This window comes from Methylomonas sp. HW2-6 (assembly GCF_052474525.1).
Map to the genome: position 1 here is coordinate 1951459 of NZ_CP184124.1, position 57671 is coordinate 2009129.

Below are 57671 nucleotides of genomic sequence, written 5' to 3' on the forward strand. Positions count from 1 at the left end.
TGCCGAATCCAGACTGTTATTTACGGGGTAAAGTTTCGTCCCCTGCTATTTGGCATTGCTCCGGTTTGCCGTCGGCAAATGCCGGCGAAATACTGACCGGTTCGGTCAAACTTTTCATCAACAGTAGATAGGCTTGGCCGTCGATGCAGACCTTGTTTAGGTTCCAAGTCTTGATCTGGCCTTGGAGGTCGATGCGTTCGATGCTGATTCGATCCAGCGGTAGCGAACGGTTGGCCGGCGGGATGGCGTTGGCATTGGTGCCAGCAGCGGCCAGAACGGCGGTAAATATCAGTTTTCTCATGGCTCGGGCCTCATCGATAGATTGTTGACCGACCCGCCAAGATGCCTGTCGGAGCGGATTCGGGCGCAGCGGATCAATAGGGGTTCACGGGCGACAGTTTCTCCTCGGTTTCGTCGAGATCTAAAATGTCGGTGTCAGTGACGTTGCCGTCGTTGACCAGGTAATCGCGCTGCGAAAAATAGGCGCCGCGGAAAAATCCGTAGCGGTCCACCGCGGCTTCGCTGGCGATTTTTTCGGTTTCGAGGTTGTCGGCCCGCAAATCGGCGGCATTGACGCCGCCCAAGCCGCCGGAGATCGCCGTCGACAATGCCGACGACTGGGTAAACAGGCCGGTGTAGCTGATCGGGTTGGCGGCGGTGTCGCCGATCAAGCCAATCACGCCGCGCGGCGAACTCGACCCCAATAGCGGCAGCACGATATAAGGGCCGGTCGGTATGCCCCAATAGCCCAGGGTCTGGTCGAAATCTTCATGGTGTTTGGGCAAGTCGATGGCGCTGGCCGGATCGAACCAGCCGGCGATGCCGACCGTGGTATTGACCAGGAAACGCGCCGTATCCATGCCGGCTTGCCGAAATTTTCCTTGCAGAACATCGTTGATCGAGACCCGGATGTCGGCGATATTACTGAAAAAATTGCTGATGCCGGCATCGACGAAATCCGGCGTAATCCAGCGGTAGCCACGGGCCACCGGTTTCATCAGGTAATCGTCGACCCGGTCGTTGAAGGTTTGCATCGGCCGGTTCCAGCTTTCCCAAGGATCGCGCGGATCGGAAGCCGGAACGCTGGCGCAACCGGACAGCGTGGTTGCCGCGCTTAGCAACAGAGTCAGGGCAGGGATGGTTCCGTTTCGCATAAGGTGTGCTCCAGTAACTGACGACTGATGTGTAAAGGTTAACGTATTGCCGGGGTGTTTGTCTTGCCAGCCGGCGCGGATTTTATCGCGCGGCGGACGCGTCGAGTAGGCCGCTTGTGCGGGACAGTAAACCGGTTTCCAACCGCTAACAATCTGGATTATGACTCTTGCCGATGCGTTACGTTTACTGCTCCTGGCTGCGATTTGGGGCGGATCTTTTCTATTGATGCGGATATCCGCGCCGATTCTGGGGCTGGCCTATGTCGCGGAAGGCCGAGTGTTCTCGGCAGCGTTGTTTTTATCGGTACTGGCCGTGTTTGGCAAACGGCTGGGCGGCCTGTGGCGGAACTGGCGCTATTTACTGGTGATGGGTTTTTTCAATGTCGCGCTGCCGTTTAGTTTGTTTGCCTATGCGGCGGCGACATTGTCGACCTCGCAATTGTCGGTGTTGAACGCAACGGCGCCGATTTGGGCTTATGCGATCGGATTGACGCTCGGTATCGAGAAACTGGCGTGGAAACGGATTTGCGGCATGTTCATGGCGCTGTCCGGGGTGGCTCTGCTGTTCTGGGGCTTGCTGGCTGTCAGCCCCGGCCAATTTTTGCTGCCGGTCATCAGTTCGCTGGCCGCCGCATTCTCCTACGGGATTGCCACCAATTACGCCAAGGCCAGAGCCAGGCTGGCGCCGTTCGACACTGCTCACGGCAGCCTGTGGGCAGCGGCGTTGCTGCTGCTGCCGATGGTGTTTCTGTGGCCGTTAAAGCAACTGCCGACCGTGGAATCCATTATGGCTGTCGCCGGTTTGGGCATTGTCTGCACCGGCATCGCCTTTCCGCTCTATTACCGATTGATTCGGGATATCGGTGCCTCGTCCGCGTTGACCGTCACCTTTCTGAATCCGATGTTCGCGACCCTGTGGGGCGCGCTGTACTTGGCCGAAACGGTCACGCCGCGGCATATCCTCGGTATGGCGGTGATTCTGGTCGGAACCGCACTGTCTACCGGGTTTCAGGCCCGCAGTCTTCTCAAACGGCGGGTACCCGTCTAACGTTGGCTGCCTGAGCGACCAAATCAAGCAGCGCTTTGGCGGCTGAATCGAACCGGACGTTGCCGCGGGCGGTACCATTCCTTGAAATCCACCGGCGGTTCAAGCAACGGGGCACTGACGCAGAAGCGCAAGCTGCCGTCGGTGGTCAGATACGGCGCGGTGCGGATGCGGGTAATTCCTTTCTGCGAGTCTTTCATATCGGCTCCTGTTTGACTTGGCAGATAGTTTGGCAAGCGGCCGCTTAAGGCCGACTTAATCCGCGGTTAGCGGCGCGGGAGTTTGCCGGAACGCTGGCCGGATCGTCCGGCTTATGATTTGTCGCGCGGACGGCCGCCGAGTTTGGCGGCGGTGGCGGATAATTCCGTCGTGCAATCAAGCTGGTATACTGAACCGTTAGGTTCAAGAGCAGGTGCCGGGTTCCTTGGGTGGGGCCCCGGGTCTTCATTATAAAAATTATATTTAGCCGGGATTTTCTATGGACGCATATTTACCGATGATTCAAAGCATATTGTTGGATTGGTACCAATTAACCCTTGCCAATCCGGAATATGCCGGAGCCGTGGCCGTTGCGGTTTGGTTGCTGACTTCGATTTTTTACAGTATCCGCATTTACTTTCTGAAAAAAGCCAACGCCACCCTGGTGAAACTGCGTCTCGGCTTACAGTCCGATCTGGAAACGGCACAACAGCAATTGCAAAGCAGCCAGGCCGAATTGGCCGCCAGCGTTCAGCAATTGGCCGAGGTACAAACCGCCGCCGAAGAGTCCGCCCAACGCGCTGCCGGCTTGGAGGAGAAAGTGGTCGCCGGTAATCGGCAATTGATCGACAGCATCAAGGCTTTGGCCAACAAATTCGAATTGACCGAGCCGAGTTTGCCCGCGGCGAACAACGCCGACAGCGGCGATTTGTGGAGCCGTTACGCGGCGATTAGCGAGCAGGCGGTCGAACGTTTCCAAGCCGAGCAAAAAGGCAAGACCGATCTGCAATTGTCGTTGTGGGCCGAAACTGCGAAGTTGGCGGAGAAAGACGCATTGCTGGAGCCCTTGCAGCGTAAGGTGGAAGAGCAAACCGCGCAGGTCGCCAAATTGGAGTTGGCGTTGGAAGAACAGAAAATTCGGTTCGAACGCCAACAGGCCAACGCCGAAAAAGCCCTGGCCGAAACCGTCAGCCGCTATCAAACCGAGGTGGGCCAACGGGATAATCCGGTGAATCAGCCGGCCCCTGCCGCGGTTGCGCCGCAGCCGATTGTCGCGCCGATTCCGGAATCGAACCCCGCTGTTATCCAGCCGCCGATTGCTGTCGTTTCGGCGCCTGAAGTGGCGGTCCCGGTCGAACCGATGCCTATGCCAGAGCCAACTTCGGCTCCGGTGGTTACGACTGAGCCGGCACCGGTAACCCCGGCTGCAGCTGCCGCAACCGTCGCCCCGAGCAAACAAGCGTCGGTCGATAAGGCGGTCGAGAAAAGCGGCGGCTTCGGTAAGTTCAAGCAATTGTTGAACAACACCATGCAGCAAATGGCCAAACTGGATCAGAAACTGGGTACCCAAACTACGGTGGAAGTAGCCGAACTCGTCGAGGAAGCTGCCGTTCCGGCCGCGGAACCGGTCGCCGAGCCAGTGCCGGAGCAGCCGGTTGTCGTTGCCGAGCCGGTAGTCGATGCGGCTGCGCCGGCACCGGCCAAAGCCAGCAAATTGAAAAGCCTGTTCGGTAAAAGCAAACCTGCCGAAGAACCGCAACCGGCGCCAGTAGCCGCTCCGGAGCCGCCTCCGGCACCTGCGCCTGCGCCAATCCCGGCCGCAGCCAAGCAAGACAAGCTGAAAGATTTGTTTTCGAAATGGAAATAAGCGTTTAAGCCATTCCTTCCCGCCGGGCCGTTACGGCCCGGCCCGCTGTAGGATCAGACCTCCGGCACGAAAAAGAACGGGCTGCCTTCATGCCCGGCATGTTGCAACGGCGCATATTGCGGTTTTTGTTCGAAGCCGCCGCGCGCCGCCGACGCCTGGACCTGATTCGCCACATCCCGGAAAATATCGTAATCCTCGATAATCCGTTTGTTGCTGCGCAACACCTTCAAAAATGCATTGGCAAACACCGAGTGCTCGCCACCACCCTGATCCATAACCGGCTTGACGCCACCGGATGTCAGCACGGTACGAGCTTTGCGGCTGTTCATCGCCTTCAACCAGCGCTCGCGCTTGGCATCGTCCATACCCTCCGGCAGTTTGGCCACGGCGGAACCGGTCAAGGCGCCGGAATAACAGGAGTCGGCCACTACCATGATGTGTTTGGCCGGCATGATGCTCAGGAATTCGGTGATGCTTTGGCTGGAGATCCAGTTGGCGCTGTTGCCGGTCTCGGAATCGACCGGCAGCCAGTAGGCGGTTTGGCTGCGCTTGTCGATTTCGCCGTGGCCGGCGTAATAAATCAGCAGATTGTCCTGTTCGGTCAGTTTTTGGTTCAGCTCGTTCAGCGCCGACATGATCGCGTGGCGGTTGGCGTTCAGCAGCAGTTTGGTTTTAAAGCCGTAGCGCTCGCGCAGCAGCAATTCCAGACTTTTCGCGTCGGCCATTGGCGTCTTCAAAGACGGATAGGCGCCGTAGTCGTTGTTGCCGATGATGATCGCGTAAAACTTGCCGAACTGGATGTCGCCGCTGCGTTTCAAGTCGCTGCCGCTGCCGTTGCTGCTCGGAAACGGTTCGGCGCTGATCCCGCTGCTGGCGGCCAGCAGGCGCAAGCTCAAGTCGCTGTGTTGGTTGCGTTTGTCGGTCGCGCTGATCCGCACCACGGTTTCGTCACCTTGCAGACTGACGTCGGTTTCGAAACGGCCGTTAGCGTCGACCTTGACCGGTTTGTCGTTCAATAATAAGCGGTTGAGGCCGGTACTGGCGTCGATTTTGCCGATAATGCGTTTGCTGCTTTCGCCGACGGCGAATTGGATGCTGGGAATACCGCGGGTCACGGTCACGGCCGGTTCGATCAGCTCGATATTCGGGCCGGAGCCGGATGCCAACAAGGTACTGCGCGATTGTTCCAGTTTTTCTTTCAGCGCGGCGATTTCCTTGGCTTGCTGTTGCAGCGCCAGTTTGCGGCTGTCGATCTGGTTGCGGTCGAGCTTGTCCGGCGATGTCAGCCAGCCGGTCAGTTCGGCCGATTGTTTCTGGAAGGTTTCGATCTTCTCGTTCAGCCGGTTTTCCAGTTCGTTGGCCTTGCTGTCAGCGGTTTTGGCCGCGGGATTTTCCTGCCGGGCCGCGTCCAGCTCGCGCTTCATGCGTTGCCGTTCCTGACTCAAGGTTTGGGTCAACGAACCGAGCTTGGCTTGTTGGTCTTTGAGTTGCGACTCTTTTTCGCGCAGTTGTTTTTCCAGCAGCTCGATATCGCTGGAATTGCCCGGCGCAGTCGATTTTTGTTGTTGCAGTTTGTTGCGCAGCGCTTCCAGCTCGCTTTGCGCCTTACGCAGACTTTCCTGCTGGTCCAGGGTCTGTTGGCGGGTGTCTTGCAATTGCTCGCGCAGTTGCTCGGCTTCGCGGCGCGACTCGGCGACTTCGCTGCGCAGCGTCTCCAGCTCCTGAGAGTTTACCGCCGGGGCGAATTGGATGCCGGCATCTTCCAGGCCGGCCGATTTGCGATACCAGCGTAACGCCGCCTCCTTGTCCGGCGCGACGCCGAGGCCTTTTTCGTAGAGATGGCCCAGGTTCAATTGCGCTTGCGAGTTGCCTTGCCGGGCGGCTTTTTCGTACCACTGCGCGGCCGCTTTATAGTCGGCTTGGCTGCCCAAGCCCTTTTCGAAAATTTCGCCGACCGCCAATTGCGCGGCGGCGTCGCCTTCCTGGGCTTTCGGCAGCCAGATGTTCAATGCGCTGGCGTAATTGGCGCGGTCGTAGGCCACGTATTCGCCGCCGCGGACTTCGCAATCCGCCGCGGTGGTGCGAATCGGCCGGCGTGCGCTGAGGTAGGTCATTTGCGAACCGAGTTTGCGGACTTGGCCGGGCAGCAGGCAATCCACCACAAACAGTTTATTGGTATCGGCCACGATGTAGCCTTCGGTGGCCCTGGCCATTTCTTCCTGGCTGACGTCGCGGGCGCAAGCCGCCATGAGTATGCTGCCGATCGCCAACGCGAGCGTACGATTTTGATACATCTTCTGAGCCATAACGAGCCGCCTTTTGCTGTGAAGGGTTAGGCCGGCAACGATAGCAGAAAACCGCCGGGCCGCAATAGCGCTTATCTCGCGCTGGGCAAGCGTCGCAACATTTCCGGCCAGATTGCTTGCCAGCCGCGGTTATGGTCGGCATCGACCCGGATTACATGGGCATGCGGGCGGGCGCGCAGGGCCGACTCGAACAGTGCCGGCGGGATGGTCGTATCGCGCTCGCCGAGCAGGTGCCACTCGGGAACGCGGCCCGCCGGCCTTATGGCCGGATTCAGCGAGTTTTGCAAGCGCTGGTAGCCGTGGTAATCGGTCCAGCGGTCGATGTCGTAATTGCCGGCCAAAGTGATGACGGCCAAGGTTTGCGGCAAACGTTCCGCCAGTAACAACGCCAGCGTGCCGCCGCCGCTGTGGCCGATCAATACCAGTTCGCGGTATCCGTTTTGCTCGGCGAAGTTCAGCAAGGCCTGCGCCATGCTGGCAACGACGGATTCGCCGTAACGGCCGCCGGTCCACAACTCCGAACCGCAGCCGGGGTCTTCAGTGTGGCCGTTATAGCAAGGCCGGCCCAGATACAGACTGGGCGCCGGGTCGCCGGCCATCAGCGGCAGGATTACCGAATCGCGCGTGGTCGGTTCGGCCGCCGGAATCAGGCCGCGCTCCCACGGCCGGCCGTCGCCTTCCAGGTAAACGTGTAAACGTTCTGTGGCCTGTGCCGGCCGATTCCGGAATCCGCGCAGCGTAAATTTGCCGCCGTCGAGATCCAACGCGACCAGATCCAGGTCGCGTGCTTGTTGATGCAGTTTGGCGACCGGCGAGACGCAGCCCGCCAGCGATATCGCCAGCGTAAGGCTTGCCGCCAACAGATAGCGTCCGGCGCGTGGTTTCAGCATATTTGAGCTGTAGCTGTGGTGGAATCGGGCGGTTGCCGATAGCGGCAGCGACACAAAACGAGGTCTTCGGCTAAAATCCTTGGACAATTTGGTTTTGGGTTGGTCATGGCAGCATTTGATAGCGCATTAAACGCGTTCCGGCAATCGCAAATTTCATTCGACGAGTTATTGGCGGCGGCCCGCGTTGCGGCAGGACAATCGGCCGCGGAAGTGGCGGCCGCGTTGCAACATGTGGAAGCGGCATACCGTGGTGGCGGCCTGGCGGCCGAGCGTTATTTCGCGTTGCAGTCGGCTTTGCAGGACGAGACCCGTTTGGCGGTTGCGCCGGTTGCGCCGCCGCCAGTCGCCGGCGACGACGAAACCTTACTGGCGCCGCGGCCCGCGCCGGCCGACGATGCAACATCGGTCGAGTCCGCGCCTTTGGCGGCGCCGATTGCTGCCGAGCCGACCCTGGTGCAAACTCAGGCGCCGACCTTGACCACCGAATCCCTGTTACAAGGTCTGGACCCGAACCAACCGCAAGCGGAGTTGACGGTGGGCTGTACCCTGAAAAACCGCTTTGTACTGGAAGAGTTGCTCGGCGTCGGCGGTATGGGCATGGTGTTCAAAGCGACCGACTTGCGTAAAGTCGAGGCGGCGGACAAAGACCCGTTCGTGGCGTTGAAGGTGTTGAACCAGGATTTTCAATTCAATCCGATGGCTTTGGTCGGGCTGCAGCGCGAAACCAAGCGGGCGCAAACCCTTTCCCATCCCAACATCATTAAAGTGTACGACTTCGACCGGGACGGCGCTTACGTCTTCATGTCGATGGAGTATCTGCAAGGTCGGCCCTTGAGCCATTTGATCCGCGACCACGTCGAAACCGGCCTGCCGTTCAAAAAAGCTTGGCCGATTATCAGCGCCATGGCCGAAGCCTTGGGCCATGCGCACAAAAAAAACATCGTCCATTCCGATTTCAAACCCGGCAACGTCTTCGTCAGCGACGAAGGCGAGATCCGGGTGTTGGATTTCGGTATCGCCTGCGCCATCGGTCGGAGCGAGAAAGACGGCCACGACGCGACCGTGTTCAACGCCCGTGATTTGGGGGCGATGACGCCGGCTTATGCCAGTCTGGAGCAATTGCAACATAGCGCGCCGGATCCGCGCGACGACATTTATGCGCTGGCCTGCATCACTTACGAGCTGTTGGCGGGCAAACACCCGTTCGGCCGCTTGTCCGCCGAAAAGGCCAGGGAACTGAATTTACAGCCCAAGCCGATTCCGCAGTTGTCGCGGCGGCAGTGGAAAGCCTTACAAAAAGGTCTGGCGTTCAAGCAGGAAAACCGTAGCGCCAGCATCGACGAGTTCATTTCCTCTATCGGCCCACGTTCCTCGGTTTACTACGGTCTGTGGACCAGCGCCTTGATTATCGCGTGTTCGATCGGCGTCAACGTCTATTGGACTTTGACCGAGAAGACGGCAGTGGCCGAGCCGCCGAAAGTAGTGCCGAGTCTGACTGCGGAGCAACTGCAAAAGATCAAGGATTTATTGGAGCTGGCCGAGATTCATTTCGACGTCGGCTACTTGACCGCTCCGACCGGCAGTAACGCCTTCTGGGCCTATCAGGAAGTGTTGAAGATCGATCCGTACAACAAGGCCGCGATCGCCGGCTTGAACAAGATCGCCGATACCCTGGAGCAACAGGCCTGGGAGTTTTACGAGAAAAGCGACCGTTCCGAAGCCCTGAAGAAAGTTCAGGAAGGTTTGGAAGTCAATCCGGGGCACAAAGGTTTGCTGAGTCTGCAGGAAAAACTTCGATTCAATTAACAGGCAACGACCGGATTATGTTGACAATCCGGTTTTATAGGTTGGGCTATTTATATGATTTTGCAGAATAATTAAGCTTTTTCGATTTTGCGGAATGTGGGCCGGCGTGTAAGATATTAAAAACACATCTTTGAGGAGAGAATCATGTATTACCCCAATTTAAAGCCGGTTCGCTCGGTCGACGCCGAGGCTTCGGTCCGGCCACCGGTCTACTTGCAGCTTTGTAGGGCGATAGGTTTGGCCGTGATGACATTATCGTCGGCATCCACCAGTGCCGTGCCGAGTTTTTCGCAGAATCTGAATCCGAATCAACAGTCGGTCGATACGGCCTTGTCCAATTGTTCGTCTTTTTATTCGGATTCGAACGATCCCACCCCAACCGTGTGTCAGGCGGGATTTTCCGACATCCAAAGCCTGACTCCGGACCAAGTCCTGGGTATGGGCAACTCGATTACCCGACTGGACGGCGGCCGTAATCCGGTGCCTTACGACTATTACAGTAACAATCAAACCTCGAGATTGGGCGGTGGTAGCGGCGACGCCGATTTTCCGCCGTTGAATTTTTGGACCAAGGTCGATAGCGGCTTCGGTGCCCACGACAATACCGCGCTGAACAATGGTGGTTTCAAGTACGACAACCATAATTTCATGGCTGGCGTCGATTACCGGATCAGCGACAGTTGGGTCAGCGGCGCCGTCTTCAACTACCGCCATAGTAATGCCGCATTCAACGCCGGCCGCGGCGAAACCCTGGGCGATAGTTACACCGGTATGCTCTATACCTCTTACTTCGTGACCGAGGCCTTGCATTTGGATGCCACGGCTTCTTACGGCGGCCATGAATTCGAAACCACCCGTAATATCACGTTGAATGGTGTGTCTTCGGTGGCCAAGGCCAAGCCCAACGCCGACCAATATTCGTTCAGTTGGGGCGGCGGATACGATTGGCACCACCAGGCTTTGAGCGTTTCGCCTTATGCGCGCGGCGAATACACGGCTATGAACATCGACGGCTACGCCGAATCCGGCAGTGTGGCCGCGGTTCGATTCGGCAAGCAGAATATCGAATCGTTGATTTCTACCGTCGGTGTGCAAACTGCTTATACCTTCAGCTTTCCATGGGGTGTTTTGATTCCGCAATTGCGCGGCGAGTGGCATCACCAGTTTCTTGACGGCCGGCGTAATGTGTCCGGCAGCTTCATTGCCGACGGCTCCGGCTCCACTTTTAGTTTGGTCAATGACGCGCCTACCCGAGATTATTACACCTTCGGCGCCGAAGTGTCGACGGTGCTGCCCGGCGGTGTGTCTGCGTTCCTGGCTTACGAGACATTGCAAAGTTACCGCCATGTCGAAAGCAACCGCTTGATGCTGGGCGGCCGTTTAGAGTTTTAAGCTCGTGGCCAGTGGGACGGTCGGGCGTCTCTGGACGGCGCCCCGGTTGTCCGTTGGCGGTGGTTAGGCCGTGTTTTAGAGTGCCGGTGGCTGGATAAACCCCAGATATCTCGCGGTTTGGGCGGCGATTTTTCGGCCGGCTCGGTTTCGGCCCGTGTTAAAATCCGGAGGATTATGACTTCATGTTCGCCGAATCCTGTGGCCTCTCCATTATTCCCCGCTTCGATTGAATCCGCTCCCGCTCGAGTGCGGGAAATTCCCTACAACTACACCTCGTTTTCCGACCGCGAAATTGTGATTCGCCTGCTGGGGGAAGAGATGTGGTCGATTTTGGATTCCTTGCGCGAGGAGCGGATCACCGGCCGTTCCGCCCGGATGCTTTACGAAGTCTTGGGCGATATCTGGGCGGTGCGGCGCAACCCCTATTTGGAAGACGATCTGCTCGACAATGCCAAACGTCGGCGGGCTTTGTTGCAAGCCCTGCGTCATCGTTTACAGCAAATGCAAGCCAGACACGCCGAAGCCGAGAACCAAAATCCCGACCGGGCCGAGCGCGTCGCCAAATTAATCTGCGCCGCGCATCAGGCGGTAGACGAATTCGATGCCCACTTCGAACGCACCGCTCAATTGCGGCGCAGCGTGATGACGCTGTTGTCGCGATACACCCGTAAAGACAATATCAGTTTCGACGGCTTCGCCCGGGTCAGCCATGTCACCGACGCCACCGACTGGCGGGTGGAGTATCCGTTCGTTGTCTTGTATCCCTGTTCCGAAGACGAGGTCGGCCATCTGGTACGCGGTTGTATCGAGCTGGGTTTGACCATCATTCCGCGCGGCGGCGGTACCGGTTATACCGGCGGTGCGGTGCCGCTGAACGCCTATTCCGCAGTAATCAACACCGAAAAACTGCTGGCGATGGGCCAGGTGGAGCGCCAGACTTTATTGCCCGGCGTCGATAAATCCTACGCCACGATCCATACCGGCGCCGGCGTTGTCACCCGGCGGGTGATGGATGCCGCCGAGCAGGCCGGCTTGGTGTTCGCCTGCGATCCGACCTCGGCCGATGCTTCCTGCATCGGCGGCAATATCGCGATGAACGCCGGCGGCAAGAAAGCCGTGCTGTGGGGCACTGCATTGGACAATCTGGCTTCCTGGCGCATGGTAACGCCGGACGGCAATTGGCTGGAAATCGAGCGGTTGAACCACAATCTGGGCAAGATTCACGAGCAGGAAACCGCTGCATTTCTGTTGAAGCGGTTCGACGCTAGCGGCAAGCAATTGCTAGGCGAAGAGAGCCTGGAAATCTCCGGCAGTTTTTTCCGCAAAACCGGGTTGGGCAAAGACGTTACCGACAAGTTTCTGGGCGGTTTGCCCGGCGTGCAGAAAGAAGGCTGCGACGGCATCATCACCTCGGCCCGCTGGATTCTGCATGAAATGCCACCGGTGACCCGAACCTTTTGCCTGGAGTTTTTCGGTCAGGTGCGGGAAGCGGTGCCGGCGATCGTCGAGATTCGCGACTATCTGGAAAGCCTGCCGAAAGACGGCGCGCAACGGGTCATGCTGGCCGGTCTGGAGCATCTGGACGAGCGTTACGTCAAAGCGGTGGGCTACGCCACTAAAGCCAAACGCCACGGCCGGCCGAAGATGGTATTGATCGGCGATATCGTCGGCGACGACGAGAACCAGGTGGCTCTGGCCGCTTCGGAAGTGGTGCGTCTGTGCAATGCCCGCGGCGCGGAGGGCTTTATCGCCGTGTCGGCCGAGACCCGCAAAAAATTCTGGCTGGACCGGGCCCGGACCGCGGCGATCGCCAAACATACCAACGCCTTTAAAATCAACGAAGACGTGGTGATTCCGTTGCCGCGGATGGGCGATTATTGCGATGGCATCGAGCGGATCAACATCGAATTGTCGCTGCACAATAAGCTGCGCTTGTGCGCGGCATTGAACGAATTTTTGGCCGGCGATTTGCCGATGCGCGCTTACGAAGAGGGCGTAGACTGGCGGGAATTGCTCGGCGAGCGCCGGGCTCAGGCGCTGGAAACGCTAGCCATGGTGCGCCAGCGCTGGACTTGGCTATACGACAATTTGGATTTGCCGCTGCTCCAGGCGGAAGCCGAGTTCGGCAAATACGGGATTCAGGCTGGCGAGTTAAGCAATCGCGCCGCAGAGCCGACTTTGTTTCACCGCTTGCAGGATTACTCCATCAGGGTGTCATGGAAGCAGGAACTGCTGCCGCGCTTGCGCGAGATTTTCGAGGGCGACAATTTTCGGCCTATCGTCGAGCGCATCGAAGCCCTACATAAGGAAATCTTGCGCGGCCGCGTGTTCGTGGCCTTGCATATGCATGCCGGCGACGGCAACGTGCATACCAATCTACCGGTCAATTCCGACCATTACGAAATGTTGCAGGAAGCCAATGCGGCGGTGGCGCGGATTATGGAACTGGCGCGGGCGTTGGGTGGGGCGATTTCCGGCGAGCACGGCATCGGCATCACCAAATACGAGTTCCTGACCGAGGCCGAACTGGCCGATTTTCATGCTTATAAAAACCGGATCGATCCGGAAGGGCGCTTCAATCGCGGTAAATTGATGCCGGGTGCCGATTTGCGCTCGGCTTACACCACCTCGTTTAGCCTGATGGGCTATGAGTCGCTGATCATGCAGCAGAGCGATATCGGTGCGATTTCGGAGTCGGTCAAGGACTGCCTGCGCTGCGGCAAATGCAAACCGGTCTGCGCGACTCATGTGCCGCCGGCGAATTTGCTGTATTCGCCGCGTAACAAGATTCTGGCCACCTCGTTGTTGATCGAGGCCTTCTTGTACGAGGAGCAGACCCGGCGCGGCATTTCGATCACCCACTGGAAGGAATTCGAAGACGTTGCCGATCATTGCACCGTCTGCCATAAGTGTTTCAATCCGTGTCCGGTTGACATCGACTTCGGCGACGTCTCGATGAATATGCGCAATCTGCTGCGCAAAATGGGCAAGCAAAGTTTCAATCCGGCCAAGACCATGGCGCTGGCCTTTTTGACCGCGTCCAAGCCGGGCAACGTCAAAGCCATGCGCAAGGCGATGATCGATTGGACCTACAAAGCGCAGCGTATCGGCAATAGCTTTTTGCAGCATTGGGGCAGGGCGCAGATCGCGCAGCCGCCGGCGACGGTCGGCAAGCCGCCGGTGCGGGAGCAGGTGATTCATTTCATGAACCGGAAAATGCCGGGCGAATTGCCGAACAAAACGGCGCGGGCTTTGTTGGATATCGAGGACAACCAAATCGTGCCGATCATCCGCAACCACGAGAAAACCAAAGCCGACTCCGAGGCCGTGTTTTATTTCCCAGGTTGCGGTTCCGAGCGTTTGTTTTCCCAAGTCGGGCTGGCGACGCAGGCGATGCTGTACGAAATAGGGGTGCAAACGGTATTGCCGCCGGGTTATTTGTGTTGCGGTTATCCGCAACGGGCGGGCGGCCAATTCGACAAGGCGCAGAAGATAACCACCGATAACCGGGTGTTGTTTCACCGAGTGGCGAACACCCTGAATTATCTGGATATCAAGACTGTCGTGGTCAGTTGCGGTACCTGCCAGGATCAATTGCAGGATTACGAATTCGACAAGATTTTCCCCGGTTGCCGATTGATCGATATTCACGAATATCTGTTGGAAAAAGGCGTGAAATTGGATGGCGTGAATGGTCAGCGCTACCTTTATCACGACCCTTGCCATAGTCCGTTCAAGCAACAAGACGGAGTTAAAGTAGTAAACCAGTTGTTGGGGGCGCCGGTCAGCAAGTCAGAACGTTGCTGCGGCGAGTCCGGCACGCTGGCAGTGGCGCGGCCGGACATCTCGACGCAGATTCGTTTCCGCAAGGCCGAAGAACTGCAAAAGGATGCCAGCAAATTACGCGGCGACGGTTATGCCGGGCCGGTAAAAATGTTGACCTCGTGCCCATCCTGCATGCAGGGCTTGCAGCGTTTTCAAGATGAGGTGGAAACCTTGGAAGTCGATTACATCGTTGTCGAAATCGCCAAGCACGTGCTGGGCGACAACTGGATGCCGGAATATGTCGAACGGGTGACTCAGGGCGGCGTCGAGCGGGTGTTGGTCTGATGGCGATGCCTGTCGCCCGCTGAGCAAGTAGCGCTCTCGGGGGTGGGCCGGAGGAGGTTGGTTTACTTGAGCCACTTTCTCCCGGTCGGCTCCCAAGATGGAGCGTGAGCGGGCTTCTGACGGGCACAAAAAAAGCCGCGATATTCGCGGCTTTTTATGAATTTGGAGCGGGAAACGAGACTCGAACTCGCGACCCCGACCTTGGCAAGGTCGTGCTCTACCAACTGAGCTATTCCCGCATGTCTATATGGAGGCTGCGACCGGAATCGAACCGGTGTATACGGCTTTGCAGGCCGCTGCATAACCACTTTGCTACGCAGCCTTAATCGGTCAAACAAAAAAGCCGCGTTTTGCCGCGGCTTATCGAATTTGGAGCGGGAAACGAGACTCGAACTCGCGACCCCGACCTTGGCAAGGTCGTGCTCTACCAACTGAGCTATTCCCGCTTGGCTAACTATCCTGCCTATTATAAAAGCTAAATTTTTTGTGTCAACACTTATTGCAGGTTGATTGAAGACGTCCAAGCGCGCCGGCCTTGGCATTCTCCGCTGGCGGATATTTCGACTTCGGCCCACACCAGGTTTTTGTCGGACGGATCGTTTTGGATTTGGGTCAATTTGACCGGTGTATTCATTGGCATATGTTTGCAGGCGCCATCGCGATCGTTTTCCTCGGTATCGTCGTAGGCAGCCAACGAACCCGGAACCGAAACCAATCTGACAGTTGCGTTTGGATCGTAGGTGTTGGGGCTTTTCAGCACATAATTTTGGCCTGAGACCAGCGGTTTTTGTTGATGGACCGGCAGTTTCGGGTCGGAGCCGCCGCTAAATACTAGGGCAAGCAGAACCACTGCGGCGCCGCCGATCGCGCCGTAAAATACTTTAGGATTGGATTCCTTCAAAGCTAAAAAACCGGCCAAGGCATTTCCGGCAGCGGCGGCAGGAGCAGCAGCAGGCGCGGCGGCGGCCTGATTCGGCTCCTCGGCTTGATTTGCGGTTTCGTTGGTGTTTTCGTCAAGGCTCATGCGCTGTATCCTCTCAAGCTAATTATTATTATGGAAGGTTATTGGGTGAGTGCCTAAAGTTACCATGATGACCAAACATTTCAAGCATTCATTTCTAAGGCTTAGAGACTATCTTAACTGGAATAGCGGCAATATCGGATTTGCACGAATAAAAAAGCCAGCAGAGAAAAGATTTGGCCTATAATATTAGGAAATACTTAATTACTAACATTTGGCAGTGCTATGCGAATGATTGTGAAACATGCCGTTTTACCGCTTGCGGTCACGCTAAGTCTAATCGGACCGGTTGCCTGGGCTGCCGGTACTTACACGCTGGAGCAAGCCGTGGAGCAGGCGTTGGCCAACAATCCGGAACTGCACATCATGCAGGAGCGGATCGAGCAAGCCGACGCCCAGTTGGGGCAGGCGCTGGCCAATTTTTATCCGCAAATCAAAACCAGCCTGTCCTACCAGCACAGCGATAATCCAGCGATGGCATTCTCGATGATTATTGCCCAGCGGCGTTTGAATCTGAACGGCGGCGATTTTAATCATCCGGGCGGTGTCGACAATTACCGGCCGCAAGTCACGGCGACTTATTCGCTGTTCCGCGGCGGCCAGGATTACTATTTGAGCCAGGCCGCACAACTTGGCGTGGAAAGTTCCGAACTGGAAAGGGCCGCCACCCGCAACCGGTTGGTGAACAACGTCACCGCGGCGTATTACGGCGGTTTGGCGGCGATCGAAGCGCACCAAGTCAATAACCGCGCAATTGAAGCGGTGCAGAGCGAATTGAATCAATCCAAGATTCAATACGACGCCGGCGTGGTGCTGAAATCCGATGTGCTGTCGTTGGAAACGCAACTTGCCGAGGCTAGAGACGCCGAAATCCAGTCGGCGCATGCCATCGAACTGGCGCAGAGTCTGTTAAAGACCCTGTTGGGCTTGAACGCCAACGAGGCATTCGATTTCGCCGGCAATGTGAAACCCGACCTGCCGGGCAGCCCTGCCGGTTTCGACGAGTTGCTGAACCAAGCGCTGGCGCAACACCCCGAGTTGAAAAACGCCGAGAAACGCGCCGCTATCGCCGAACAGCAATTGGCGGCCGCCAAAGCGGCGCATTTACCGCGCGCCGATGCCTATGTCAGTTACGGTTCGGACAGCAAGGACTTGGCGTTCAGCAGCAACCGCGACAACGTCAGCGCCGGCGTCATGGTCGAAGTGGACGTGTTTTCCGGATTCGCTACCCAGGAAAAAGTCCGTAAGGCCGAGCACGAACTGACCGCCGCCCAAGAAACCGTCAGGCAGACCCGGTTGCGCATCGAAAACCAGCTCAAGTCGGCGCAGCTTGGCTTGCAGCAGGCTTTAAACCGGGCTGAGGTTAGCGATGTCGCGGTGCGCGCCGCCGAGGAAGCGTTGCGTTTGGTCAACGAGCAACGCCGGGCCGGCGTCGTCACCGTCACCCGCTACCTGGAGGCTGAAGTCGCCCGAGATCGCGCGCGCACCCGGCAAATCAGCGCCCGCTACGATGCCTTGCGCGCCGAAGCGGACCTGAAACAAGCCCTCGGCTTTTGGCAATAAACTCTCGTAGGCATACCCACATGGCCCAACATCTTTCTCTTTCCGACAAACCAAAGTGGCTGATGCCGGTGGCGGCGATCGGCGGCTTGTTATTGGTCATTCTGCTGGCGCTTGGTGTTTTGGGCGGCGCAAGCAAGATTGAGCCCGGTACTACCGCGGTAGCGCCCCGCAGCGTTCCCGCCGATGCACCGACTGTGCGCTTGACCAGCCAGGCGGCCGCCGGCACTTCGGTGTGGCAGGGTACCGTGCGATCCCGGCTGGCGATAAAAATTGCGCCGAAGCTGAATGCCAGAATCCTGGAAATGCCGGCCCATCCCGGCGACCGTTTGAAAAAGGGCCAATTGCTCGCCAAATTGGACGACCGCGACTTGCAGGCCGCCTACAATGCCGCCAATGCCGCCTACGCCGCGGCCCAAGCCCAGGCGGCGCAGGCCGGCGCCGACGAGAAACGTATCGTCGATCTGTACCAAAAGCAGGCCGCCACCCGGCAAAATTACGACGCGGTCATGGCTCAGGCCAAAGCGGCGCGGGCCATGGCAAATCAGGCCGCCAGCGCCGCGCAGCAGAGCAAGGTCATGCTCGGCGAGAATCTGTTGTACGCGCCGTTCGACGGCGTGGTCGGTGAACGCTTCCAGGAGCCCGGCGACATGGCCGCGCCGAATCAGCCTTTGCTTAGTTTTCACCAACCCGACGATTTGCGGCTGGAAGCGGCGATAGCCAGTCAATGCGCCGCCCAGCTTGAACTGGGCGCGACGGTATCGGTCAGAATCGACGCCTTGCGGCAGACGTTGTCGGGCACGATAGACGAAATCGGCCCGGAGATCGATCCGCAAACCCTGACCCAACCAGTCAAAGTCAATTTGCCGAAAACATCAGGCCTGCAACACGGCCAGTTCGCCTGGCTGGAAACCAATTGCCAGGGTCCGCAAACCGTGTTGCTGGTGCCGGCCAGCGCCATCGTCCGATACGGCCAGTTGCAGGCGGTGCGCGTGGTCGAAGGCGGGCAATGGCAGATGCGGCATATCCGTAGCGGCAAACGTTACGGCGATCAATTGGAAGTGCTGTCCGGTTTGCGGGACGGCGAAACCATCTTGTTGCAAGGCGAGCTCGGGCAATGAATTCCAACGAAACCAAAAAAGACAGCCTGACGGTTGCCATCGTCCGGTTGTTTACCACTTCGCACCTGTCGTTGCTGTTTTTGCTGATCTCGTTATTGGCCGGCGCCGCGGCGCTGATGTTGACGCCGCGCGAGGAAGACCCGCAAATCGTGGTGCCGGTGATGGACGTGTTCGTGCAGGCGCCGGGCGCTTCGGCCGACGAAGTCGAAAAGCAGATCACGACGCCGCTGGAAGTGTTGCTGCGCCAGATCCAGGGTGTGGAATACGTCTATTCGGTATCGCGGCCCGGTCAGGCGGTGGTCACGGTGCGCTATTACGTCGGCGAGAACCTGGAAAACAGCCTGATCAAGACCCGGGATAAATTGCTGGCCAACCAGGACATCATTCCGCCCGGCGTCAGCGATTGGCTGGTCAAGCCGGTGGAAATCGACGACGTACCCATTTTATTGCTGAGCCTGTCGCCGCAGAACACCAACGTCGATGAAATGGGCTTGCGCCGTATCGCCGACGAATTGATCGAGCGCTTGCGAGCGGTAGATAACGTCGGCAAAAGCTGGGTGGTCGGCGCCGCGCCGCGGCGGATTTCGGTTTATCCCGATCCGGCCAAATTGCAGGCCGGCGGTATCGGTCTGGCCGATGTGCAACGCGCGTTGCAGCAGAACAACCTGAATCTGCAGGTAGGCCAAACCACCGCCAACGACCGCGAAATCGTCTTGGAAGCCGGACCCTACTACCAAAGCGCGGAGCAGGTCGGCAATACCGTAGTGGCCGGCGGCAACGGCCGCCTGCTGCATTTGCGCGACGTGGCTGAAGTGATCGACGGACCGGCCGACACTGATTACTACACCCGCATCGGCTTCGGCCCGGCCGTGGCGCAGATGCACACGCTCGGCGAGCCCGGTCGCTTGCCGCAGGCCGGCGAGGAACGGCCGTTGGCGACCATCGCCATCGCCAAACGCCGCGGCGCCAACGCCGTCAGCGTGGCCGAACAAGTGCTGGCGCTGACCGAAGAGCTGAAAGGCTCCTTGATTCCGGACGACGTGTTACTGACCGTGACCCGCAACTACGGCGAAACCGCCGACCATAAGGTCAACGAACTGGTCATGCATCTGGGCATCGCCATTTTGACCATCATCGTGTTGTTGGCCTTGTCGCTCGGTTTTAAGGAATCGCTGATCGTATCGCTGGCGGTGCCGATGACGTTTGCGATCACGCTGCTGTGCGATCTGATCTTCGGATACACGATCAACCGGGTGACCTTGTTTGCCTTGATCTTGTCGCTGGGTTTGTTGGTCGACGACCCTATCGTCGATGTCGAAAACATTCACCGCCATTACAAGCTGCGCAAAGAGCCGCCGTTGCAAGCCTTGCTCAGCGCGGTCGACGAGATCAGGCCGCCGACCATATTGGCGACGTTTGCGGTGATCATGTCCTTCGTGCCGATGTTTTTCATCACCGGCATGATGGGGCCGTACATGGCGCCGATGGCGTTTAACGTGCCGATCGCAATGCTGTTGTCGCTGGTGATTGCCTTCAGCGTTACGCCCTGGGCCAGTTACCGGTTATTGAAGGGCGATTACGGCAAAGACCACGGCCCGGCATTCGATTTGAAACAAAGCCGGGGATTCAGGATTTACCAAGCGATCCTGGCACCGCTGCTGGCGGACAAAGCCAAAGCTTGGTGGTTTTTGGCGGCGGTGATCGTGGCCTTCGTGTTGTCGGCCTTGATGGCGGTGACCCGAGTGGTGCCGCTTAAATTGCTGCCGTTCGACAACAAAAACGAGCTGCAACTGGTCATCGACATGCCCAAGGGTTCGTCGCTGGAAGCCACCGACCGCGTTGCCGCGGAGCTGGGCCGCTATCTGGCGACGGTCAACGAAATCAGCAGCTACCAAAGCTATGTCGGTTTGTCGTCGCCGATGGATTTCAACGGCATGGTCCGCCATTATTATTTGCGCCAGGGCGCCAATGTCGGCGACATCCGCATCGTGCTGGCCGATAAAACCCGCCGCGAGCAAGGCTCGCACGAAATCGCGCTGCGGATGCGGCCGGAGATCGACCGCATCGAAAAACAATTCGGCGCCAACATCAAGATCGTGGAAATGCCGCCGGGGCCGCCGGTTCTGTCCACCGTCGTCGCCGAAGTCTACGGCCCGCCGCAAGCCGATTATGCCGATATCATTAACGTGGCCAACCGGGTGCGGGCGGACATGCAGCAAACCGAGGGTGTGGTCGACGTCGACGATTTCGTCGAAGCCGATTACCACAAATGGCAGTTTCTGGTCGAACACGAAAAGGCCGCGGCGTTGGGCGTGACTGCCGCGCAAATCGCCCAAACCTTGCAGTTGGCGCTGGCCGGTGCCGATGTCGGATTACTACACATTGAGAACGAGCGGCAACCTCTGGCCATCAGGTTGCAATTGCCCCGCGCCGCGCGTTCGGCCGAAGCCGATCTGCTGGCTCTGTCGGTCAAAACCGCCAACGGCGTATTGGTGCATCTGAGCGAGTTGGGCTGGTTCGAGCGCCAGAGCGGGCAAAAGGCCATTTACCACAAGAACCTGCAACGCGTGGCTTACGTCACCGCGGAAATGGCCGGCCGCAGTCCGGTCGAGGCGATTCTGGATTTGTTCGACGTGTTCGAAGCCAAACCGCTGCCGGCCGGTTATAAAGCCGAAATGGCCGGCGAGGGCGAATGGAAAATTACCGTCGACGTGTTCCGCGATTTGGGCTTGGCTTTTGCCGCGGCGATGGTGATGATCTACATCTTGCTGGTCGGCCAGACCGGCTCTTTGGGAGTGCCGCTGATCATGATGATCGCGATTCCGCTGACCGTAATCGGCATCATGCCCGGTTTTTGGTTGATCAATCTGTTCGCCGGCGACGTCGGCGAATACGCCAGCCCGATCTATTTCACGGCCACGGCGATGATCGGCATGATCGCGCTGGCCGGCATCGTCGTGCGCAACTCGATCATCCTGATCGACTTCATCGAGAACATCTACCGCGGCAACCCGGAGATTTCGCTGGCCGACGCCATCGTCGAAGCCGGCGCCACCCGTTTGAACCCGATCTTTCTGACCGCTGCCTCTGCGGTATTGGGTTCGATGATGATCGTATTGGACCCGATCTTCTCCGGCCTGGCCTGGAGCTTTATCTTCGGCATCATCGCTTCCACCTTGTTTTCTTTGGTGGTGATTCCGCTGGTGTATTTCTTGATTAATCGGAATATGCCGAAACAAGTGCAGGTGGACGAGTAGTGGTTGGTAAAGGTAAAGGTTGTACAATCCCGGGCAAATATAAAATCGGGTTGGGCGATTGAAGCTGTCTCCAGTCGGCCTGTTAAATCGGATGAGGAGTTTTTATGTCGGTCCCGCTTGCAAAACCGCTGCGCATGACAGCGGAAGAGTATCTGGCAATGGAAATGTCCAGTCAGGTCAGGCACGAATACGTGGCCGGTGAAATCTTTGCGATGACGGGCGGCAGCGACAGCCATAACCTGATCGCCGGCAATCTGTACATTTTGTTTCGAGAGCACTTGCGCGGCACGTCTTGCCGGGTGTTCATGTCAGATCTGAAGCTAAAGGTCGAGGCCGCCGATGCATATCTTTATCCCGATTTGATGGTGACTTGCGAAACCGCTAAGGACAGCCATTTTCGGGAGGAGCCCAAATTGGTCGTCGAAGTGCTGTCCGATTCGACCGCCAAATACGACCGGGAGCACAAGCGCCGAATGTACCAAACCCTGGCAAGCCTGCAGGAATACGTGCTGGTGGCGCAAAGCTGCATGGACGTACGCATTTACCGGCGCACCGCCGAGGGCTGGGACATGGCCATTTACACCGACGGCGCCAAAATCCCGCTGCAATCCATCGAACTGGACATCCCGATAGATCGGATTTACGAATCGGTTTGGAATTGAAGCCAGTTGATGTCGCTGGTTAGTTATGCTTCATCGCGTTTTTCAATAGCTTCTCTGGCGCCCTCTGGCAGCGCCCCGTATAGAGCCTCAATATGTTTTGGCCTTGATATTCTGTCTTCTACAATTACATTGATAAGACGAAAAAGCGAATGTGCAATTTCAGGCGTATCGTCAATAATAATTTCCCCTGGATGTACCGCATTATTTCCAACTACCCTGCATATATCCAATGACTTCTGAATTAACGGAGGAAGTCCTGCTTTCACAAGATTGGCTATATCGCTATTGATATTTTTACCTGATTCACCCAGATGGACCATAAGTTTTTGAACGCATAAGCGCAGTAATGCAACAGCGCCTTTTGGAGATAAAGAAACTATTTCTCTAGCCTCCATATAGTCACTTCTACAATCTTCAGGTAAATCTGCGCTTGGCATTTCTACTGGACTTGTCCCCGGCACTATCAACTTCTGTCCATACCAGTATGCCGGCTCGCCACAATGACCACAAATAGATATAGAAGCCTTAGTATCGTAGCGGGAACCATGTAGACCGTATGTAAGTTTTGCCCATTGCTGATGGGCATAGACAGAGCATATGGGGCAGTGGAAGTCATTTGCTCCATACGATGGTGGGTAGTACTTCAAAATTCTCTCCTATCAGGTCTAACAGGCGATTCTATCGTTTCTTTACCTGCTCTCAATCCAGAATTATACACGTCCAATTTTTGCGTAAGCTGAACGGCAGAGTATTCGAAAGCCGTCCGCATCCAATATTCAGGGTGCGGGTGTGGTAGCACCTTGGGGCCAGAAGGCTCCAAAACTCAGCTCCTGAAACCTCGATCAATCCGAACGCGATAACCGTATTATTCCGTCAAAGTCTCACCGAAACACACTGGAACCCCTTCGTATCGCCATCGTCGCTCAACAATTCGACCCGATCCGTTTGTCCCGGAAAAAAGAACGCCGCTTCGACATTCAATTCGCCAAGGTCGGCGTCCAAACGCTTGGGCTTATGGGTTGGTTTGTTGCTATGCCACAGATACAGCCGATGCTTCTCGCTCCGGTCTTCGTTGGTATGGTAGGGCCCGGCGGCGATCAGGTATTCGTCGCCTTGGCGCCAGGCGATGTCGCGGATGCCGTAGCCGCCGAGGTCCAGGTCGATCGGGTCGCCGAATTTTGCGGCTTGGCCTTGCAGAAGGTTTAGCGGATTCAGCAGCGGTACGATCAGGGCCTTGCCGTCTTGTAGTCGGCCGTTTTTCTCGGTGCCGCCGGCCAGCGGATTGCGGAAACCGATCAGCAAACTTTGCTCCGGCGTGGCCGCCAAACCTTCGATACTGAGGCCGCCCAAGGCTTTGGGCGCGATGCCGACTGCCTTATCCAACCGATAGGGTTTAAACCGGCGGTCCAGGATCAGGTCGTCGATCAAGGTCCGATAAATTTGCCCATAACCTTGTCCGCTGAATTCGCCGACGGCGTTGCGCTGGATTTGCAGCGCGAACAGGCGGTGGCGGCTGGGGCGGCGTTCGCCGTCTTTGTTGGTGCTGTGCGAGCCGATCCAGAAATAAACGTCGCCGATCGCGGCGGCGCCTTCCAAATCGATTTCGCAGCCTTTGCCGTCTTCGATTTCGCCGGCAAACAATTCGGACAACGCGATGCGGGGCGGCAAGACTTGTTCATGGCTGCTGTCGAACACGCCGAGCAGGTTGCCTTCATCGTCGGCGACGACGAAATGGTTGGCGTCGATGGCAACGGCGCCGGAAACGTTGGTACAGCCGCGATAACGTTTTGGGTCCATAGCAAGTCTCGGAATGGGTTATGGGTAGGAAGCCGCTGCGGCAGGTCCTGGCGCGGTTACAGTTGTTTTATGACGTAGTCCGCCGCCAGCCGGCCGGTTTGGGCGCCGCCTTCCATGAAGCCGTAATAAGCATCGCTCAGATGTTCGCCGACGAACAGCAGCCGGTCGAACACCACTTGTTGCGCCGCAGCAGGATTGGCCTCGACCCAGAAATAGTCGGCAAATTCGCTGAGCTGACCAGGAGCGAAGTTGGCGTAGCCGCCGCCGGTGTAACGGCTGTTACCCCAGGCGCTGCGAATATTGGCGCCGTTGGCGGAAACGGTGGCGCCCGGTACGAATTGATCCAAGTCGGCGATGAAGCGGTCGGCTACGGCGTTGAAATTGGATGTGCGGTTGAATTGGCGGGCTTGGTCGCCGCCCAAAAAGAAATTCAAGGCGCCGTCCGCGCGCTGGGGTTGGCGCTGCGATTCGTCCCAAACTTCGGCGAAGCCGAGGTCGGTCCAGGCCGCCAGGCTAAAGCCGTTCGGCTGCTGCCAGAAGCGCCGGTCGAATCCGGCGATCAGCTTCTCGTTAACGCCCAGGCCGGTTTCGGCGATGAAGCGGCGGAACCGCGCCGGCAACGAAACGCGCAAATCGACGCGGCGCAAGGCCGGGAACGGCAGCGTGATAATGACGATGTCGGCTTCGGCTTGGCTTCGATCGGCAAACTGCAGCGCGTAGCGGCCGTTGTGCCGGTCGATACCGTGCAGGGCTGTGCCGAACCGGATTTGGCCGGCCAAGGTGGCGGCGAGCGCATCGGTAATCGACGCCGAGCCGCCCTGCACGGCAAAGGCTTCGTCGCTGTAACTGAGCAGTTCGACCGTTTGACCGTTTACGACCGGTAACAGAAACAACAACTGTAATGCCGAGGACTCGGTCGCTTCGACGCCGTATTCGGTCCGAATCGCGTTTTCCAGCAGGGCGCGGACATAGGGTTGGGGGATTTTATCGGCGTGGCGGTCGAGATAATCGGCGACCGAGAGTTGGTCGAATGCCGGGGCATAGGTATCCCAATCGCTGTCCAGCAAGCCGGCGTCGTCGTTAATCTGCCCGGCCAGATCGGCCAGGTCCAACGCGAGCTGCGCTTCGCTGTAAGCCTCGCCGTCGAAGAAGTAGGTTTCTTTCGGATAGGGCAGGCGATTGGCGTCTTTCAGTTTGTTGAACAGCGGAATATTGAAGGCTTTGGCCAGGGCGCGCATGTCGTGGTGATCGGTATTGATCAATTCCGCGCCTAAATCGACGGTCAAACCGCTATTGATGCTGGTCGAAAGCATACGGCCGCCGGGGCGGTTGCGGGCTTCGTAGACCGTTGCGGTTATGCCGGCCCGTTGCAAGCGATAGGCGGCGTTTAAACCTGCGATGCCGGCGCCAATAATTGCGACGCTTTGTCGCGGGCGGTTATTGCCGGCGCTGGCCGGTAAAGGCAGACTTTGGCCGAGCAGGCCGGCGATACCGGCCGCGACCGAGGTTTTGACGAAGCGGCGTCGATTCCAGCCAAGTTCGCTGCCCGCAGCCGGTGCCGGGCGCTGCTGAGTCTGGAGGTGTTGGCGGCGGGCCGCTTGTAAGGCCAATATCAGCCGGCGAAATGACAAAGAATGCGCCATGGTCGAACTCCCGATTGCTGTGCAACGATGGCGCATTGTGCTACCGGGCCGGCCAATTCGCAAACCGGGGTTGGTTGCCGGTGTGGCGATTGAGGCGTGATCCGTGCCGGTATGGCAAGCGCCGGGTATCGATGTCAGAATGCCGGTACCGCGAACCACCGCATCACTTAAGACATGCCCGACATCAGCCGTTACGGCCACAGCACCAATTTAATCGGCGTAGCGACCGCCTGCATTGCCAGCCAATTGTTCAACGACCATCCCAAGTCTTTGCATATTGCCGGTACCCGGGAGTCGGCGCCGGGGTTATTCGACCAATTGGCGCAACAAGCGACTTTGGCTGCTTGCGGCAGGGTGTTTCAGGATTATATGTGTGTGGTGTTTGGCTTCGAAACCGAACAGCGCTTGCGCGACGATGCTCAGGGCCGGCGGCGTTACCGTAACAGTTACCTGCGTTTGATCCAGGATTGGGGGATGGATTCCAACAATGCCCAGGGTGCGGTAATGAAGGGCTGGGTGGAAAGCCGCTTCGGTTTGTTTCCCAACTTTCATAAAACCCGGATTCGCAATTTCATCAGCAATGATTGGCTGACTTACATCGAAGAAAAGATGAGCAGCCGTTACCACAACAACTGTATCTATATGCAGTTGGATCTGGTTTACGAGTTTTGCCAGTGGGTGGTCGAGCGGTTTCAGGTGCCGGCCGCGACTCACAAAACCCTTTACCGGGGCGTGGACGCGTTGGAAGATTACGTCGTCAAGGAAGAGGGCCGGCACGACAAAATCGTCCGCTTCAACAGTATCGTCTCGTTTACCGATCGGCCCGGCATCGCCAGCGAATTCGGCGCCAATATTTTGGAAGTGCAAGTGCCGATGGTGAAGTTGGTGTTTTTTAACGAACTGCTGCCGCATCATGCCTTGCGCGGCGAAGCGGAATATCTGGCGATCGGCGGCGATTACCGGGTCAAGGTGTTGAGTTGATGAACGAACAGATTCTAGGGCGGGCGCTGGGGGCTTACCTGGGCTTTGCCTGCGGCGATGCCTTGGGGGCAACGGTCGAATTCATGTCGCCCAAACGGATTCAAAAGCATTACGGCGTGCACCGCGATATCGTCGGCGGCGGTTGGTTGGGTTTGGCGCCGGGCCAGGTGACCGACGACACCCAGATGTGTTTGGCTTTGGGGCAGGCGATCATCGACAACCAAGGCTGGAATTTGCTGGCGGTGGCGGAGAATTTTCTGGCCTGGCTGGAAAGCCGGCCGGTCGACGTCGGCAATACCTGCCGGCGCGGTATTCTCCGGTTTCGTGACCGGGGCGAACTGTCGGGCGAACCGCGCGACGACGAAGCCGGGAACGGCGCCTGCATGCGCAATCTGCCGGTGGTGTTGGCGACCTTGCAGCGGCCGGAACTGTTCGAGCAGTGGAGTTTGCAACAAAGCCGGATCACCCACCACCATGCCTTATCCGATGCGGCGACGTTGGCCTTGGGGAGGATGGCCGGGTTATTGATCGGCGGCCGTGACGAGGCCGCCTGCCGAGAGGTCGCCGCAGGCTTGATAGAACGTTACGCTGAATTCGGCTACAACCCTTATCCGGGACGAGCGTCGGGCTATATCGTCGATACCGCGCAGACCGTACTACACCATTTTTTCAACAGCGACAGTTTCGAATCCTGTCTGGTCGCCACCGTCAACCAAGGCGGCGACGCCGATACTACCGGGGCTTTGGCGGGGATGCTGGCCGGCGCCAAATACGGTGTCGATAATATTCCGCAGCGTTGGCTGTCGGCGCTGGATCCCGCCGTAACCGAACAGGTACGGCGACAGACCTTGGATTTACTGATGCTGGCTGACATCGTTTGACGGAAGCGTCGGTGGTCGCCAGAGCCTGTGCCGACCGTTTTCGCGGCAGTCTTCATTGCAGTTCGTTTGCCCGTTTTTCCTGTTCTTCCGCGTGGTTGCGGCCCCAGACTTCCATATACTCGGAGCCGTGGGTTTTCGATTCTTCCTCTAGCGCCCGGTATTCTTCCGCGCGGCGGCGGTGGAAATCCAACGCTTCTTGCCTCAGGCGCTGGTTTTCCAGGATTTGCATCTGGGTATTGATTTCCTGGGCGTTCCTGCGGTCCACGCCTTTCGCCATGTTGTCCAATTCCTGACGGCGGCGAGCGGCTTCTTGCGACTCCATTTGGCGATTGAGCTTTTTCTCTTCTGTATCGTTATCGATTTTGACCGCTTTGCCTTCTCCGGCACACGGCGATTGTTGGTAGACGACTTTGCCCACCACGGTGCATTTGTAAGCGGCGGCATTTGCAGCGGGTGGAATTGCCATAACGCAGGCAGCGGCGACGATGTATAACAAAGGCTTCATAAGTTTTTCCCGGAAAGAAATGCGATGAAATGCTACGGCGAATACGTTAGCGCGGTTTGATTAAGCAGTCATTAACGGTTTGGATCGGAGCGGCCAGACTTGTTCGGTGCGGCGGAGCCTTTCTGATCCGCCGCAATCGGCCTAGAATAACGGCCTGTCCCCAAACATCCAGCAGCTTGAAATGAAAGCACAGTCGTTTACTTTCGAACAAATTCACATCGAAGTCGCCCGCAACGCCTCGGACGATTTCAATCTGTTTCACGACAAGCATAAATGGTTGCAGATCACCCATAACCCGTTCAAGGGCCCGATCGTGTTGGGGTTTCAATTGAACACGCTAATCGAGCACCAAATGCGCCTGTATCGCGAGGTGCAGCACGAAGATCAGATCATCGCCGAGAAGCAGCTGCGGTTTAGCAACTACCAAATTACCTTCGTCAACGCGTTGCGTCCGCGCCAGGAAATGACGCTGGACATCAAGAAAACGCTGATCAACACCATACCGGAATTGACCTTGACCAACCGAGTGGCGATCAAATCGCTGGGTAAGACCATTCTGCTGGGCTACAAAAAGGAAACCAAATCGCCGCTATTTCTGGCGGATGTGGATTTGAGCGGTTTGCCCGATTTGAACGGCATCGCCGATAAAACCGTGGTGCCGGGCACGGATTTGTTCTTGAAACGGAAATGGATGAATAACGGCAACGTCAAAAACTTTTTGTCGGGATCGTTGGCCGAGCAATCGGATTATTTCGATGAATTGACCCATGTCGCGCATTATCCAGAAGTCTATCCGTGCAGTCTGACTTCCGGCGCTTTGCTGGAAAAAGCGCAGTTGGAGAACCATGATTTCAAACGCAATCCGATGGTGTATACCTCGCACGACATTTCGGTGGACCGCGTACACTTGGCCAGAGTCAAAAACAACGACAAACTGCATATTCTGGTGAAGCAATTGCCGGAATCGAAAGACAATACGCTGAACCAAACCAACATCATGCTGCGTACTTACGAGTGCTTTGGGGTGTTGGAAGACGGCGCGATTTTGTACCGGATCAAGCTGAATTTGGTGCCTTTGGAAGAAATTTTGAAAAATTTGCGCGGTAAGGCGGCATAGTGGCGCGGGCCGGCCTAATGTTGTGAAATTTTTGGAACATCAAGTATAATCCGCGAAGTCGTTAGGCTAGGCCAGTGACGAGATAGCAAATTCAATTAATACAACACTAAAGATAAGGTAAGTGCTTGCAGTCGGGCATTTGCATTGTTCGAGGAAAAACATATGAGTAATATCGAAGAACGAGTAAAAAAGATTGTCGCGGAACAATTAGGCGTAAAGGAAGAAATCGCAAACGATGCGTCTTTTGTCGACGATCTTGGTGCTGATTCTTTAGACACAGTTGAACTCGTCATGGCTCTGGAAGAAGAATTTGAATGCGAAATTCCGGACGAAGAAGCCGAAAAAATCACCACCGTCCAATTGGCTATCGATTACATCAACGCCAATCTGCAATAACAGCAAGTTGTTTCCAAACGCTAGTGGATGACGCCATCCACTAGCCGATATATCCCCCTTCTCTGGTTGTCTTCTTTATTTACCGGTAGTTTACTGTGAGCACACGTCGAGTTGTAATTACGGGCTTAGGCGCCGTTACGCCGTTAGCCAACAATGTTGCGGATACCTGGGACGGTATTGTCAATGGCAGAAGCGGCATTGGGCCGATCGATTCTTTTGATATTTCACCGTTTGCAACGACTTTTGGCGGCGTGATTCGAAATTTCAACATCGGCGACTACATTCCGGAGAAGGATGCCAAGCGGATGGACGGTTTCGTCCATTACGGTATTGCCGCCGGCTGCCAGGCGATTGAGGACTCCGGCATCGTCGTTACCGAAGAAAACGCCGAGCGCATCGGCATTGCGATCGGCGCCGGCATCGGCGGCATTACCGGAATCGAGGAATGCTATGCCACCTACGTGGCGGGTGGACCGCGCCGGATTTCGCCGTTTTTCGTCCCCGGCAATATTATCAACATGATCTCCGGCAACCTGTCGATCAAATACGGCATGAAAGGGCCGAATTTCGCGATCGTTACGGCTTGCTCAACCGGTACCCATAACATCGGCGATGCGGCGCGTCTGATCAAATACGGCGATGCCGACGTGATGGTCGCCGGCGGCGCCGAGCGTTGCACTACCTCGCCGACGGCGATGGGCGGCTTTGCTTCGGCGAAAGCGCTGTCGCGGCGTAACGACGATCCGCAGCGCGCCAGCCGGCCCTGGGACCGCGACCGTGACGGTTTCGTCCTCAGCGACGGCGCCGGTGTGATCGTGCTGGAAGAGCTGGAACACGCCAAGGCTCGCGGCGCCAAGATTTATGCGGAACTGGTCGGTTACGGCATGAGCGGCGACGCTTACCATATCACTTCGCCGTCCGAAGGTGGCGAAGGCGCCGCGCGCTGTATGCGTAACGCGATGCGCGACGCCAAAATCAACCCGGAACAGGTCGATTACATCAACGCCCACGGCACTTCGACGCCGGCCGGCGACGTTGGCGAAACCCACGCCATGAAAAAAGCATTGGGCGATCACGCCTACAAACTGGCGGTCAGTTCGACCAAATCGATGATCGGCCATCTGTTGGGAGCTGCCGGTGGTATCGAAGCGGTACTGACGGCGCTGGCGATCAAACACCAAATCGCGCCGCCGACCATTAATCTGGAAAACCAGGATCCCGATTGCGATCTGGATTACGTGCCCAACACGGCCAGAAACATGAAAATCGATCTGGCCATTTCCAATTCGTTCGGCTTCGGCGGCACCAACGGTTCGTTGGTTTTCAAGCGTTTCGAATAAGCGGTCCCGAACTAACAGTGTCCGGCTATGTATCTGTTGAATGGCGAACCCGGACACTACGTCGACGCTGCCGATCGCGGCTTTCAGTACGGTGACGGCCTGTTCGAAACCATCGAGGTTGTCGAGGGTAGGCCGCTGTTTCTCGATCGGCATCTGCGTCGATTGGCTCTCGGTTGTCAGCGCCTGCTGATTCCGGCTCCGGCAGTCGATTTGCTCGCGGCGGAGGCCGCCAAGCTGGCAAAGCAGGCCGAACGCGCGGTACTCAAAATCATCGTCACCCGCGGTTCCGGCGGTCGGGGTTATCGCCAACCTGAACCGATTCAGCCCACCCGATTACTTAGCCTGCATCCTTATCCCGATTACCCGGACATATTCCAAACCGACGGCATTCGCGCCCGTTTCTGTTGGCACCGCTTGTCGATCAATACTGCGCTCGCCGGCATCAAACACTTGAATCGATTGGAGCAAATTCTGGCTCGAGCAGAATGGCGCGACGACGATATTCAGGAAGGCTTGATGCTGGATAGCGAAGATCGCGTGGTTGAGGGTGTGATGAGCAATCTATTTGCCGTCAAGGCCGGCCAGTTGTATACGCCGAGCTTGGCCGGTTGCGGCGTGGCCGGGATCATCCGGGAGTTGGTGATCGGTTTTGCTCGCGATATCGGTGTCCAGTTGCATGAAATTCCGCTTGACCCAGTCGACGTATTGGCAGCGGAGGAATTGTTCGTGACCAATTCGGTGATCGGCATTTGGCCGATCAAGCGGTTGGAGCAACGCGTACTGGCGGCCGGACCGTTGACCCGGCGAATGCAGGACTTATTGAATCAGGCCAGAGCGGCGGAGGTGCAAGGGTGTTCCGTAGCATAGTCGCCTTCACCTTACTGATGGTTCTGGGCTTGGTATCGATCTGGGCCGGCATGCACTATCACATCATCGAGAAAAAGCCGATTGTGATCGGCGAGACGGTCATCGAAATCAAGAAGGGCGATACCCTGGAAACGGTGATCAAAACCTTGCGCAATCAACGGGTGATGGTGAATCGGTTTTGGTTCAAACTGTTTGCCTACCGCAAGCAGCTGGACCGCACCTTGAAAGTCGGCGAATATGTGCTGGCCAAGGGCGCCACTGCTGCCGACGTATTGCAACAACTTACCGAAGGCCGCACCCGGCAATATTCGATTACGTTTCCGGAGGGTTGGACGTTCAAGCAGATGTTCCAGGCCATTAAGGATAATCCGAATTTACAGCATACCTTGAGCGACAAGGAGCTGAAGGACTTGATGGCGAAAATCGGTTCCGACAAGAATCACCCGGAAGGCCTGTTTTTTCCCGACACCTATTTTTTCGAAAAAAATACCTCGGACGTGGATTTGCTGAAACGAGCGCATGACCGGATGCAGGCCGTGCTGCGCGAGGAATGGCGCAAGCGCGATCGAAACGTGCCGCTGGACGATCCTTACCAAGCGCTGATTCTGGCGTCGATTGTCGAGAAAGAAACCGGTGCCGGCGAAGAACGGCGCCAAATCGCCGGCGTATTCGCCCGCCGCTTGAAGAAGGGGATGCTATTGCAAACCGATCCGACCGTGATTTACGGCATGGGCGATGATTACCACGGCGATATTCGCCATAAGGACTTGCGCGAGCCGACGCCTTACAACACTTACGTGATCGAAGGACTGCCGCCGACGCCGATCGCAATGCCCGGCAAACAGTCGATTGCCGCCGCTTTGCACCCTGACGACGGCGATGCTTTGTTTTTCGTCGCCCGCGGCAATGGCCGCCACGCCTTTTCGGCAACCCTGGCCGAGCACGAAAAGTACGTGGACCGTTACCAACGATGAAGCTCGGCAGATTCATCACCTTGGAAGGCGGCGAAGGCGTCGGCAAGTCCACCAATTTGCAATTCATCCGCCAATGTCTGGCCGAGCGCAATATTCCGCTGCTGGTTACCCGTGAGCCGGGCGGTACGCCGATTGCCGAGAAGATTCGTGCCATTCTGTTGGACCATAGCGAGGAAGCGTTGAGCGAACAGGCGGAGCTGCTGTTGGTATTCGCAGCAAGGTCCCAGCACATCCGCCACGTGATCCAGCCGGCCTTGCAACGCGGACAGTGGGTGGTTTGCGATCGCTTCACCGATGCGACATACGCCTACCAAGGCGCCGGGCGCAATATGGACCCGGCTGCAATTGCCTGGTTGGAGCGAATGGTTCAGGGCGGACTGCGCCCGGACTTGACCTTCGTACTCGACGCGCCGGTCGAGACCGGATTGCAGCGGGCCAAACGCCGCGGCGAACTGGACCGTTTCGAAACCGAACAAGGGGATTTTTTCGAACGTATTCGCCAAAGCTATTTGCAGCGTGCCGCCGACGATCCAGCGCGGTACAGAGTCGTCGATGCGGCGTTGCCGTTGTCGCAAGTTCAGGCCCGTCTGCTGGCCGAGCTGGAAATGTTATGGGTAAGCTGACGCTTTACCCGTGGCAGGAGCAACACTGGCATCGGCTGCGAAGTTATATTCAGCAGAATAGAATTCCGCAAGCCCTGCTGTTTTCCGGCCCGGCTGGACAGGGCCGTCGCCATCTGGCCGAATATTACGCCCGTGCCTTGCTATGTCATGCGCTGCAAGACGAAGGTACACCCTGCGGCGCTTGCTCTGCCTGCAAATTATTCGACGGTGGTACTCATCCGGACTTCATCGCGGTCGAGCCCGACGAACCCGGCAAGGCCATCGGTATCGATAAAGTCAGGCAGTTAATCGGCAAACTGGCGTTGAAGCCACAGTACCATGTATACCGGGTCGCGATATTTCAGCCGGCCGATGCGCTGAACACGGCGTCGGCGAACGCGTTTCTGAAATGTCTGGAAGAGCCCGGCGAACGCACCTGTTTGTTGTTGATCAGCGAGCAGCCGGCCCGTCTGCCGGCGACGATACGCAGTCGCTGTCAGAAGATCGTCTGCGAAATACCGGAGCGCGATGCGGCCTTACGCTGGCTGCACGGTGCGGGAGTGCGGGAGCAGGCGGAGCTGCTGCTGGATTTGGCCGGCGGGGCGCCGCTACTGGCCAAGCAATATGCCGAAACCGGCATTGCGGCGCTACGGCAAGAATATTTTCAGGCTTGGCTGCAAATTGGCGAGGGCAAGGCCGATTGGCTAGCCGTCGCCGAGCGCTGGCACAAGCAGGAACAAATCGAGTTGAATGTGGTTTTGGCCTGGCTGGCTGGCTGGCTGGCCGATATCGTCAAATGCGCCTATCGGGCCGATTCGGCGCATTTGACCAATCCCGATCTGAAAAACAGCTTGCAAGGCGTTGCCGAGCGGCTAGAATTGCAGCGAGTTTACCGATTCTACGACCGTGTGCTGACGGCGAAAGCGCAGTTGGCGACGCAATTGAATCAACAACTGATGCTAGAACAACTGTTAATCGACTGGTCTCAACTTAACCCACACTGACATTATGGCGGAAGCAGCCCCCCGGCAAGGTATCCTGTCGCTATCGATCAAGGATAAAAACGCGCTTTATGCGGCTTATATGCCGTTCGTCAAAAACGGCGGTCTGTTCATCCCGACCAAGCGTGAATACGAAATGGGCGAGGAAGTGTTTATGTTGTTGAATTTAATGGAAGAGACCGAGCGCTTGCCGATCGCCGGCAAAATTATCTGGAAGACGCCCAACGGTGCCGAAGGTTACCGTGCCGCCGGTATTGGCGTCCAATTCAGCGACCAGGACGGCGGTGCGGCGCGCAATAAAATCGAAACCTATCTGGCCGGTGCGCTGGAGTCGGACCGCTCCACCCACACCATGTAATCCTGACCGGGCGGTTGCCGCTCGGCACTAACGTTTCCCAAGCTTCATGTTCATCGATTCCCACTGCCATCTCGACCGTATTGACTTGGCGCCTTATGCCGACGATTTCGACGTTTTTGTCCGCGCGGCCCGGACAGCCGGCATCCAGCATATGCTTTGCATTGCCATCGATCTGGAGTCCTATCCGGCGATGTTGGCGCAAACCGCGCCATATCCGGATATCTCGCTGTCGGTGGGCGTGCATCCGAATGTCACCGATGGTCGCGAGCCTGACATCGACGAATTGCTGGGATTGGCGGCAAATGACAAGGTGATTGCGATCGGCGAAACCGGCCTGGATTATTTTCATAGTAAGGGCGATCTGGAGTGGCAATTTCGGCGTTTTCGCAACCATATCGCGGTGGCCAAGCAGTTGCACAAGCCCTTGATCATTCATACTCGGGAGGCCGGGCAGGATGCTTTGGACGTGTTGCAGGCGGAGGGCGCCGATACGGTGGGCGGCGTGATTCATTGCTTTACCGAGGACTGGGCCTACGCCCAACGCGCTGTCGATTTGAACTTTTACGTGTCGTTCTCCGGCATCGTTACGTTCAAAAATGCCGCAGCGATCCAAGATGTGGCGCGTAGAATTCCGGCCGACCGCTTCCTGATCGAAACCGATTCGCCTTATCTGGCGCCGGTGCCTTACCGCGGCAAACCCAACTATCCGACCTACGTGCGCCACGTAGCCGAATATATTGCCGAATTGCGCGGCACCTCGGTCGAAGCGGTGGCGAAGCAATCCAGCGAAAATTTTTACCGGTTGTTCGGGCTTGAAGCCGGACTCTGCAATTTGGCCGCGTAAAAAAATGCGGTAGCACCGGATACGGCGCTACCGCACAAAGAGGTGGGGTATAACTCTCATTTTCCCGAAGGACGCATACAAGAGTTGCTATCAGTGTACTGGAGCATTCTAACGTTGAAAATGTGGCAATTTGCCGCGTGACAATTTGTCGCTGACTTCGATCCAGGCTCTACGTCTCCCATTTTCCGAACTTGATCACCGATGGAACAGCAATTCAGCGTCCCGCAGGGCTGTTTTCGGCTAACGCGCCAACCCCACCGAAAAAACGAATTGTTGCAGGCCTGGGATGCGGCCGACGACTATGTGCTGCATCATCTGGCCGAAACCGAAGTGCTTGCCGGTCAGAGTGTTGTCATCCTGAACGATAACTTCGGGGCGCTGGCCGTGGCGTTGAGCGAATTTCGACCGACGGCCATTTCCGACTCCTGGTTATCGCAGCAGGCGACGCGCGAAAATTTGGCCGCGAACGCGATAGCGGCCGACCGGGTGTTGCTGTTGGACAGTCTGTCATTGCCGTCGCCACCGATCGATCTGTTGCTCATCAAGATTCCGAAGACTTTGGCTTTGCTGGAATACCAGTTGCATAGACTCAGGCCGTTGTTGCAGCCGAATAGCCGCGTCGTTGCGGCGGGCATGGTCAAGGCTTTACCGGCCAATGCCTGGAAGCTGTTGGAACGGCTGGTCGGCCCGACCGTACCGTCGTTGGCCAGAAAAAAGGCCAGGCTGATTTTCACCAGCCTCGACCCGAATATCCGCTTGCCGCAAAATCCCTACCCCAGTTACTACCGCCTGGCGGCCGACGAGCCGCCGCTTTGCAACCATGCCAATGTGTTTTCCCGGGAAAGTTTGGATATCGGTGCCCGCTTTCTGTTGCAACATCTCCCGGACCAGCCCGGCTATCGAGACTACATCGATCTGGGATGCGGCAACGGCGTGATCGGCTTGCGCCTTGCCGAATCGAATCCGGCAGCCAATATCATGTTTGTCGACGAATCGTTCATGGCTATCGCCTCGGCAACGGAAAATTTTCGCAGCCGGTTCGGCGATGCGCCGCGGGCGAAGTTCGTCGTCGGCGATTGCCTGAGCGGTTTTGCGCCGGCCAGTGCCGATTGCATCGTCTGCAATCCGCCGTTTCATCAACAGCACGCGATCGGCGACCATATCGCCTGGCGCATGTTTCAACAGGCGCATGCGGTGTTACGGCCCGGCGGCGAGTTGCGGGTGATCGGAAACCGCCACCTCAACTACCATATCACGCTGAAAAAACTGTTCGGCCGCTGCCGGCAAGTGGCGGCGAATGCCAAGTTCGTCATTTTCAGTTGTGAAAAGGCTTGATCCGGCTATTCGATGTTTTTGTAATGCAGAGACGAGATTTGCTCAGAGACGATGCCGATCAGGAAAGTGACGATGGCGGATAGGAATAGCACGGCGCTCATGTTGGTGAAACGAGCTTCAGTGATATAGGTGTAGGCGTAATAACCCAAGCCGACGCCGAAAATCGACATGCTGATCGGCAGGAACAACCGCATCGGCGAGAACAGTACGCCGATACGCAGAATGATGATAAAGAAACGTAAGCCGTCGTGTAGCAGGCGAATGTGGCTCTTGCCGCTACGTTTGCCGGCATGGATCGGGACGTAGGCCACCGGAAATCCGGAGCGGAAAAACGCCATGGTACTGGTGGTCGGATAGGAAAATCCGTTCGGTAGCAGGTAAAGGAATTTACGGAATTTGTCGGCGCGCGCGGCGCGAAAGCCGGAGGTCAGGTCGTCGATCCGGTGGCCGGTCATCAATGACGCCAGCTTATTGTAGAACCTATTAGCAATGCGCCTGAACCACGAAGCATGGCTGCGGGCGTTTCTGGCGCCGACTGCCATGTCGTAGCCTTCATTTATTTTTGCCAATAACGCGGCAATATCGTGCGGGTCGTGTTGGCCGTCGGCGTCCATGAACACCAGAACTTCGCCCTTCGCTTGTCTGGCCCCGGTTTTGATCGACGCGCCGTTACCCATGCAATAGGGGTGGCGGATCACCTTGACTCCGGCGTCGTTGGCAATGGCTCCGGTGTCGTCGCTGGAACCGTCGTCGACCACTAAAATTTCGGCCTGCGGGTACAACTCCAGCAATTTCGGCAGAAAAGCCGGCAGATTTGCCGCTTCGTTCTTGGCGGGCAGGACAATACTCAGCGACTCAGGTGTTTTCATCGAGCGGTCAATTTACGGTGGAAACCACCGTGCAGTTTAGCAGACTTCGCCAGTACCGGCTGCCGCGGGCTTTAGCGAAACAGGTCCTTCTGCCGGCGTATCGCAGTAAAAACCGCCAATGCCGAAGCCGTCGGCAGGGCGAGGTTTTGCCGGATCTCCGAGCTGTGCTCGCGCAGAAACGGATTGGTCGCCAATTCCCGGCCGATAGTGGAGGGCAGGCTGGGAGCGTTGCTGCGCCGGAGTTGGCAGACCTCGGCGTAACGCTGTTGCAATAGCGGATTGCCGGGTTCCAGCGTCAAGGCGAAGCGGGCGTTGGCTTCGGTATATTCGTGCGCACAATAGATCTTGGTCTCGGCCGGGAGTGCCTTCAGTTTTTGCAGCGATTGCCACATTTGTTCGGGGCTGCCTTCGAACAGGCGGCCGCAACCCAATGAAAACAAAGTATCGCCGCAAAACAAGGCGTTACTGCCGGCGCTGTAGTAGACGATATGACCAATGGTGTGGCCCGGCGTATCGATGGCTGCCAGTGTTTCGCCGCCGAGTGCTATCCGGTCGCCATCGCCTAGCGCGATGTCGATGCCCGGAATTCTGGAATGGTCGGACTTGGCGCCGACGATCTTGCAACCGGTTGCGGCTTTCAGTTCCAGATTGGCGCCAATATGGTCGTTGTGGTGGTGGGTATTGAAAATGTAATTCAGTGCCAAACCGCGCCGTTGCAGTTCGGCCATGACCGGGGCCGATGTTGCCGGGTCCACCACTGCAGTTAGGCCGCTATCCGGTTCCTGCAACAGGTAGATATAGTTGTCGGTCAGGGCCGGAATGATGCTGATATCTAACATAACGGACAGCGGCTTTACCTATCGCCGGTTACGATCGCTACTGCCTCCGCCATGGCGGGCTGGTACGAGGATTCAAGATACCCCGCCAGCACGTGCTGCCTAAGCGCAAAAAGCTTCGATCTGCTGGTGGATGCCGTTGGCATCGAGCCGGCACAGGCTGAGCAATTCCTCGCGGGAACCCTGCTCGACGAAGCGGTCGGGCAGGCCGATGTTCAACACCGGCATCAGAATCTTTTGCTGTTGCAGGAATTGCAGTACCGCACTGCCGGCGCCGCCGGCAATGACGTTTTCCTCGACCGTGACGAACACGTCGTGGCTTTTGGCCAACTGCAGGATCAAGTCTTCGTCGATCGGTTTCACAAAGCGCATGTTCGCCACCGTGGCGCCCAGTTGCTTGCCGGCTTCGACGGCGGGCGTCACCATCGCCCCCCAGGCCAGAATCGCAATCCGCCCGCCCTGGTGGCGGATTTCACCCTTGCCGATTTCCAGCGTGCTGAGTTCCGGGTTGACCGCCGCACCGGGACCCTTGCCGCGCGGATAACGCACCGCGGCCGGGCCGTGGTGGTGGAAGCCGGTGGTCAGCATCTGCCTGCATTCGTTCTCGTCGGCCGGGGCCATCACCAGCAGATTGGGGATACAGCGCATATAGCTGTAATCGAAGGCGCCGGCATGGGTCGGGCCGTCCGGTCCCACCAGACCGGCTCTATCCAGCGCAAACAGTACATCCAGGTTCTGCAAAGCCACGTCGTGAATCAACTGATCGTAACCGCGTTGCAAAAAGGTCGAATAAATCGCCACCACCGGCTTGGCACCCTGGCAAGCCTGACCGGCGGCCAAGGTCACCGCGTGCTGCTCGGCAATCGCCACGTCGAAATAACGCTTCGGAAATTTCTGCGAAAACTCGACCAAGCCCGAACCTTCGCGCATCGCCGGGGTGATACCCAACAGCCGCTCGTCTTGCGCCGCCATATCGCACAACCAACGGCCGAACACCTCGGTATAGGTCGGATGCGGCGACGGTGCCGCCTTCGGCAGAAAATCCTGGGTCGGGTCGAAGGCCGGCACGCCGTGATAGGCCAGCGGATCCTTCTCGGCCGGGGCATAGCCCTTGCCCTTCTTGGTCACCACATGCAGGAACACCGGCCCGGTCAAATCCTTCAGATTCTCCAGGGTCGACACCAGCATCTCCAGATCGTGACCGTCGATCGGCCCGAAATAATTGAAACCCAGTTCCTCGAACAAAGTACCCGGCACGATCATGCCTTTGACATGTTCTTCCGCTTTCCGCGCCAACTCCCAAACACTGGGCATACTGGACAACGCCTTCTTGCTTTCCTTCTTGACCGACGAATAAAACTTGCTGGATAAAATCTTGGTCAGGTAATTATTCATTGCCCCGACCGGCGGCGAGATCGACATCTCGTTATCGTTCAGAATCACCAACAGATTGGCATTGACGTCGCCGGCATGGTTCATCGCCTCGAACGCCATGCCGCCGGTGATCGAACCGTCGCCGATGATCGCCACCATCTTCTTGTCCTCACCGCGCAACTGCGAGGCGATCGCCATACCCAGCGCCGCACTGATCGAGGTCGAGGAATGGCCGACGCCAAACGCGTCGTACTCGCTCTCGTCGCGCGACGGAAACGCCGATACCCCGCCCAGCGTGCGAATCGTCGTCATCCGATCCTTGCGGCCGGTCAGAATCTTGTGCGGATAAGCCTGATGGCCCACATCCCACACCAACTGGTCCACCGGGGTATCGAACACATAATGCAAGGCCACGGTCAGTTCCACCGTACCCAGGCCCGCGGCGAAATGGCCGCCGGAAATGCTGACCGTGTGCGTCAAATACGAACGCACCTCATCGGCCAACTGCGGCAGTTGCTCTTTCTTCAGGGCACGGATGTCGGTCGGGCCGGCGATGGTGTTCAGCAGAGGAAATTCTTGAGTCTGTTTCATATCAGTACAGGGGTTCGCGGTAGAACATCAGAATCACGCCGATTTGGAACAAGGCGAAAACCGAGATAAAGCCGGCAATGTTCTTGCCGGGGGCGTCCAGCTTGAGTTCCAGCCAGCGGCCGCAGGCCAGAATCAGCGCAAACACGCCCATCAAGGTATGGCCGACTTGGATCAGGAACGCGGTTTTGGCCTCGAAGCCGACGTGCGAGTGGGCTAACAGCATCATGCCGCCGAAGGCCGACATCAGCGGGAACAAATAGGGCAGAATGCCGGGATCGGCTTTGACTCGGGCCCGGGTCTCGTACAAGCCCAGCATGAATACCAGGAAGGTGGCAATCCGGTGCTGCAGAATTTCGCCGTTGTTGAAGGTACTGTCCCAAAAACCGATCGGGCCCAATGGCCAGCTCTCGGCGTCGGAACGGAAGAACAGAAAGATGCCGAGGCCCATGAAGCCGATCGGCCAATAACGCGTCCAACGGTGAAAACGCTCCGAATACGACAACATCGCGAAGAAACTCATCACGGTCAGGAAGATGCCCGAGATATTGTGGTTGTAATCCGACCAGGCGGTGGCGGCTTCCGACGGAATCTGGCCGACGATGGCAGTCCGGCCGGCCTCGCCGGCGATCAGGGCTTCGTGGGTCGGCGATTCCCAGCGCGGAACCCGCGGATGGAACATGTTCAACACTTCTTCCCAGGTCGCGGTCAGGTGCGGAATGTCGACCGACGGCGGCTGCGAAGCCAAACTGGCCGCCGTGAACAGAATGGTCAGCAGAATCAGGGTTTCCGCTTCAATGTAGTATGGGACGCGCACGGTCAGGGCGTAGAGGCTGCGGCTGGCAAAATACTCTTCCACCGCTTGGCGGTTGATCCAGGCAAAACCCAAGGCCAGGCCCATCATCATGATTTTGACCATCAACAGGTTACCGTAACCGGCGCCGATGAAGCCTTGGAAGGTACGGATGTAGTACCACGCAAGGGGTGTACCGGTTACCAGCAATAGAGCAACGGCGACGAAGCCGACGGTCGAGAAGCGCTTGAGCAGCAAAGGCCACAGTTCTTCGGCGATCGCATTTTGCTTTTTCAGGCCCCACAGCGCCAGAATTTGGAAAATGCCGCCAACCCAAGCTGCGGCGGCAATCTGATGGCTGACGGTCAGCGTCATCAGCAGACCGCGGTCTTCCAGGCGACTGGCGCCGTGCACCAGCCAGGCCGCGGCCATCACCAACGGGATCACGATCGCCGTGGCCACCAGCCAATGGGTTTTAGAGCGCAGATTGGCTTTTAACGCTTGTTTGATGAACAGGTACAAGGCGAACGCAAAGGTGGCGCGTGCCAGGCCGGCGTTGAATTGCACGGTATGGAAAAAAGCCGGAAACGGCGATTTGCCCAATGTCACGGCCATTAACCAGATTTTCAGGCCGATTTTCGACAGCTGGGTGATAACCAATGCCTTGCTGCCGAAATGAATCAGGTTGATAGTTTTCTGCAGCAAGGCGCTGTTGTAGTTGGCATTTTCATCCCACGGCCGCAGGACGAATAGACCCCACAGCAAACCGCCGATGGCGATCGAGTAAAACGTCAGATCGACGCCGCCGATCAGCGAGTCGAGATAATTAGCTATACCTTCCATATCCGGTTATTTGGGTTCTTTGACGAAAAAGCGCAGCAAGTCCTCGCTCAGATGACCGTCCGCGGCAAAAATTTTTAATTTGATGGCGTATTCGCCCGGGGCCAAGGCCGGTAAATCCAGCAGTACCTGACCGGGTTTGGCGCCGGGAGAAGCACTGATGGAGGTCATCACGTCGCCGGCGCTGACCAGAAACACTTCGGACAAATCCAGTTCGACTTTGGAGTTGAACGACAACTCGACCTGGCTGGCCTGATTGACCGGCACCGGTTTCAGTTTCAGCGAATTGTGGGTGACTACGGCATGGCCGAAGGCGGCTTGGCTGGCGGCCAGAGTCAAAGCCAATAAAATCCTAATTACAAAACGCATACTGATCTCCTTATTTTTTGTTTTTCAAAGCGTGGCCGGCCAGGTTTTTGCCCAAAGTCCAGATTGAACCGGTGACGTTGTGAGTGTCGGCGATGGTTTTTTCTACCGAGTTGACAATCCAGTCGCGGTCTTTTTCGGTCAAAATCAGCGGCGGCAGGAATTTGACCACGTTCATACCGTGGCCGGCGACTTGCGCCAGCACCCGGTGTTCCTTGAACAGCGGAATCAGGATCATTTGGCAAAACAGGCCTTTGTTGGCGGCTTCCAGCATCGCCCAGGCGGCTTTCAGGCCTAAGCTTTTCGGGGCATGGAATTCGATGGCGATCATCGAGCCCTTGCCGCGAGCTTCTTTCAGGAACTCGTATTTCGGCACCATCGCGTTGACGGCGGCGATGATCTCGTTGCCGATTTTGGCGCTGTTTTCGACCAGTTTTTCCTGATGGACCACATGCAGTGCGGCCAAACCAGCCGCCATTGCCATGTTGTTTTTGGAGAAGGTCGAGCCGTGCACCACGGCGCGGTCCATCCGGTTGAACACGGTGTCCATGATTTTGCTGGTCATCGCCACGCCGCCGACCGGGACGAAGCCGCCGGACAGGGCTTTGGCCATTAATATCATGTCGGGTTTGACGCCCCAGTGTTCGATGGCCCAGAACTTGCCGGTACGGCCGATGCCGGTCTGGATTTCGTCGGCGACGAACAGGGTGCCGTATTTTTTACACAGGCGCTCGACTTCCGGCAGGTAATTATCATCAGGGACGTTGACGCCCTTGCCTTGAATCGGTTCGACGATGAACGCGGCTACGTCCTTGCTGCTCAGCGCATTTTCCACGGCTTCGAGATCGTTGAACGGCACCGAACCTGTATCCGGTAGCAGCGGGCCGAAGCCTTCGCGGAAAATGTGCTCGCCGGTCAGCGACAGCGAGCCCATCGTCAGGCCGTGGTAACTGTGTTCGCAATGCAGGATCCGAGAGCGTTTGGTGGTGTAGCGGGCGAATTTGATCGCCGCTTCCACGGCTTCGGTACCGGAATTGCAGAAGAACATTTTTTCCAGATTATCCGGGCAGGTAGCCAGGATTTCCTTGGCCAGCAAGCCGCTCAACAGCGACACATCCATTTGCACCAGATTCGGCAATTCCATGGTCAGGGTTTCCTGCAAGGCGCTGACGATGGTGGGATGGTTGCGGCCCATCGCGAACACGCCGAAACCGCTAAGCAAATCCAGGTATTCGTTGCCGTCTTCGTCGTAGAGGTATTGGCCGATCGCCCGCTTGTAGTTGCGGTCGTAACCGATAGTGCGCAGCACCCGTACCATCTGGTTGTTGAGATATTGCTCGTGCAGTTCGAATTTTTCCCCGAAGTGCTGAGTAAAAAGATCGGCAATGCTAAAGGACATGTAATACCTCGTGGTGGTGCGTCGGCTGGCGCTTGATCTCGGCGCCGGCAACGCTGATTTTGCTAATAAATGGCGATTTCGTTTAAATGCCTGGCGATGGTTTTCAGGGTTTTTTGTGCGGCGTGAAAATGCAGGCCAAGCTTGACCAGTGCCGGCACTTCCCAGGGGTGTAGCGCCAGATGGCGCAGCAGCTTGCCCAGCTCGACCTGCCCCTGTTCGTTCATGGCCCGGGACACGGCTGGCGGTAAGTCCAGCGTCACCGGGTCGGCGATGGCGCGCAACACCAAACACGGCAGATTGGACTGGCTGGCGACCTTGGCAATCGCGCCGCTCTCCATGTCCAGCGCCACGGCGCCGGTGTTGCTGTGGATGGCTTGCTTGTCTTCGCTTAGCGCCACGATGCGGGTTTCGGTGACCAGTTTGCCGTGGCCGACAGCGAGTTTTTCGCCGAGCCGGCTACTCACCTTATCCGACCAGAATTTGTCGGCTTCGTAAATCTGCTGGTCGAAAAAGATCCGGTCGGCGATCACCAATTGCCCCGGCCGCAGTTGCGGCGCCAGCGCAGCGGCGCAACCCCAACTGATCAAACGATTGGCGCCCTTGGCAATCAACAGATTTGCCGCGTTGGCGGCGTTGTGCGGCCCGGCGCCGGCGTAGGCGACCAGCGTGTCGTCGCAAAGTCTCAAGCATTCGCCCTGCGCTAATTTGCGGCTGGTCAGGGTCGCAAGTTCTTCCGGCAGCGCAACGACGATTCCGCAACTCACGTTAGTGTTTGTGCAATTCGTTACGGTATCTGGCCAGTGCCCACAACGGGAAGAATTTGTCGTAGCCGTGGTATTTCAAATAGAACACGCGCGGGAAACCCGGTGCGGTAAAGCAGGGATCGTTCCAAACGCCGTCGGCTTGCTGGCTGCGCAACAAAAACTCGATGCCGGCCTTGACTTCTTTGCTGTGTACTTCGCCGGCGGCAATCAGGCCCAACACCGCCCAGGCGGTTTGAAAGGCGGTGCTGAAGTGGTAGCGGCCGCGGTATTTCCGGTCGTCGTGGTAGCTCAGATTGTCTTCGCCCCAGCCGCCGTCCTCGCGCTGCACGCTTTTCAGCCATGCGGCGGCTTTGACGTACATCGGGTCGGTTTTCGGTACGTCGGTTTGCTCCAGACCCAACAAAGCGGACCAGGTGCCGTAAATGTAGTTGGTGCCCCAGCGGCCGAACCAGGAGCCGTCGGCTTCCTGTTCGCTACGGATATATTCGATGGTGCGTTGCAACGCCGGGCGGTATTCGTCGTGGCCTTTGGCGACGCGGGCCATCAGCATCGCGCAGCGGGCGCTGACGTCGACGGTTGGCGGGTCGAGCAGGGCGCCGTGGTCGGCGAACGGAATTTCGTTCAGATAGTAATAGGTGTTGTCGACATCGAACGCGCCGTAACCGCCGTTTTTGGACTGCATGCCGACGATCCAGCGGGTAGCGCGGTGGATGGATTCGTCCAAACCGTCTTGCTCGGATTCGGCCATCGCGAAACCGACGATTGCGGTATCGTCGACATCGGGATAATGCGGGTTGGCGAATTGGAATGCCCAGCCGCCACCGGCCAAATCAGGTTTGCTGACGCGCCAGTCGCCCGGTTCGTCGGACAGTTGCACGCTTTTCAGCCAGTCGTTGGCTTGTGCCAGTTGCGGTGCGTTACCGCGCTTGTCGGCTTCGATCAGCGCCATGCTGGCCAGGGCAGTATCCCAGACCGGGGACAGGCAAGGCTGGCAATACGCTTCGTCTTCCTTAATCACCAACAGTTTGTCGATGGATTTGCGGGCGATTGTGACATTTGGATGGTCGTGCGGCATACCGAGCAGCAGCATGGCCTCGTAGGCGTTGACCATGGCCGGAAAGATGCCGCCCAAGCCGTCTTCGCCGTTCAAACGCTCGGTAAACCAAGTCAAGGCCTTGTCTATCGCGCGCTTACGCATGCTCTGCGGAATCAACGGTTCGGTCACGCGGCCCAGTTGGTCCAGCGCCAGAAAGCATTTATTCAGCAGCGTACGCTCAGGAAAGTAATGCTTTTCTTCGTCCGGATGCACCACGAACAATTCCAGGATGTCGACATTATGCGGATTCTTGGCTTTGGCCTTCAGCGTGCACAGGATGAACAGCGGTACCATCACGGTGCGCGACCAATAAGACACTTTGTCCAAGTGGAACGGAAACCACTTGGGCAGCAGCATGATTTCGACCGGAATGTAGGGTACGCCGCGCCAAGGCAGTTGCTCGAATATTGCCAGTGCGATTCGGGTGAAGACGTTGGCGCGCGCCGCGCCGCCTTGGCTCAGGATCCAGTTGCGCAGTTGCACCATATGCGGCGCGTCGATCGGATCGCCGGCCATTTTCAAGGCGTAATACACCTTGACGCTACAACTGATGTCGCCCTGGCCGCCGGTGAATAGCGGATAGCTGCCATCCGGATTTTGCCGGCTACGCAGATAAACTGCGATCTTGGCTTGGAGTTCTTCGTTAATGTCGTCCAGGTAATGCATCATCATGATGTATTCGGACGGAATGGTGCAGTCGGCTTCGAGTTCGAATACCCAATAGCCGGCCGGATTTTGCAAGCCGAGCAGTTTCGCCTGCGCTCGGTCGATCGCGGCTTGAATTTTGCCCGGGCTGATGGCAGCCGCCGAGCTGTGTTGGGAAAAGTCGTGATTGCTGGTCTCTACAGGGGCTTCAGTAAACATGGCGATTCCTTATGGTCCAGTGTGAGATACGGGTGAATACTGCCAGTCAGGGGTTTTTAAGCCGCTGCTGGTGAGATTGAAAAGCAGTGACAGCAGCCAGTTGCTGCGTGCCGATAATTTGCTGGCGATAATCGTGGCCTTGACGCTGTTGCGACTGATCTTGACCTGATTGGATTCGTTGAAGTCCAGGTGCTGTTTGATCTTCTTTAAGGTCAACACCGCCATGCCCAGTGCCCACAGGCAGAAGTTGCGGATGCCGGTTTCGTGGCTGGGCAACAGTTGGGTGTAGGTCAATGCGTTTTGCAAATGGCCGTGGGCGATACCGATCAGGCGCTCCAGGCCCTTGCGGAAGCGTTCGTCGTTGGTGGTCGGCGTCAGATCGGCCAAATCGAAGCCGGTTTCATCGAATATGTCCTGCGGCAGCCAGCATACTCCGCGTTTGGCGTCGTCCCAGATGTCTTTCAGAATGTTGGTCATTTGCAAGCCTTGGCCGAACGAGACCGATAGCTTCAGCAGTTCCGGCCGATGCTGATCGATTTCCGGCGAGTAGTGGCAGAACAGTTTTGCCAGCATTTCGCCAACACAGCCGGCCACGTAGTAGCAATAGTCATCCATGTCTTTCATGGTTTTCAGACCGGCGTGCAGGTTGAGGGCCTGGTACACCGGCATGCCGCCGGCCATGGTTTCCACACAACACGCCAACGCGTCTATTTGCGGGGTCGAGAGGCTGTGGGTGATGGCGATGACGCGGGGGATCAGCCGGATCAGGCTGTGTTCGGCCGGAATGGTTTGTGCGGACAGCAGCGGAGCCAATTCGGCGGCAAACGCCTCAGCACCGCGGCCGGTCTTAACGATGTCAATAAAACGGTCGCAGAAGCCCTTTTTTTGTGCTGGGCTAAGGGAAACTTCGTCTTCGATAGTGTCGACGATTCTACAGAGTAGATAAGCATTGGCCACGGCCGGATAGAGCGTTTTCGGCAACTGCGGAATGGTCAGCGCAAACGTACGCGACACGCCTTCAAGCAGCACGGCTTGAAGTTCTTGGTCGGATAGCTGTTTCAGCAATTCCGGGTTATCGATGGGGGGGTGAAATCCGTTCATTTACTTTTTAGTCTAACTATCGGTAGCGGCAATGATAGACTGTTTGTTGGGGTTTTGCAAAGCGATGTTGCTTTAAGGCAAATTTGCTGGGATTGATATTGCTGTTTGGGATTTTGGTTCTTGTTTGGTGTGCTTTCGTTATGATTTATAAGGCATATTTTGTAGGGCTGGGTTTGCAGGCGGCGGGGTTTGAATCTGTGATGGTTGTGGTTTTGCAAAGTGCTTCCCAAGTAGGTTGTTGTTTTTTGCGTATTTCGACTGGAGCAAGGTATAAAAAAGTAGTATTCTTACCACATCTAGTTGTGCGTCCGCTTGTTTCTCTGGCTTGGTGGTCGTTGGTTTGGGCGCGCTCCCGATAGTAATGGCTCGAATGCTGTTGTTTTTTTGTAACAGCGTCGTAGCTGAAAGTCTTGAAAGTTTTTGGAGAATAATGCCGTGAGTGTTCCTTTACGTCAGCAATTGGCTGTGGGTAGTTATCTGATCAAGCAAAAAATTAAAGGAGTCAAAAAGTACCCTTTGGTTTTGATGCTGGAGCCTTTGTTCAGATGTAATCTGGCTTGTGCCGGTTGCGGTAAGATCGACTATCCTGACGACATTTTGGATAAGCGCTTGTCTGTGCAAGAGTGTCTGGATGCAGTGGATGAATGCGGTGCGCCGATGGTTTCTATTCCGGGCGGGGAACCATTGATTCACAAGGAAATGCCGCAAATCGTCGAAGGCATCGTTGCCAGAAAGAAATTCGTCTACTTGTGCACCAATGCATTGTTGCTCAGAAAGCGCATCAATGATTACAAACCGTCGCCGTATCTGACGTTTTCGGTGCATTTGGACGGTTTGAAAAACCGCCACGACGCCTCTGTTTGTCAGGACGGTGTATTCGATATTGCGGTGGAAGCGATCAAATTGGCTCTGAGCAAGGGTTTTCGCGTAACCATTAACTGCACGCTATTCCAAGGCGAAACGCCGGAAGAAGTCGCTGAGTTTCTGGATTATGCGATGGAACTCGGCGTGGAAGGCGTAACGATTGCGCCGGGCTTCAGCTACGAGAGGGCGCCGCGCCAAGACGTATTTATTAAAGGCTTGGAAGTCAAAAACTTGTTCCGCGGCATTTTCAAAATCGGCAAGACCAGAAAGTGGAAGCTGAACCACTCCTCGCTTTATCTGGATTTTCTGGCCGGCAATCAGAACTACGATTGCACACCGTGGGGTAATCCAACCCGCAATGTGTTCGGGTGGCAAAAACCTTGCTATTTGTTAGCGGACGAGGGCAATGCTTCCTCGTTTCAGGAACTGTTGGACTCTACGCCGTGGGAGAAATACGGCACCGTGAAGAATCCCAAATGCGCTAACTGCATGGCGCATTGCGGTTATGAAGCTACTGCGGTTGAAGATACCTTGGCTAATCCGTTGAAAGCCCTGCTTGCAAAGATTCGCGGGCCGAAAACTGCGGGGGACATGTTGCCGGAGAAGCAGCCCGAGTTCGTGATGAATTACAAAAAAAGTTCGATTTCGGAAATTCCGGTCAAAGTCGAATCTTAAAATGGTCGCTCTAAATATGAGGTTTCGATAAGCGTTATGTTCAACAGAATGTATTCCGTACTGGGCTTGCTTGTGTTTCTAATGTTCTCTCCGTTGGCGACGGCGGAAGAGCAGACTGCGAGACAGGTGGTCGACGAGTTTCAAAACGAATTGCTGGGCATAATGAAGCAAGGCAAAACCTTGGGCTTCAACGGCCGTTATGACAAATTGGACGTACTGGTTAAGAAGAGTCACGATTTGCCAAAAATCGCTCGTATTGTGGTCGGTAAGCAGTGGGAGGAGTTGACTCCAGAGCAACAGGAAAAATTGGAAACAGTGTTCAGTCGGCTCAGCGTTTCCGCGTATGCGCATAATTTCAAAGATTTTTCCGGGGAATCGTTTAATTTCGTTTCTGAGGAAGAGACTGGCCGCGGCGGCGTGGTAATCCATACCAATCTATTGATTCCCGGCGAGAAAGACGTCAAATTCGACTACATGATGAAGAAAAAGGACGATGGTTGGCGAATTATCAATATAATAGCGGATGGTGTCAGCGATTTGGCATTGAAAAGGTCGGAATATACCAGTGTTTTGAGTCGGGAAGGTTTCGATGCTTTGATTGCCAAAATCAACGAAAAAATTGAAAGTTACGCGAAACAATAGTTTGCCAGGAATTGTGAGTGATGTTTTTTAACCCCTGTTATCAAGGTAAAAGCCAAGCCGGCTTGATGTGGGCCGCGCTGTTTTCCGGCGCTTTATCGGTCGGCGGTTGCGCGAGTACGGAACCAAAAGATCTAGGAGCCACCAATATTGCCGAGTCCAAAACCAATTCGGTCGATCCTTACGAGGGTTTCAACCGATCGATGTATGGTTTCAACATGGGCCTGGATAAGTATTTGCTTAAACCGGTAGCCGACGGTTACAAATTCATTACTCCGGATTTCATGGAAACCGGCGTGACTAATTTTTTCACCAATTTGAAGGGTATCAACGTCGTTTTGAATGACTTCCTGCAAGGTAAGGTTAGTCAGGGAGCGTCCGATACTGGCCGGTTTTTGACCAACTCGACTATCGGTTTGTTGGGGCTGTTCGATGTTGCCAGTGATTTGGGCATGCAAAGCAATGTCGAGGATTTCGGTCAGACTCTGGCGGTATGGGGAGTCGATCAGGGAGCTTATTTGGTGCTGCCGATTTTAGGCCCGACCACAATTCGCGACGGTTCGGCCAGCATTCTCGATCGGGCGGCAAACCCGAGTACTTACCTGCCGGGCACTGGTATTGTCGAGGGGATTAACGACAGGGCTAATGCCGAAGGCGCATTAAATTTCATCGACGAGGCGGCGTTGGATCCTTACGTGTTTACCCGCGAATCGTTTTTGCAATACCGGCAGAATCTGGTTAACGACGGTAAGCACTCCGCCGAAACTTACGATATCGATGTGGATTCGGCGATAGAGGACGAAACGAGTTCGGCAAAGCCGGCAAAGGCGGTCGACAAGCCGAAGCGGCCGGCCGGAAGCGGTTCGTTAGGTCCTCAATCCAGCTTGAATCCTGCTATCGGTGGCAACGCGACAAAATCTGACGCTTTCGAGAATATGTCGCAGTCTTTCGAAAAGGCCGAGGCTCAGTTCGAACAGGCCGCTGCGAAGATGGATGAATTCAGCAGTAAAAAAAAAATGCGGCGTAAACGCCGTTGATTTAGTTTAGAGACGCACGGAGGCGTCTTTTAGTCTAAATCAGTAGTGCAACAGGGAATGCACTTCGTAGCCCGCCAGTTTTTCCCGTCCCGCCAAAAAATCTAATTCCACGACGAAAGCGCAGGCAACCACTTCGGCCCCCAGCTTTTCTATCAATTCGCAACTGGCTTTGGCCGTGCCGCCGGTAGCCAGCAAGTCGTCGATCAATAGCACTTTGTCGTCGCTGTCGACGGCGTCGATATGGACTTCCAGTTCGGCCGAGCCGTATTCCAGGTCGTAAGACACGCTTTGTACGTCGTAAGGCAGTTTGCCGGGTTTGCGCAGCGGTACGAACGGAATGCCCAGCTCCCAGGCGACTAAGGCGCCGAAAATGAAGCCTCTGGCCTCCATGCCGGCCACCGCAGTAATGTCGCGGCCTAAGAACGGATGCAGCAACTGGTGGACCGACAAACGCATCGTGGCCGGGTCTTTGACCAGCGGCGTAATGTCTTTAAAGATAATGCCGGGCTTGGGGAAATCAGGAATATCGCGGATTTTATTGCGTAAACGGTCCATTTTTCACCTCGTGATTATGCGCAAAAAGCTTCGATCTGCTGGCGGATGCCGTTGGCATCGAGCCGGCACAGGCTGAGCAATTCCTCGCGGGAACCCTGCTCGACGAAGCGGTCGGGCAGGCCGATGTTCAGTACCGGCATCAGAATCTTCTGCTGTTGCAGGAACTGCAGTACTGCACTACCGGCGCCGCCGGCAATGACGTTTTCCTCGACCGTGACGAACACGTCGTGGCTTTTGGCCAACTGCAGGATCAAGTCTTCGTCGATCGGTTTCACAAAGCGCATGTTCGCCACTGTGGCGCCCAGTTGCTTGCCGGCTTCGACGGCCGGCGTCACCATCGCCCCCCAGGCCAGAATCGCAATCCGCCCGCCCTGGTGTCTGATTTCACCCTTGCCGATTTCCAGCGTGCTGAGTTCCGGGTTGATCGCCGCACCGGGACCCTTGCCGCGCGGATAACGCACCGCGGCCGGGCCGTGGTGGTGGAAGCCGGTGGTCAGCATCTGCCGGCATTCGTTCTCGTCGGCCGGGGCCATCACCAGCAGATTGGGGATGCAGCGCATGTAACTGTAATCGAACGCCCCGGCATGGGTCGGGCCGTCTGGACCGACCAGACCGGCGCGGTCCAAGGCGAACAACACGTCCAGATTCTGCAACGCCACGTCGTGAATCAACTGATCGTAACCGCGTTGCAAAAAGGTCGAATAAATCGCTACCACCGGCTTAGCACCTTGGCAAGCCTGACCGGCGGCCAAGGTGACCGCGTGTTGCTCTGCAATCGCCACGTCGAAATAACGTTTCGGAAACTTCTGCGAAAACTCGACCAGGCCGGAACCCTCCCGCATCGCCGGGGTGATGCCCAATAAGCGCTCGTCTTGCGCCGCCATATCGCACAACCAGCGGCCGAACACCTCGGTATAAGTCGGATGCGGCGACGGCGCCGCCTTGGGTAGAAAATCCTGGGTCGGATCGAAGGCCGGCACGCCGTGATAGGCCAGCGGATCTTTCTCAGCCGGCGCGTAACCCTTGCCTTTCTTGGTCACCACATGCAAAAACACCGGCCCGGTCAAATCCTTCAGATTCTCCAGGGTCGAGACCAGCATCTCCAGATCGTGACCGTCGATCGGCCCGAAATAATTGAAACCCAGCTCCTCGAACAAAGTACCCGGCACGATCATGCCTTTGACATGTTCTTCCGCTTTCCGCGCCAATTCCCAGACGCTGGGCATACTGGACAACGCCTTCTTGCTTTCCTTCTTGACCGACGAATAAAACTTGCTGGATAAAATCTTGGTCAAGTAATTATTCATCGCCCCGACCGGCGGTGAAATCGACATCTCATTGTCGTTCAGAATCACCAACAGATTGGCATTGACGTCGCCGGCATGATTCATCGCCTCGAAGGCCATGCCGCCGGTAATCGACCCGTCGCCGATGATCGCCACCATCTTCTTGTCCTCGCCGCGCAATTGCGAGGCGATCGCCATACCTAGCGCCGCACTGATCGAGGTCGACGAATGGCCGACGCCAAACGCGTCATACTCACTCTCGTCGCGCGACGGAAACGCCGACACCCCGCCGAGGGTGCGAATCGTCGTCATCCGATCCTTACGCCCGGTCAGAATCTTATGCGGATAAGCCTGATGGCCCACATCCCACACCAACTGGTCCACCGGGGTATCGAACACATAATGCAAGGCCACGGTCAGCTCCACCGTACCCAGGCCCGCGGCGAAATGGCCGCCGGAAATGCTGACCGTGTGCGTCAAATACGAACGCACCTCATCGGCCAACTGCGGCAGTTGCTCTTTCTTCAGGGCGCGGATGTCGGTCGGGCCGGCGATGGTGTCGAGTAGCGGGAAGTTTCCGGAAGATGTCATGTTGTTATTATTTCCTTGGGGCCGCAGGGCAGCGAGAAAAGCAGGGGTCTAGTGGGTGCGCTCGATGATGTACAGGGATAGTTCCCTTAACAGGTCGGCTTCCGGACCGAAATCGGCCAAACTGGCCACCGCTTGCTCGTGCAGTGCCTGGGCTTTTTCTTTTGCTCCGGCCAGACCCAATAAAGCCGGGTAGGTCGGCTTGTCGTTATCCACGTCCTTGCCCTGCGTTTTACCCAGCGTTGCCGTGTCGGCTTCAATGTCGAGAATGTCGTCTTTGACTTGAAACGATAAGCCGATGCATTTGGCGTAATGGTCCAGTTTTTTGGCGGCGTCGGCATCCAGGCCCGGTTTGGACAGGGCCGCTAAGTTGACGCTGGCCCGGATCAAGGCACCGGTTTTGTGAATATGCATGTTTTCCAGTTCTGGCAAAGTCAGTTTGCGTCCGACCGAGCCCAAATCGATGGCTTGGCCGCCGACCATGCCTTGCGAACCGCTGGCGCGGGTCAATGCCGCGATCATCTTGACTCTGGCTTCCGCGCCGACCTTGATGGCGGCGTCGTTGGCCAACACGTCGAAAGCCAGGGCCTGCAGGGCGTCGCCGGCCAGGATCGCCGTGGCTTCGTCGAATGCCTTATGGCAGGTCGGCTTGCCGCGGCGCAGGTCGTCGTTGTCCATCGCCGGCAAGTCGTCGTGGATCAGGGAGTAAACGTGGATGAATTCCACCGCACAGGCCTGGGCGTCCAATTCTTCTTCGCTCAAACCCACGGCCACGCCGGTGGCGTAGGTCAGCAACGGCCGGGTGCGCTTGCCGCCGTCTAAAACGCTGTAGCGCATCGCGGCATGCAGCGTCTGCGGCAAAATGTTGTCGCCGGGCAAGCGGGCGTCCAACGCGCGTTCGACGCGGTTCTGGCAGGCGACTAAATATTCTTTCAACTTACTCATCGGTGAATGGCTCCAAAGTTTGCTGGCCGTTTTTCTCTAATAAAATCTGTACTTTCTGTTCGGCTTCCTGCAAAGCTTGCTGGCAGGTCCGGGTTAAACCGACGCCGCGTTCGAAGAATTTCAACGATTCTTCCAGCGTGATATCGCCGCGCTCCATCTGTTCGACCAACTTTTCCAGTTCGGCCATGGCCTCTTCAAATTGGGCAGCGTTTTTGCGTCTCGACATGGTTTGCGCGGCTATGCTCGAAAAAATGACCGAGCATTATAGTATGTTTTGCCGAGCGGTTGAGTCCGGATTGAGATTGCCGCGTTCCGCCATCGGCAGCCGAGATTGAGGCCCCGCTCTCGACCGAGTCCGCCAGTTGCCAATTGGCGGCGGGCCTGCTTGTCCACTGCCTTAGGCGACCTATATAGCGCAACAGTGCAATCACGAACGCATTGGTTTTGTTGCCCTGTCGTAATAGTCCGGGGCGATGCCGAAAAGATACCCGCGATTGGAACCGGGGTAATTGAGCTTTCGAATTTCGTACGATATTTCGTGTAAAAGCGATATGTCGTGGTCAGCAGGCGTTATGGGGGCTGATGTTTCCTGGGTGGTTTTTGTAAATAATTGCGTGTATTCAATGGGTTGGTTTTTGTTGGTCTCGGTTTGCCAAACATGGCACCGCCCTTGCCAATACAAATTGAAGTCCATCGATTGTGACGACAGATTTTTTAACTGTCGTATCGGCGGCTCTCTTCCAAACCAAATTATCTAACCTTTTGAGGATATGTCATGAAAACAGCTAGCCGTTTTATAAGTGTTGTCTTAGGTGCCGTGATGGCCTCGTCAGCCAGTGCCGCTGCCACTGAGGATGTTGTCAACAATTCGGGCCTGTCGGTCTATTACGAATTTAGCGCCGGCGGTATTTCCGCCTATTTCACCGATTGCAAAGGCATGGGGTCGCAGAACGAAGTGGAGCAAACCAGGGTTAATCCGCGCGAAGAGAGCACTACTAAGCTTCCTGGGCGTCTGCAGGTCAAAAATCTTACCTGTAGCAGAGGCTTGACCAAGTCGATGGATTTGTGGAGCTGGCGGCAACAAGTTGCCAGTGGACGGTCGGCCCGGTCGCGGGTCGATGCGACTTTGATTGCCTATGACCAGACGATGACTCCCATCGCGGAATGGAGCTTTAGCCGGGTTTGGCCGGCATCGATCGATTTCAACGACACGACACCCGGCAGAGAAACCATCGTATTCGCCGCCGACCAAGTGCAACGCCTGCGCTGATCTAAACCGTGGTGGCCGCCAAGATGGTTGGCTGGCATTCGAAACAGCAAACGCGCTCTGCGGAATGTCGTTCGTCCGGACTTTCGTATGGCCTTTCCTTCCACCCTTCATAGACCGGCAATTTGATCCGGAACTAGCGGGACTTGGCTCGGCATGAGTCCCGGCGGTCCCGAACCCGCGGTTACGGGCCCGGACATTTGCCCTTGGCCGAGTTTGCGCGGGTAGGTTGACATATAATGGTCCGCCGACACTGGCTGACTACCTTCAAAAACATATCATGACCCAAGAATACAATGCCGCCGCGATCGAGGTGCTGAGCGGCCTGGACCCGGTGCGTAAGCGCCCCGGCATGTATACCGATACCACCCGGCCCAACCATTTGGTGCAGGAAGTGGTCGATAACAGCGTCGACGAAGCGCTGGCCGGATACGCAAAAAACATTGAAGTAACCTTGTTTAAAGACGGCTCGGTCAAGGTCGTCGACGACGGCCGCGGCATGCCGGTCGATATGCATCCGGAACAAGGCATTCCCGGCGTCGAAGTGATCCTGACTCAGCTCCACGCCGGCGGTAAATTTTCCAACAAGAACTACCAGTTCTCCGGCGGTTTGCACGGCGTTGGCGTGTCGGTGGTCAATGCCCTGTCCGAAAAGCTATTGGTCGAAATCAAGCGCGGCGGCGGCGTTTACCAAATGGAATTTGCCGGCGGCGACAAGGTCGGCGAATTGCAGCAAACCGGCAATGTCGGCAAAAACAACACCGGCACCAGCGTGCATTTTTGGCCGGACGCCAAATATTTCGATTCCAACCGGGTTTCCGTCAGCAAGCTCAAGCACGTATTGCGCGCCAAGGCCGTTTTGTGTCCGGGCCTGAAAATCGTGCTGCTGTCCGAACTCAGCGACGAGCGGCTGGAATGGTGTTACCAGAACGGCTTACAGGAATATCTGCTGGACCGGGTCGGCGACGCCGAAATTTTTCCGCAGCCGCCGTTCATGGCCAATATGGCCGCCAGCAACGAGGCGGTGGAATGGGGCATCGTCTGGACTCCCGACAGTCTGCCGGAGGCGGTGGCGGAAAGTTACGTCAATCTGGTGCCGACCGCGCAGGGCGGTACCCACGTCAACGGCCTGCGCGCCGGTTTGACCGAAGCGATCCGCGAGTTCCTGGATTTTCGCAATCTGCTGCCGCGCGGCGTCAAGATCGCGCCGGAAGACGTCTGGGAAAACTGCCATTTCGTGCTGTCGGTGAAACTGGAAGATCCGCAATTCTCCGGGCAAACCAAGGAGCGTTTGAGTTCGCGCGAATGCGTGACTTTCGTCTCCGGTGTGGCCAAGGATACCTTCAGCCTGTGGCTGAACCAGCATCCGCAGGAAGGCGAGAAAATCGCCGAGATCATCCTCGCCAGCGCCCAAAAGCGCTTGCGTTCGGCTAAGAAAATCGTGCGTAAGAAAATCACGGCCGGGCCGGCTTTACCCGGCAAACTGGCCGATTGCTCAGGACAGGATCTCAGCCGTACCGAACTGTTCCTGGTCGAGGGCGATTCGGCCGGCGGTTCCGCCAAACAGGCCCGAGACCGCGAGTTCCAGGCCATCATGCCGCTTAGAGGCAAAATTTTGAACACCTGGGAGGTCGATTCCGGCGAGGTCATGGCTTCGCAAGAGGTGCACGACATCGCCGTGGCGCTGGGCATTGAGCCCGATAGCGACGATTTGCAAAACCTGCGTTACGGCAAGGTCTGCATCCTGGCCGATGCCGATTCCGACGGCAACCATATCGCCACCTTGATTTGCGCGTTGTTTTATAAACACTTCAAGGCCTTGGTCGAAGCCGGCCACGTGTTCGTGGCGATGCCGCCGCTGTACCGGATCGACGTCGGCAAAAAGGTGTTTTACGCCTTGGACGAATCGGAACGCTTGGGTGTGCTGGCGCGGATCGAAGCCGAAAAACTCAGCGGCAAGGTCAATATTCAACGCTTCAAAGGCTTGGGCGAAATGAATCCGTCGCAACTGCGCGAAACCACGATGAACCCGGATACGCGCCGGCTGGTGCAGTTGACGGTGCCGGACCACGCCGAGGCGTTTCAGCAGATGGATTTGTTGCTGGCGAAGAAAC

Annotated in this window: 49 protein-coding genes and 3 tRNA genes (1 of these 52 running past the window's edge); 26 read left to right on the plus strand and 26 right to left on the minus strand. The window is 56.8% G+C overall.

Annotated elements, in window-relative coordinates:
• Positions 1 to 16: 16 nt before the first annotated feature.
• Together ACH518_RS10105 and ACH518_RS10110 are read right to left on the minus strand one after the other, a co-directional pair.
• Complete coding sequence (locus tag ACH518_RS10105; RefSeq protein ID WP_445372799.1) at positions 17 to 301, minus strand: hypothetical protein; 285 nt, start codon at positions 299 to 301, stop codon at positions 17 to 19.
• Between the two features lie 73 nt (positions 302 to 374).
• A complete protein-coding gene (locus tag ACH518_RS10110) occupies positions 375 to 1154 on the minus strand; it encodes an MlaA family lipoprotein (RefSeq protein WP_278212737.1) in 780 nt (259 codons plus the stop codon).
• Positions 1155 to 1314: 160 nt separating this feature from the next.
• Between ACH518_RS10110 and ACH518_RS10115 the strand changes: the two genes are divergently transcribed.
• Complete coding sequence (locus tag ACH518_RS10115; RefSeq protein ID WP_445372800.1) at positions 1315 to 2202, plus strand: DMT family transporter; 888 nt, start codon at positions 1315 to 1317, stop codon at positions 2200 to 2202.
• 23 nt (positions 2203 to 2225) lie between these two features.
• On the opposite strand, the gene ACH518_RS10120 is transcribed toward ACH518_RS10115, so the two are convergent.
• Positions 2226 to 2399 carry a hypothetical protein gene (locus tag ACH518_RS10120; protein WP_445372801.1) on the minus strand — a complete coding sequence of 58 codons (174 nt, stop codon included), beginning with the start codon at positions 2397 to 2399 and terminating at the stop codon, positions 2226 to 2228.
• 278 nt (positions 2400 to 2677) lie between these two features.
• Between ACH518_RS10120 and ACH518_RS10125 the strand changes: the two genes are divergently transcribed.
• Positions 2678 to 4045 carry a hypothetical protein gene (locus tag ACH518_RS10125; protein WP_445372802.1) on the plus strand — a complete coding sequence of 456 codons (1368 nt, stop codon included), beginning with the start codon at positions 2678 to 2680 and terminating at the stop codon, positions 4043 to 4045.
• Between the two features lie 53 nt (positions 4046 to 4098).
• Here the strand turns inward: ACH518_RS10125 and ACH518_RS10130 are convergent, their stop codons facing one another.
• The gene (locus ACH518_RS10130) at positions 4099 to 6351 is read right to left on the minus strand and encodes a caspase family protein (protein WP_445372803.1); all 2253 of its coding nucleotides are present in this window, start codon (positions 6349 to 6351) and stop codon (positions 4099 to 4101) included.
• A gap of 71 nt (positions 6352 to 6422) precedes the next feature.
• Complete coding sequence (locus ACH518_RS10135; protein ID WP_445372804.1) at positions 6423 to 7241, minus strand: alpha/beta fold hydrolase; 819 nt, start codon at positions 7239 to 7241, stop codon at positions 6423 to 6425.
• A 105-nt stretch (positions 7242 to 7346) separates the two neighbouring features.
• On the opposite strand from ACH518_RS10135, the gene ACH518_RS10140 reads away from it, so the two are divergent.
• From ACH518_RS10140 to ACH518_RS10150, 3 genes are all read left to right on the plus strand, one after another.
• Positions 7347 to 9047: a serine/threonine-protein kinase gene (locus ACH518_RS10140; protein ID WP_445372805.1), complete on the plus strand. Its 1701-nt coding sequence runs from the start codon at positions 7347 to 7349 to the stop codon at positions 9045 to 9047.
• 144 nt (positions 9048 to 9191) lie between these two features.
• Positions 9192 to 10439 (plus strand): autotransporter outer membrane beta-barrel domain-containing protein, encoded by a 1248-nt coding sequence (locus ACH518_RS10145; protein ID WP_445372806.1) that lies wholly within the window; start codon positions 9192 to 9194, stop codon positions 10437 to 10439.
• Positions 10440 to 10637: 198 nt separating this feature from the next.
• Positions 10638 to 14549 carry a DUF3683 domain-containing protein gene (locus ACH518_RS10150; RefSeq protein ID WP_445372807.1) on the plus strand — a complete coding sequence of 1304 codons (3912 nt, stop codon included), beginning with the start codon at positions 10638 to 10640 and terminating at the stop codon, positions 14547 to 14549.
• A 163-nt stretch (positions 14550 to 14712) separates the two neighbouring features.
• Here ACH518_RS10150 and ACH518_RS10155 read toward each other — a convergent pair.
• From ACH518_RS10155 to ACH518_RS10170, 4 genes are all read right to left on the minus strand, one after another.
• Positions 14713 to 14788: transfer RNA gene (locus ACH518_RS10155), tRNA-Gly, on the minus strand.
• A gap of 9 nt (positions 14789 to 14797) precedes the next feature.
• A tRNA-Cys gene (locus ACH518_RS10160) sits at positions 14798 to 14871 on the minus strand.
• Between the two features lie 48 nt (positions 14872 to 14919).
• Positions 14920 to 14995, minus strand: a tRNA-Gly gene (locus ACH518_RS10165).
• Positions 14996 to 15045: 50 nt separating this feature from the next.
• Complete coding sequence (locus ACH518_RS10170; protein ID WP_278212728.1) at positions 15046 to 15573, minus strand: hypothetical protein; 528 nt, start codon at positions 15571 to 15573, stop codon at positions 15046 to 15048.
• A gap of 228 nt (positions 15574 to 15801) precedes the next feature.
• Between ACH518_RS10170 and ACH518_RS10175 the strand changes: the two genes are divergently transcribed.
• The 4 genes from ACH518_RS10175 to ACH518_RS10190 all read left to right on the plus strand — a co-directional run bounded on the left by ACH518_RS10175 (position 15802) and on the right by ACH518_RS10190 (position 22170).
• Positions 15802 to 17133 carry a TolC family protein gene (locus ACH518_RS10175; RefSeq protein WP_445372808.1) on the plus strand — a complete coding sequence of 444 codons (1332 nt, stop codon included), beginning with the start codon at positions 15802 to 15804 and terminating at the stop codon, positions 17131 to 17133.
• Positions 17134 to 17153: 20 nt separating this feature from the next.
• Entirely contained in the window at positions 17154 to 18251 is a 1098-nt protein-coding gene (locus ACH518_RS10180; protein WP_445372809.1) for an efflux RND transporter periplasmic adaptor subunit, read from the plus strand.
• Complete coding sequence (locus tag ACH518_RS10185; RefSeq protein WP_445372810.1) at positions 18248 to 21508, plus strand: efflux RND transporter permease subunit; 3261 nt, start codon at positions 18248 to 18250, stop codon at positions 21506 to 21508. The genes ACH518_RS10180 and ACH518_RS10185 overlap by 4 nt, the downstream gene beginning before the upstream one ends.
• 104 nt (positions 21509 to 21612) lie before the next feature.
• Complete coding sequence (locus tag ACH518_RS10190) at positions 21613 to 22170, plus strand: Uma2 family endonuclease (protein WP_445372811.1); 558 nt, start codon at positions 21613 to 21615, stop codon at positions 22168 to 22170.
• Between the two features lie 23 nt (positions 22171 to 22193).
• Here the strand turns inward: ACH518_RS10190 and ACH518_RS10195 are convergent, their stop codons facing one another.
• The 3 genes from ACH518_RS10195 to ACH518_RS10205 all read right to left on the minus strand — a co-directional run bounded on the left by ACH518_RS10195 (position 22194) and on the right by ACH518_RS10205 (position 25610).
• Positions 22194 to 22817, minus strand: coding sequence for a DUF4145 domain-containing protein (locus tag ACH518_RS10195; RefSeq protein WP_445372812.1), 624 nt, complete (start codon positions 22815 to 22817; stop codon positions 22194 to 22196).
• Between the two features lie 226 nt (positions 22818 to 23043).
• The gene (locus tag ACH518_RS10200; protein WP_445372813.1) at positions 23044 to 23967 is read right to left on the minus strand and encodes a DUF3616 domain-containing protein; all 924 of its coding nucleotides are present in this window, start codon (positions 23965 to 23967) and stop codon (positions 23044 to 23046) included.
• A gap of 56 nt (positions 23968 to 24023) precedes the next feature.
• Entirely contained in the window at positions 24024 to 25610 is a 1587-nt protein-coding gene (locus ACH518_RS10205; protein ID WP_445372814.1) for a flavin monoamine oxidase family protein, read from the minus strand.
• Positions 25611 to 25784: 174 nt separating this feature from the next.
• On the opposite strand from ACH518_RS10205, the gene ACH518_RS10210 reads away from it, so the two are divergent.
• Positions 25785 to 26591 (plus strand): NAD(+)--dinitrogen-reductase ADP-D-ribosyltransferase, encoded by an 807-nt coding sequence (locus ACH518_RS10210; RefSeq protein ID WP_445372815.1) that lies wholly within the window; start codon positions 25785 to 25787, stop codon positions 26589 to 26591.
• Complete coding sequence (gene draG, locus ACH518_RS10215) at positions 26591 to 27472, plus strand: ADP-ribosyl-[dinitrogen reductase] hydrolase (RefSeq protein ID WP_445372816.1); 882 nt, start codon at positions 26591 to 26593, stop codon at positions 27470 to 27472. Before ACH518_RS10210 ends, draG begins: the two co-directional genes overlap by 1 nt.
• A gap of 52 nt (positions 27473 to 27524) precedes the next feature.
• Here the strand turns inward: draG and ACH518_RS10220 are convergent, their stop codons facing one another.
• Positions 27525 to 27977, minus strand: coding sequence for a hypothetical protein (locus ACH518_RS10220; RefSeq protein WP_445372817.1), 453 nt, complete (start codon positions 27975 to 27977; stop codon positions 27525 to 27527).
• Between the two features lie 181 nt (positions 27978 to 28158).
• Between ACH518_RS10220 and ACH518_RS10225 the strand changes: the two genes are divergently transcribed.
• From ACH518_RS10225 to ACH518_RS10270, 10 genes are all read left to right on the plus strand, one after another.
• Positions 28159 to 29094: a hypothetical protein gene (locus ACH518_RS10225; RefSeq protein ID WP_140912801.1), complete on the plus strand. Its 936-nt coding sequence runs from the start codon at positions 28159 to 28161 to the stop codon at positions 29092 to 29094.
• Between the two features lie 162 nt (positions 29095 to 29256).
• The gene (acpP, locus tag ACH518_RS10230; RefSeq protein ID WP_013820083.1) at positions 29257 to 29490 is read left to right on the plus strand and encodes an acyl carrier protein; all 234 of its coding nucleotides are present in this window, start codon (positions 29257 to 29259) and stop codon (positions 29488 to 29490) included.
• A gap of 95 nt (positions 29491 to 29585) precedes the next feature.
• Positions 29586 to 30830, plus strand: a complete 1245-nt coding sequence (gene fabF, locus ACH518_RS10235) for a beta-ketoacyl-ACP synthase II (RefSeq protein WP_140912800.1) — start codon at positions 29586 to 29588, stop codon at positions 30828 to 30830.
• 27 nt (positions 30831 to 30857) lie between these two features.
• Positions 30858 to 31697 (plus strand): aminodeoxychorismate lyase, encoded by an 840-nt coding sequence (gene pabC, locus ACH518_RS10240; RefSeq protein WP_445372818.1) that lies wholly within the window; start codon positions 30858 to 30860, stop codon positions 31695 to 31697.
• A complete protein-coding gene (mltG, locus tag ACH518_RS10245) occupies positions 31682 to 32671 on the plus strand; it encodes an endolytic transglycosylase MltG (protein ID WP_445372819.1) in 990 nt (329 codons plus the stop codon). The genes pabC and mltG overlap by 16 nt, the downstream gene beginning before the upstream one ends.
• A complete protein-coding gene (gene tmk, locus ACH518_RS10250; RefSeq protein WP_445372820.1) occupies positions 32668 to 33294 on the plus strand; it encodes a dTMP kinase in 627 nt (208 codons plus the stop codon). Before mltG ends, tmk begins: the two co-directional genes overlap by 4 nt.
• Positions 33282 to 34277: a DNA polymerase III subunit delta' gene (locus ACH518_RS10255; RefSeq protein WP_445372821.1), complete on the plus strand. Its 996-nt coding sequence runs from the start codon at positions 33282 to 33284 to the stop codon at positions 34275 to 34277. The genes tmk and ACH518_RS10255 overlap by 13 nt, the downstream gene beginning before the upstream one ends.
• A gap of 4 nt (positions 34278 to 34281) precedes the next feature.
• On the plus strand, positions 34282 to 34632 hold the full coding sequence (locus ACH518_RS10260) for a PilZ domain-containing protein (RefSeq protein ID WP_140912796.1): 351 nt from the start codon (positions 34282 to 34284) through the stop codon (positions 34630 to 34632).
• Positions 34633 to 34678: 46 nt separating this feature from the next.
• The gene (locus tag ACH518_RS10265; RefSeq protein ID WP_445372822.1) at positions 34679 to 35476 is read left to right on the plus strand and encodes a TatD family hydrolase; all 798 of its coding nucleotides are present in this window, start codon (positions 34679 to 34681) and stop codon (positions 35474 to 35476) included.
• Positions 35477 to 35677: 201 nt separating this feature from the next.
• Positions 35678 to 36811 carry a methyltransferase gene (locus ACH518_RS10270; protein ID WP_445372823.1) on the plus strand — a complete coding sequence of 378 codons (1134 nt, stop codon included), beginning with the start codon at positions 35678 to 35680 and terminating at the stop codon, positions 36809 to 36811.
• 5 nt (positions 36812 to 36816) lie between these two features.
• Here the strand turns inward: ACH518_RS10270 and ACH518_RS10275 are convergent, their stop codons facing one another.
• The 9 genes from ACH518_RS10275 to ACH518_RS10315 all read right to left on the minus strand — a co-directional run bounded on the left by ACH518_RS10275 (position 36817) and on the right by ACH518_RS10315 (position 47701).
• A complete protein-coding gene (locus ACH518_RS10275; protein ID WP_445372824.1) occupies positions 36817 to 37680 on the minus strand; it encodes a glycosyltransferase family 2 protein in 864 nt (287 codons plus the stop codon).
• Positions 37681 to 37751: 71 nt separating this feature from the next.
• Positions 37752 to 38519 (minus strand): hydroxyacylglutathione hydrolase, encoded by a 768-nt coding sequence (gloB, locus tag ACH518_RS10280; RefSeq protein WP_445372825.1) that lies wholly within the window; start codon positions 38517 to 38519, stop codon positions 37752 to 37754.
• 99 nt (positions 38520 to 38618) lie between these two features.
• Positions 38619 to 40481 carry a 1-deoxy-D-xylulose-5-phosphate synthase gene (dxs, locus tag ACH518_RS10285; protein WP_445372826.1) on the minus strand — a complete coding sequence of 621 codons (1863 nt, stop codon included), beginning with the start codon at positions 40479 to 40481 and terminating at the stop codon, positions 38619 to 38621.
• A gap of 1 nt (position 40482) precedes the next feature.
• The gene (locus tag ACH518_RS10290; RefSeq protein WP_445372827.1) at positions 40483 to 42114 is read right to left on the minus strand and encodes a copper resistance D family protein; all 1632 of its coding nucleotides are present in this window, start codon (positions 42112 to 42114) and stop codon (positions 40483 to 40485) included.
• Positions 42115 to 42120: 6 nt separating this feature from the next.
• Complete coding sequence (locus ACH518_RS10295) at positions 42121 to 42480, minus strand: copper resistance CopC family protein (protein ID WP_445372828.1); 360 nt, start codon at positions 42478 to 42480, stop codon at positions 42121 to 42123.
• Between the two features lie 10 nt (positions 42481 to 42490).
• Positions 42491 to 43876 carry an aspartate aminotransferase family protein gene (locus ACH518_RS10300; protein WP_445372829.1) on the minus strand — a complete coding sequence of 462 codons (1386 nt, stop codon included), beginning with the start codon at positions 43874 to 43876 and terminating at the stop codon, positions 42491 to 42493.
• A gap of 62 nt (positions 43877 to 43938) precedes the next feature.
• Entirely contained in the window at positions 43939 to 44640 is a 702-nt protein-coding gene (locus ACH518_RS10305) for a phosphorylase family protein (RefSeq protein ID WP_445372830.1), read from the minus strand.
• 1 nt (position 44641) lies between these two features.
• A complete protein-coding gene (gene shc, locus ACH518_RS10310) occupies positions 44642 to 46600 on the minus strand; it encodes a squalene--hopene cyclase (RefSeq protein ID WP_445372831.1) in 1959 nt (652 codons plus the stop codon).
• A gap of 9 nt (positions 46601 to 46609) precedes the next feature.
• Positions 46610 to 47701, minus strand: coding sequence for a phytoene/squalene synthase family protein (locus ACH518_RS10315; RefSeq protein WP_445372832.1), 1092 nt, complete (start codon positions 47699 to 47701; stop codon positions 46610 to 46612).
• A gap of 435 nt (positions 47702 to 48136) precedes the next feature.
• On the opposite strand from ACH518_RS10315, the gene hpnH reads away from it, so the two are divergent.
• Genes hpnH through ACH518_RS10330 form a run of 3 tightly spaced genes read left to right on the plus strand, consistent with a single transcriptional unit; the run spans position 48137 to position 50916 of the window.
• A complete protein-coding gene (gene hpnH / locus ACH518_RS10320) occupies positions 48137 to 49240 on the plus strand; it encodes an adenosyl-hopene transferase HpnH (RefSeq protein WP_278212702.1) in 1104 nt (367 codons plus the stop codon).
• A 36-nt stretch (positions 49241 to 49276) separates the two neighbouring features.
• Positions 49277 to 49882, plus strand: coding sequence for an ABC transporter substrate-binding protein (locus ACH518_RS10325; RefSeq protein ID WP_140913610.1), 606 nt, complete (start codon positions 49277 to 49279; stop codon positions 49880 to 49882).
• Between the two features lie 20 nt (positions 49883 to 49902).
• Entirely contained in the window at positions 49903 to 50916 is a 1014-nt protein-coding gene (locus ACH518_RS10330; protein WP_445372833.1) for an MlaA family lipoprotein, read from the plus strand.
• A 39-nt stretch (positions 50917 to 50955) separates the two neighbouring features.
• Here the strand turns inward: ACH518_RS10330 and ACH518_RS10335 are convergent, their stop codons facing one another.
• The 4 genes from ACH518_RS10335 to ACH518_RS10350 are packed head-to-tail and all read right to left on the minus strand — an operon-like array spanning position 50956 to position 54516.
• Entirely contained in the window at positions 50956 to 51471 is a 516-nt protein-coding gene (locus ACH518_RS10335; protein WP_445372834.1) for an adenine phosphoribosyltransferase, read from the minus strand.
• A 14-nt stretch (positions 51472 to 51485) separates the two neighbouring features.
• A complete protein-coding gene (gene dxs / locus ACH518_RS10340) occupies positions 51486 to 53348 on the minus strand; it encodes a 1-deoxy-D-xylulose-5-phosphate synthase (RefSeq protein WP_445372835.1) in 1863 nt (620 codons plus the stop codon).
• 48 nt (positions 53349 to 53396) lie between these two features.
• On the minus strand, positions 53397 to 54290 hold the full coding sequence (gene ispA, locus ACH518_RS10345) for a (2E,6E)-farnesyl diphosphate synthase (RefSeq protein WP_140913833.1): 894 nt from the start codon (positions 54288 to 54290) through the stop codon (positions 53397 to 53399).
• The gene (locus ACH518_RS10350) at positions 54283 to 54516 is read right to left on the minus strand and encodes an exodeoxyribonuclease VII small subunit (RefSeq protein ID WP_140913834.1); all 234 of its coding nucleotides are present in this window, start codon (positions 54514 to 54516) and stop codon (positions 54283 to 54285) included. The genes ispA and ACH518_RS10350 overlap by 8 nt, the downstream gene beginning before the upstream one ends.
• Positions 54517 to 55065: 549 nt before the next feature.
• Here ACH518_RS10350 and ACH518_RS10355 point away from each other — a divergent pair.
• The gene (locus tag ACH518_RS10355) at positions 55066 to 55560 is read left to right on the plus strand and encodes a phage tail protein (protein ID WP_445372836.1); all 495 of its coding nucleotides are present in this window, start codon (positions 55066 to 55068) and stop codon (positions 55558 to 55560) included.
• Positions 55561 to 55837: 277 nt separating this feature from the next.
• Positions 55838 to 57671 carry the 5' portion of a DNA topoisomerase IV subunit B gene (gene parE, locus ACH518_RS10360; RefSeq protein WP_278212698.1) on the plus strand. 59 nt of this gene lie beyond the right edge of the window, so the window shows 1834 of its 1893 coding nt (coding positions 1-1834); its start codon is at positions 55838 to 55840; its stop codon lies off the right edge, out of view.

Coding starts and splice junctions, on each gene's coding strand:
- ACH518_RS10140 (WP_445372805.1), top strand. CDS start 7,347: ATGGCAGCATTTGATAGCGCATTAAACGCGTTCCGGCAATCGCAAATT.
- ACH518_RS10220 (WP_445372817.1), bottom strand. CDS start 27,977: ATGAAGCCTTTGTTATACATCGTCGCCGCTGCCTGCGTTATGGCAATT.
- shc (WP_445372831.1), bottom strand. CDS start 46,600: ATGTTTACTGAAGCCCCTGTAGAGACCAGCAATCACGACTTTTCCCAA.
- gloB (WP_445372825.1), bottom strand. CDS start 38,519: ATGTTAGATATCAGCATCATTCCGGCCCTGACCGACAACTATATCTAC.
- ACH518_RS10290 (WP_445372827.1), bottom strand. CDS start 42,114: ATGGAAGGTATAGCTAATTATCTCGACTCGCTGATCGGCGGCGTCGAT.
- ACH518_RS10185 (WP_445372810.1), top strand. CDS start 18,248: ATGAATTCCAACGAAACCAAAAAAGACAGCCTGACGGTTGCCATCGTC.
- ACH518_RS10260 (WP_140912796.1), top strand. CDS start 34,282: ATGGCGGAAGCAGCCCCCCGGCAAGGTATCCTGTCGCTATCGATCAAG.
- ACH518_RS10315 (WP_445372832.1), bottom strand. CDS start 47,701: ATGAACGGATTTCACCCCCCCATCGATAACCCGGAATTGCTGAAACAG.
- ACH518_RS10225 (WP_140912801.1), top strand. CDS start 28,159: ATGAAAGCACAGTCGTTTACTTTCGAACAAATTCACATCGAAGTCGCC.
- dxs (WP_445372826.1), bottom strand. CDS start 40,481: ATGAAACAGACTCAAGAATTTCCTCTGCTGAACACCATCGCCGGCCCG.
- ACH518_RS10175 (WP_445372808.1), top strand. CDS start 15,802: ATGATTGTGAAACATGCCGTTTTACCGCTTGCGGTCACGCTAAGTCTA.
- ACH518_RS10335 (WP_445372834.1), bottom strand. CDS start 51,471: ATGGACCGTTTACGCAATAAAATCCGCGATATTCCTGATTTCCCCAAG.
- ACH518_RS10115 (WP_445372800.1), top strand. CDS start 1,315: ATGACTCTTGCCGATGCGTTACGTTTACTGCTCCTGGCTGCGATTTGG.
- acpP (WP_013820083.1), top strand. CDS start 29,257: ATGAGTAATATCGAAGAACGAGTAAAAAAGATTGTCGCGGAACAATTA.
- ACH518_RS10130 (WP_445372803.1), bottom strand. CDS start 6,351: ATGGCTCAGAAGATGTATCAAAATCGTACGCTCGCGTTGGCGATCGGC.
- dxs (WP_445372835.1), bottom strand. CDS start 53,348: ATGACATCTTCCGGAAACTTCCCGCTACTCGACACCATCGCCGGCCCG.
- draG (WP_445372816.1), top strand. CDS start 26,591: ATGAACGAACAGATTCTAGGGCGGGCGCTGGGGGCTTACCTGGGCTTT.
- ACH518_RS10170 (WP_278212728.1), bottom strand. CDS start 15,573: ATGAGCCTTGACGAAAACACCAACGAAACCGCAAATCAAGCCGAGGAG.
- ACH518_RS10355 (WP_445372836.1), top strand. CDS start 55,066: ATGAAAACAGCTAGCCGTTTTATAAGTGTTGTCTTAGGTGCCGTGATG.
- ACH518_RS10255 (WP_445372821.1), top strand. CDS start 33,282: ATGGGTAAGCTGACGCTTTACCCGTGGCAGGAGCAACACTGGCATCGG.
- ACH518_RS10350 (WP_140913834.1), bottom strand. CDS start 54,516: ATGTCGAGACGCAAAAACGCTGCCCAATTTGAAGAGGCCATGGCCGAA.
- ACH518_RS10205 (WP_445372814.1), bottom strand. CDS start 25,610: ATGGCGCATTCTTTGTCATTTCGCCGGCTGATATTGGCCTTACAAGCG.
- ACH518_RS10325 (WP_140913610.1), top strand. CDS start 49,277: ATGTTCAACAGAATGTATTCCGTACTGGGCTTGCTTGTGTTTCTAATG.
- ACH518_RS10300 (WP_445372829.1), bottom strand. CDS start 43,876: ATGTCCTTTAGCATTGCCGATCTTTTTACTCAGCACTTCGGGGAAAAA.
- ACH518_RS10275 (WP_445372824.1), bottom strand. CDS start 37,680: ATGAAAACACCTGAGTCGCTGAGTATTGTCCTGCCCGCCAAGAACGAA.
- ACH518_RS10330 (WP_445372833.1), top strand. CDS start 49,903: ATGTTTTTTAACCCCTGTTATCAAGGTAAAAGCCAAGCCGGCTTGATG.
- ACH518_RS10110 (WP_278212737.1), bottom strand. CDS start 1,154: ATGCGAAACGGAACCATCCCTGCCCTGACTCTGTTGCTAAGCGCGGCA.
- ACH518_RS10270 (WP_445372823.1), top strand. CDS start 35,678: ATGGAACAGCAATTCAGCGTCCCGCAGGGCTGTTTTCGGCTAACGCGC.
- ACH518_RS10210 (WP_445372815.1), top strand. CDS start 25,785: ATGCCCGACATCAGCCGTTACGGCCACAGCACCAATTTAATCGGCGTA.
- ACH518_RS10120 (WP_445372801.1), bottom strand. CDS start 2,399: ATGAAAGACTCGCAGAAAGGAATTACCCGCATCCGCACCGCGCCGTAT.
- ACH518_RS10190 (WP_445372811.1), top strand. CDS start 21,613: ATGTCGGTCCCGCTTGCAAAACCGCTGCGCATGACAGCGGAAGAGTAT.
- ispA (WP_140913833.1), bottom strand. CDS start 54,290: ATGAGTAAGTTGAAAGAATATTTAGTCGCCTGCCAGAACCGCGTCGAA.
- ACH518_RS10135 (WP_445372804.1), bottom strand. CDS start 7,241: ATGCTGAAACCACGCGCCGGACGCTATCTGTTGGCGGCAAGCCTTACG.
- pabC (WP_445372818.1), top strand. CDS start 30,858: ATGTATCTGTTGAATGGCGAACCCGGACACTACGTCGACGCTGCCGAT.
- ACH518_RS10105 (WP_445372799.1), bottom strand. CDS start 301: ATGAGAAAACTGATATTTACCGCCGTTCTGGCCGCTGCTGGCACCAAT.
- ACH518_RS10180 (WP_445372809.1), top strand. CDS start 17,154: ATGGCCCAACATCTTTCTCTTTCCGACAAACCAAAGTGGCTGATGCCG.
- ACH518_RS10145 (WP_445372806.1), top strand. CDS start 9,192: ATGTATTACCCCAATTTAAAGCCGGTTCGCTCGGTCGACGCCGAGGCT.
- ACH518_RS10265 (WP_445372822.1), top strand. CDS start 34,679: ATGTTCATCGATTCCCACTGCCATCTCGACCGTATTGACTTGGCGCCT.
- tmk (WP_445372820.1), top strand. CDS start 32,668: ATGAAGCTCGGCAGATTCATCACCTTGGAAGGCGGCGAAGGCGTCGGC.
- ACH518_RS10125 (WP_445372802.1), top strand. CDS start 2,678: ATGGACGCATATTTACCGATGATTCAAAGCATATTGTTGGATTGGTAC.
- ACH518_RS10295 (WP_445372828.1), bottom strand. CDS start 42,480: ATGCGTTTTGTAATTAGGATTTTATTGGCTTTGACTCTGGCCGCCAGC.
- ACH518_RS10200 (WP_445372813.1), bottom strand. CDS start 23,967: ATGGACCCAAAACGTTATCGCGGCTGTACCAACGTTTCCGGCGCCGTT.